Source organism: Streptomyces subrutilus, assembly GCF_008704535.1.
In the GTDB taxonomy this organism is placed as follows: Bacteria; Actinomycetota; Actinomycetes; order Streptomycetales; family Streptomycetaceae; genus Streptomyces; species Streptomyces subrutilus.
Genome location: NZ_CP023701.1, coordinates 3412501 through 3468497 on the forward strand (window position 1 = coordinate 3412501; position 55997 = coordinate 3468497).

Annotated in this window: 55 protein-coding genes and 1 pseudogene (2 of these 56 only partly in view); 25 read left to right on the forward strand and 31 right to left on the reverse strand. The window is 73.8% G+C overall.

Annotation, left to right across the window (positions count from 1 at the left end; all coding sequences use genetic code 11):
* A protein-coding gene (trpS, locus tag CP968_RS14855) for a tryptophan--tRNA ligase (RefSeq protein WP_150518464.1) crosses the window boundary here: on the forward strand, nt 1-605 show its 3' portion. 394 nt of this gene lie to the left of the window's left edge; only the last 605 of its 999 coding nucleotides appear in the window; the start codon falls outside the window, past its left edge; the stop codon is at nt 603-605.
* 63 nt (nt 606-668) lie between these two features.
* Here the strand turns inward: trpS and proC are convergent, their stop codons facing one another.
* The 5 genes from proC to CP968_RS14880 form a co-directional block, all read right to left on the reverse strand.
* A complete protein-coding gene (gene proC, locus CP968_RS14860) occupies nt 669-1478 on the reverse strand; it encodes a pyrroline-5-carboxylate reductase (RefSeq protein WP_150518465.1) in 810 nt (269 codons plus the stop codon).
* 102 nt (nt 1479-1580) lie between these two features.
* Nucleotides 1581-2375: an ABC transporter permease gene (locus CP968_RS14865; protein WP_150518466.1), complete on the reverse strand. Its 795-nt coding sequence runs from the start codon at nt 2373-2375 to the stop codon at nt 1581-1583.
* On the reverse strand, nt 2372-3190 hold the full coding sequence (locus CP968_RS14870; protein ID WP_150518467.1) for an ABC transporter ATP-binding protein: 819 nt from the start codon (nt 3188-3190) through the stop codon (nt 2372-2374). The genes CP968_RS14865 and CP968_RS14870 overlap by 4 nt, the downstream gene beginning before the upstream one ends.
* A gap of 63 nt (nt 3191-3253) precedes the next feature.
* A complete protein-coding gene (locus CP968_RS14875; protein ID WP_150518468.1) occupies nt 3254-3778 on the reverse strand; it encodes a hypothetical protein in 525 nt (174 codons plus the stop codon).
* A 233-nt stretch (nt 3779-4011) separates the two neighbouring features.
* The gene (locus CP968_RS14880; protein WP_150518469.1) at nt 4012-4320 is read right to left on the reverse strand and encodes an SH3 domain-containing protein; all 309 of its coding nucleotides are present in this window, start codon (nt 4318-4320) and stop codon (nt 4012-4014) included.
* A gap of 106 nt (nt 4321-4426) precedes the next feature.
* Here CP968_RS14880 and CP968_RS14885 point away from each other — a divergent pair, with 106 nt between their 5' ends.
* A complete protein-coding gene (locus tag CP968_RS14885; protein ID WP_268253298.1) occupies nt 4427-6592 on the forward strand; it encodes a serine/threonine-protein kinase in 2166 nt (721 codons plus the stop codon).
* A 100-nt stretch (nt 6593-6692) separates the two neighbouring features.
* On the opposite strand, the gene ilvD is transcribed toward CP968_RS14885, so the two are convergent.
* The 4 genes from ilvD to CP968_RS14905 form a co-directional block, all read right to left on the reverse strand.
* A complete protein-coding gene (gene ilvD / locus CP968_RS14890; protein ID WP_150518471.1) occupies nt 6693-8543 on the reverse strand; it encodes a dihydroxy-acid dehydratase in 1851 nt (616 codons plus the stop codon).
* A gap of 126 nt (nt 8544-8669) precedes the next feature.
* The gene (locus tag CP968_RS14895; RefSeq protein WP_150518472.1) at nt 8670-9287 is read right to left on the reverse strand and encodes a TetR/AcrR family transcriptional regulator; all 618 of its coding nucleotides are present in this window, start codon (nt 9285-9287) and stop codon (nt 8670-8672) included.
* Complete coding sequence (locus CP968_RS14900) at nt 9284-10138, reverse strand: sugar phosphate isomerase/epimerase family protein (RefSeq protein ID WP_150518473.1); 855 nt, start codon at nt 10136-10138, stop codon at nt 9284-9286. The genes CP968_RS14895 and CP968_RS14900 overlap by 4 nt, the downstream gene beginning before the upstream one ends.
* Before the next feature lie 241 nt (nt 10139-10379).
* Nucleotides 10380-11321 carry a Ppx/GppA family phosphatase gene (locus CP968_RS14905; RefSeq protein ID WP_150518474.1) on the reverse strand — a complete coding sequence of 314 codons (942 nt, stop codon included), beginning with the start codon at nt 11319-11321 and terminating at the stop codon, nt 10380-10382.
* A 177-nt stretch (nt 11322-11498) separates the two neighbouring features.
* Here CP968_RS14905 and CP968_RS14910 point away from each other — a divergent pair, with 177 nt between their 5' ends.
* Entirely contained in the window at nt 11499-12260 is a 762-nt protein-coding gene (locus CP968_RS14910) for a DUF3109 family protein (RefSeq protein WP_229886754.1), read from the forward strand.
* On the opposite strand, the gene CP968_RS14915 is transcribed toward CP968_RS14910, so the two are convergent.
* Nucleotides 12257-14131 (reverse strand): BACON domain-containing protein, encoded by a 1875-nt coding sequence (locus CP968_RS14915; RefSeq protein WP_150518476.1) that lies wholly within the window; start codon nt 14129-14131, stop codon nt 12257-12259. The genes CP968_RS14910 and CP968_RS14915 overlap by 4 nt on opposite strands.
* A gap of 188 nt (nt 14132-14319) precedes the next feature.
* Here CP968_RS14915 and radA point away from each other — a divergent pair, with 188 nt between their 5' ends.
* Together radA and disA are read left to right on the forward strand one after the other, a co-directional pair.
* A complete protein-coding gene (gene radA, locus CP968_RS14920) occupies nt 14320-15732 on the forward strand; it encodes a DNA repair protein RadA (protein ID WP_150518477.1) in 1413 nt (470 codons plus the stop codon).
* A 213-nt stretch (nt 15733-15945) separates the two neighbouring features.
* Entirely contained in the window at nt 15946-17070 is a 1125-nt protein-coding gene (gene disA / locus CP968_RS14925; protein ID WP_150518478.1) for a DNA integrity scanning diadenylate cyclase DisA, read from the forward strand.
* A 106-nt stretch (nt 17071-17176) separates the two neighbouring features.
* Here disA and CP968_RS14930 read toward each other — a convergent pair whose 3' ends face one another.
* Nucleotides 17177-17986, reverse strand: coding sequence for a hypothetical protein (locus tag CP968_RS14930; RefSeq protein WP_150518479.1), 810 nt, complete (start codon nt 17984-17986; stop codon nt 17177-17179).
* A 170-nt stretch (nt 17987-18156) separates the two neighbouring features.
* Between CP968_RS14930 and CP968_RS14935 the strand changes: the two genes are divergently transcribed.
* From CP968_RS14935 to CP968_RS14970, 7 genes are all read left to right on the forward strand, one after another.
* On the forward strand, nt 18157-18771 hold the full coding sequence (locus CP968_RS14935; RefSeq protein WP_150518480.1) for a phosphatase PAP2 family protein: 615 nt from the start codon (nt 18157-18159) through the stop codon (nt 18769-18771).
* A 23-nt stretch (nt 18772-18794) separates the two neighbouring features.
* Nucleotides 18795-19712 (forward strand): HhH-GPD family protein, encoded by a 918-nt coding sequence (locus CP968_RS14940; protein WP_150518481.1) that lies wholly within the window; start codon nt 18795-18797, stop codon nt 19710-19712.
* Nucleotides 19713-19884: 172 nt separating this feature from the next.
* Nucleotides 19885-20445, forward strand: coding sequence for a SigE family RNA polymerase sigma factor (locus CP968_RS14945; RefSeq protein WP_150518482.1), 561 nt, complete (start codon nt 19885-19887; stop codon nt 20443-20445).
* On the forward strand, nt 20433-21122 hold the full coding sequence (locus CP968_RS14950) for a hypothetical protein (RefSeq protein ID WP_373304097.1): 690 nt from the start codon (nt 20433-20435) through the stop codon (nt 21120-21122). The genes CP968_RS14945 and CP968_RS14950 overlap by 13 nt, the downstream gene beginning before the upstream one ends.
* Before the next feature lie 151 nt (nt 21123-21273).
* Complete coding sequence (cseB, locus tag CP968_RS14960) at nt 21274-21987, forward strand: two-component system response regulator CseB (RefSeq protein ID WP_150518483.1); 714 nt, start codon at nt 21274-21276, stop codon at nt 21985-21987.
* An 11-nt stretch (nt 21988-21998) separates the two neighbouring features.
* Nucleotides 21999-23309, forward strand: coding sequence for a two-component system sensor histidine kinase CseC (cseC, locus tag CP968_RS14965; RefSeq protein WP_150518484.1), 1311 nt, complete (start codon nt 21999-22001; stop codon nt 23307-23309).
* 76 nt (nt 23310-23385) lie between these two features.
* A complete protein-coding gene (locus CP968_RS14970) occupies nt 23386-24720 on the forward strand; it encodes a LamG domain-containing protein (RefSeq protein WP_150518485.1) in 1335 nt (444 codons plus the stop codon).
* A gap of 57 nt (nt 24721-24777) precedes the next feature.
* Here the strand turns inward: CP968_RS14970 and CP968_RS14975 are convergent, their stop codons facing one another.
* Together CP968_RS14975 and CP968_RS14980 are read right to left on the reverse strand one after the other, a co-directional pair.
* A complete protein-coding gene (locus CP968_RS14975) occupies nt 24778-25395 on the reverse strand; it encodes a M23 family metallopeptidase (protein WP_150518486.1) in 618 nt (205 codons plus the stop codon).
* 432 nt (nt 25396-25827) lie between these two features.
* On the reverse strand, nt 25828-28353 hold the full coding sequence (locus CP968_RS14980) for an ATP-dependent Clp protease ATP-binding subunit (RefSeq protein WP_150518487.1): 2526 nt from the start codon (nt 28351-28353) through the stop codon (nt 25828-25830).
* A gap of 463 nt (nt 28354-28816) precedes the next feature.
* On the opposite strand from CP968_RS14980, the gene CP968_RS14990 reads away from it, so the two are divergent.
* Nucleotides 28817-29398: an SCO3374 family protein gene (locus CP968_RS14990; RefSeq protein WP_150518488.1), complete on the forward strand. Its 582-nt coding sequence runs from the start codon at nt 28817-28819 to the stop codon at nt 29396-29398.
* Here the strand turns inward: CP968_RS14990 and CP968_RS14995 are convergent.
* The 7 genes from CP968_RS14995 to CP968_RS15020 form a co-directional block, all read right to left on the reverse strand.
* Nucleotides 29377-29715 carry a histone-like nucleoid-structuring protein Lsr2 gene (locus CP968_RS14995; protein ID WP_150518489.1) on the reverse strand — a complete coding sequence of 113 codons (339 nt, stop codon included), beginning with the start codon at nt 29713-29715 and terminating at the stop codon, nt 29377-29379. The genes CP968_RS14990 and CP968_RS14995 overlap by 22 nt on opposite strands.
* A gap of 165 nt (nt 29716-29880) precedes the next feature.
* Nucleotides 29881-30411, reverse strand: a complete 531-nt coding sequence (locus CP968_RS15000) for an amino-acid N-acetyltransferase (protein WP_150518490.1) — start codon at nt 30409-30411, stop codon at nt 29881-29883.
* Nucleotides 30412-30422: 11 nt separating this feature from the next.
* A complete protein-coding gene (locus CP968_RS15005) occupies nt 30423-30893 on the reverse strand; it encodes a BlaI/MecI/CopY family transcriptional regulator (RefSeq protein WP_150518491.1) in 471 nt (156 codons plus the stop codon).
* Nucleotides 30894-31001: 108 nt separating this feature from the next.
* Nucleotides 31002-31169 carry a hypothetical protein gene (locus tag CP968_RS34080; protein ID WP_167536805.1) on the reverse strand — a complete coding sequence of 56 codons (168 nt, stop codon included), beginning with the start codon at nt 31167-31169 and terminating at the stop codon, nt 31002-31004.
* 13 nt (nt 31170-31182) lie between these two features.
* The gene (locus tag CP968_RS15010) at nt 31183-31797 is read right to left on the reverse strand and encodes a hypothetical protein (RefSeq protein ID WP_150521925.1); all 615 of its coding nucleotides are present in this window, start codon (nt 31795-31797) and stop codon (nt 31183-31185) included.
* Between the two features lie 101 nt (nt 31798-31898).
* Nucleotides 31899-32084, reverse strand: coding sequence for a DUF397 domain-containing protein (locus CP968_RS15015; RefSeq protein WP_150518492.1), 186 nt, complete (start codon nt 32082-32084; stop codon nt 31899-31901).
* A gap of 234 nt (nt 32085-32318) precedes the next feature.
* Entirely contained in the window at nt 32319-33467 is a 1149-nt protein-coding gene (locus CP968_RS15020) for a threonine aldolase family protein (RefSeq protein WP_150518493.1), read from the reverse strand.
* A gap of 99 nt (nt 33468-33566) precedes the next feature.
* On the opposite strand from CP968_RS15020, the gene CP968_RS15025 reads away from it, so the two are divergent.
* Genes CP968_RS15025 through CP968_RS15045 form a run of 5 tightly spaced genes read left to right on the forward strand, consistent with a single transcriptional unit; the run spans nt 33567 to nt 38978 of the window.
* Entirely contained in the window at nt 33567-34469 is a 903-nt protein-coding gene (locus CP968_RS15025) for a Rossmann-like and DUF2520 domain-containing protein (RefSeq protein WP_150518494.1), read from the forward strand.
* Nucleotides 34466-35458 (forward strand): pantoate--beta-alanine ligase, encoded by a 993-nt coding sequence (panC, locus tag CP968_RS15030; protein ID WP_150518495.1) that lies wholly within the window; start codon nt 34466-34468, stop codon nt 35456-35458. The genes CP968_RS15025 and panC overlap by 4 nt, the downstream gene beginning before the upstream one ends.
* Nucleotides 35455-37194, forward strand: coding sequence for an L-aspartate oxidase (locus tag CP968_RS15035; RefSeq protein ID WP_150518496.1), 1740 nt, complete (start codon nt 35455-35457; stop codon nt 37192-37194). Before panC ends, CP968_RS15035 begins: the two co-directional genes overlap by 4 nt.
* A gap of 2 nt (nt 37195-37196) precedes the next feature.
* A complete protein-coding gene (gene nadC / locus CP968_RS15040; RefSeq protein ID WP_150521926.1) occupies nt 37197-38165 on the forward strand; it encodes a carboxylating nicotinate-nucleotide diphosphorylase in 969 nt (322 codons plus the stop codon).
* A gap of 3 nt (nt 38166-38168) precedes the next feature.
* The gene (locus tag CP968_RS15045) at nt 38169-38978 is read left to right on the forward strand and encodes a type III pantothenate kinase (RefSeq protein ID WP_150518497.1); all 810 of its coding nucleotides are present in this window, start codon (nt 38169-38171) and stop codon (nt 38976-38978) included.
* A 103-nt stretch (nt 38979-39081) separates the two neighbouring features.
* Here the strand turns inward: CP968_RS15045 and CP968_RS15050 are convergent, their stop codons facing one another.
* From CP968_RS15050 to CP968_RS15060, 3 genes and pseudogenes are all read right to left on the reverse strand, one after another.
* Nucleotides 39082-39300, reverse strand: coding sequence for a hypothetical protein (locus CP968_RS15050; protein ID WP_150518498.1), 219 nt, complete (start codon nt 39298-39300; stop codon nt 39082-39084).
* Nucleotides 39301-39354: 54 nt separating this feature from the next.
* Nucleotides 39355-40523, reverse strand: a pseudogene (locus tag CP968_RS15055) (RNA polymerase sigma factor).
* 8 nt (nt 40524-40531) lie between these two features.
* Nucleotides 40532-40942 carry a YciI family protein gene (locus CP968_RS15060; RefSeq protein WP_150518499.1) on the reverse strand — a complete coding sequence of 137 codons (411 nt, stop codon included), beginning with the start codon at nt 40940-40942 and terminating at the stop codon, nt 40532-40534.
* Nucleotides 40943-41157: 215 nt separating this feature from the next.
* Between CP968_RS15060 and CP968_RS15065 the strand changes: the two genes are divergently transcribed.
* Nucleotides 41158-42282 carry a DUF5937 family protein gene (locus CP968_RS15065; protein WP_150518500.1) on the forward strand — a complete coding sequence of 375 codons (1125 nt, stop codon included), beginning with the start codon at nt 41158-41160 and terminating at the stop codon, nt 42280-42282.
* A 249-nt stretch (nt 42283-42531) separates the two neighbouring features.
* Nucleotides 42532-44082, forward strand: coding sequence for a M28 family metallopeptidase (locus CP968_RS15070; protein WP_150518501.1), 1551 nt, complete (start codon nt 42532-42534; stop codon nt 44080-44082).
* 103 nt (nt 44083-44185) lie between these two features.
* Here the strand turns inward: CP968_RS15070 and CP968_RS15075 are convergent, their stop codons facing one another.
* Nucleotides 44186-45169, reverse strand: a complete 984-nt coding sequence (locus CP968_RS15075; RefSeq protein WP_150518502.1) for an SAM-dependent methyltransferase — start codon at nt 45167-45169, stop codon at nt 44186-44188.
* Nucleotides 45170-45275: 106 nt separating this feature from the next.
* Between CP968_RS15075 and CP968_RS15080 the strand changes: the two genes are divergently transcribed.
* Nucleotides 45276-46475: a sensor histidine kinase gene (locus CP968_RS15080; protein ID WP_150518503.1), complete on the forward strand. Its 1200-nt coding sequence runs from the start codon at nt 45276-45278 to the stop codon at nt 46473-46475.
* Between the two features lie 17 nt (nt 46476-46492).
* Nucleotides 46493-47170, forward strand: coding sequence for a response regulator transcription factor (locus tag CP968_RS15085; RefSeq protein ID WP_150518504.1), 678 nt, complete (start codon nt 46493-46495; stop codon nt 47168-47170).
* A 49-nt stretch (nt 47171-47219) separates the two neighbouring features.
* Here the strand turns inward: CP968_RS15085 and CP968_RS15090 are convergent, their stop codons facing one another.
* Nucleotides 47220-48632 (reverse strand): PH domain-containing protein, encoded by a 1413-nt coding sequence (locus tag CP968_RS15090; protein WP_229886743.1) that lies wholly within the window; start codon nt 48630-48632, stop codon nt 47220-47222.
* Nucleotides 48629-49120, reverse strand: coding sequence for a PH domain-containing protein (locus tag CP968_RS15095; protein WP_150518505.1), 492 nt, complete (start codon nt 49118-49120; stop codon nt 48629-48631). Before CP968_RS15095 ends, CP968_RS15090 begins: the two co-directional genes overlap by 4 nt.
* A gap of 31 nt (nt 49121-49151) precedes the next feature.
* Here CP968_RS15095 and CP968_RS15100 point away from each other — a divergent pair, with 31 nt between their 5' ends.
* On the forward strand, nt 49152-50294 hold the full coding sequence (locus CP968_RS15100) for an NADH-quinone oxidoreductase subunit D (RefSeq protein WP_150518506.1): 1143 nt from the start codon (nt 49152-49154) through the stop codon (nt 50292-50294).
* A gap of 46 nt (nt 50295-50340) precedes the next feature.
* Nucleotides 50341-50556, forward strand: a complete 216-nt coding sequence (locus tag CP968_RS15105; RefSeq protein ID WP_150518507.1) for a hypothetical protein — start codon at nt 50341-50343, stop codon at nt 50554-50556.
* 11 nt (nt 50557-50567) lie between these two features.
* On the opposite strand, the gene CP968_RS15110 is transcribed toward CP968_RS15105, so the two are convergent.
* From CP968_RS15110 to CP968_RS15125, 4 genes are all read right to left on the reverse strand, one after another.
* The gene (locus CP968_RS15110) at nt 50568-51674 is read right to left on the reverse strand and encodes a hypothetical protein (protein ID WP_150518508.1); all 1107 of its coding nucleotides are present in this window, start codon (nt 51672-51674) and stop codon (nt 50568-50570) included.
* A gap of 98 nt (nt 51675-51772) precedes the next feature.
* Nucleotides 51773-52756 (reverse strand): ABC transporter substrate-binding protein, encoded by a 984-nt coding sequence (locus CP968_RS15115; protein ID WP_150518509.1) that lies wholly within the window; start codon nt 52754-52756, stop codon nt 51773-51775.
* A gap of 46 nt (nt 52757-52802) precedes the next feature.
* On the reverse strand, nt 52803-53468 hold the full coding sequence (locus tag CP968_RS15120) for an ABC transporter permease (RefSeq protein ID WP_150518510.1): 666 nt from the start codon (nt 53466-53468) through the stop codon (nt 52803-52805).
* A gap of 3 nt (nt 53469-53471) precedes the next feature.
* Nucleotides 53472-54167, reverse strand: a complete 696-nt coding sequence (locus CP968_RS15125; protein ID WP_150518511.1) for an ABC transporter permease — start codon at nt 54165-54167, stop codon at nt 53472-53474.
* Nucleotides 54168-54320: 153 nt separating this feature from the next.
* Here CP968_RS15125 and CP968_RS15130 point away from each other — a divergent pair, with 153 nt between their 5' ends.
* A complete protein-coding gene (locus CP968_RS15130; RefSeq protein ID WP_150518512.1) occupies nt 54321-55289 on the forward strand; it encodes an ABC transporter ATP-binding protein in 969 nt (322 codons plus the stop codon).
* 111 nt (nt 55290-55400) lie between these two features.
* Here the strand turns inward: CP968_RS15130 and CP968_RS15135 are convergent, their stop codons facing one another.
* A protein-coding gene (locus CP968_RS15135) for an alpha/beta hydrolase (protein WP_150518513.1) crosses the window boundary here: on the reverse strand, nt 55401-55997 show its 3' portion. 513 nt of this gene lie beyond the right edge of the window; only the last 597 of its 1110 coding nucleotides appear in the window; its start codon lies off the right edge, out of view; its stop codon occupies nt 55401-55403.

Consider the following 55997-nt stretch of genomic DNA (forward strand, 5'->3'; position numbering starts at 1 on the left):
TGCTGATGGCCGCCGACATCCTGGCGTACGGGACGCAGGAGGTGCCGGTGGGCGAGGACCAGCGGCAGCACGTCGAGCTGACCCGCGACCTCGCCGTGCGGTTCAACCAGCGCTACGGGCACACCTTCACCGTGCCGAAGGCCACGCACCCGGCCGTGGCCGCGCGGGTCATGGACCTGCAGGACCCGACCGCGAAGATGGGCAAGTCCCACGAGAACACCGCCGGCATCGTCTACCTGCTGGACGAACCCGAGGTCGTGCGCAGGAAGGTCATGCGGGCCGTCACCGACAGCGGGGAGGGCGGTGTCGTCCACGACCGGGAGGCACGGCCCGGGAGCGCCAACCTCCTGGACGTCCTGGCGGCCTGCACGGGCGGCGATCCGAAGGTGCTCGCCGACGGCTACCAGGGGTACGGCGCGCTGAAGCGGGACGTCGCGGACGCGGTGGTCGAACTGCTGCGGCCGGTGCGCGAGCGGCACGCGGAGCTCGCGGCCGATCCGGGTGAGGTGGAACGGGTGCTGCGGGACGGGGCCGGGCGGGCCCGGGCGCTCGCGCGGCCGGTGGTGGACCGGGCGTACGCGGCCATCGGGCTGCTGGACCGGTGACCCGGTGGCGCGTCCCGGTGCGGTCGGGGGTCCGTACCGCACCGGGACGCGCGTGCCGCTGGGTCAGCTGTTGCCGGTGGCGAGTTCGCGGCTGCGGTCGCGGGCCGCTTCGAGGGCGGCGATCAGGGCCGCGCGCACGCCGTGCTTCTCCAGCTCCACGATCGCGTTGATGGTGGTGCCGGCCGGGGAGGTGACCGCCTCGCGGAGCTTCACCGGGTGCTCGCCGCTGTCGCGGAGCATCACGGCGGCGCCGATGGCGGCCTGGACGATCAGTTCGTGGGCCTGGGCGCGGGGCAGGCCGAGGAGGATGCCGGCGTCGGTCATGGCCTCGACGAGGAAGTAGAAGTAGGCGGGACCGGAGCCGGAGAGGGCGGTGGCCGCGTCCTGCTGGGTCTCCGGGACGCGCAGGGTCTTGCCGACGGCTCCGAAGATCTCCTCGGTGTGCCGCAGGTGGGCTGCGGTGGCGTGGCTGCCGGCCGAGATGACGGACATCGCCTCGTCGACGAGGGCGGGGGTGTTCGTCATGACGCGGACGACCGGGGCGCCGGGGGCGAGCCGTTCCTCGAAGAACGAGGTCGGCACGCCGGCGGCGCCGCTGACGACCAGGCGGTCGGCCGGGACGTGCGGGGCGAGCTCGTCCAGCAGCTTGCCCATGTCCTGCGGCTTGACCGTGAGGATGAGGGTGTCGGCGCGCTTGGCGGCCTCGGCGTTGGAGACGGCCTCGACCCCGTAGCGGGCGGTGAGCTCCTCGGCGCGCTCGGGCCGGCGGGCGGTGACGAGCAGCTTCGAGGCGGGCCAGCCCCCGCGGATCATGCCGCTGAGCAGGGCCTCGCCGATCTTGCCGGTACCGAGGACTGCGACTGTCTGGGTCATGCCCGATTCACCTCGCCGAACTGTGGAGCACGCGTACTGCGGAGACGTGCTCATCCTCGCACCCGGGGGGCCGCGGGCGGGCGGGTGTCCGGTCCGTGGGCGTCAGGGGGTGCGGCGGCGCAGGGTGGCCGCGCCGAGGGCGAGGACGAGCAGGGCGCAGGCGGCCACGACGACGGCGTCGCGGACGAAGGCGGCGGTGGTGTCGGTGTGGGTGAGGACCTGGTTCATGCCGTCGACGGCGTACGACATGGGCAGCACGTCGGAGAGCCCTTCGAGGACCGGGTGCATGGTGTCGCGGGCCGCGAACAGTCCGCACAGCAGCAGCTGGGGGAAGATCACCGCCGGCATGAACTGGACGGCCTGGAACTCGGAGGCGGCGAAGGCGGAGACGAACAGGCCGAGGGCGGTGCCGAGGAGCGCGTCGAGGAGGGCGACCAGCAGGAGCAGCCAGGGCGAGCCGACGACGTCGAGGCCGAGGAGCCACAGGGCGAGGCCGGTGGCGAGCAGGGACTGGACGACGGCGACGGCGCCGAAGGCGAGGGCGTAGCCGGCGATGAGGTCGCCCTTGCCGAGCGGCAGGGCGAGGAGGCGTTCCAGGGTGCCGGAGGTGCGCTCGCGGAGGGTGGCGATGGAGGTCACCAGGAACATCGTGATGAGGGGGAAGATCCCGAGGAGGGAAGCGCCGATGCCGTCGAAGGTGCGCCGGTCGCCGTCGAAGACAAAGCGGAGCAGCGTCAGCATCAGGACGGGGACCAGCAGCATCAGGGCGATGGAGCGCGGGTCGTGGCGGAGCTGGCGCAGGACGCGGACGGCGGTGGCGGCGGTGCGCGCGGCGCTGAGCGGGGCGTTGCGGGACAGGGTGGGGGCCGGGGCGGGCGCGGGGGCCGGGGTGGTCATCGCCGGTTCTCCTGGAGGGTCGCGGTGGTGGGTGCGGTGGTGGCGTTCGCTGCGTCCACCAGACGGAGGAAACCCTCCTCGACGGTGCCGGCGCCGGTGCGGGTGCGCAGGTCGTCGGGGGTGCCGTGGGCGAGGATGCGGCCCTCGCGCATGAGCAGCAGGTCGTGACAGCGCTCGGCCTCGTCCATGACGTGGGAGGAGACCAGGATCGTGGCGCCGCGGACGGCGGTGAGCCGGTGGAAGAGGGCCCACAGGTCGCGGCGCAGGACGGGGTCGAGGCCGACGGTCGGTTCGTCGAGGACCAGCAGTTCGGGCGTGCCGAGCAGGGCGACGGCGAGGGAGACGCGGCTGCGCTGGCCGCCGGAGAGGTTGCCGGCGAGGGCGTCGGCGCGGGGGGTGAGGTCGACGTCGGCGACGGCCCGGGCGACGGCCTCGCGGCGGCGGGCGGCGGCGGGGCGGCCGGGGTCGAGGACGGCGGCGAAGTAGTCCAGGTTCTGCCGGACGGTGAGGTCGTCGTAGACGGAGGGGGCCTGGGTGACGTAGCCGATGCGGGAGCGGAGCGCGGGGTGGCCGGCGGGGCGGCCGAGGACGTCGAGGGTGCCGGTGACGTGGGCCTGGGTGCCGACGACGGCGCGCAGGAGGGTGGACTTCCCGCAGCCGGAGGGGCCGAGGAGGCCGGTGATGCGGCCGCGCGGGACGTCGAAGGCGAGGGCGTCGAGGACGGTCCGGGAGGTGCGGCCGGTGCCGCGGCGGACGGTGAGGCCGTGGGCGCGGACGGCGGGCTCCGCGGCCGCCTCCTGCGAGTTATTCATCATGTGATGAATAATGCGCCCGGAGGTGCCCGGGCGTCAACGCGGCGGTGGTGCCCGCCGGGCCGGTTACTTCTTGCGCTTGGGGCGCCGCGCGGCCGGGTTGCCGGTACGGGCGCCGCGGCGGCGGGCGTACTCGGCCATGGCGCGTTCGTACTCGGCGCGGCGCAGGTCCTCGCCGGGGGCTTCGACGAAGGTGCGCAGGAAGTAGGCGATGAGGGAGCCGATGAAGCCGATGGCCTTGAGCCCCTTGAGCGCGGCCTCGTCGGAGGAGGGGGCCGGGCGGCGGCTGAAGGACTCCCAGGTCTTGGCGAAGGCGATGGAGCTCGCGATCGCGAAGAGGACGACGACGGAGATGCTGAGGAAGGGGCCGACGTTGCCGATCTCCAGTCCCTCGTAGGCGAAGCGGAGCAGGTACGCGCCGATGACGGCGGCGGCCAGGGAGCCGAGGGCGACGCCGGCGCGGCGGGCGGCGTAGCCGCCGTCGTGCTTCACCCAGGTGGTGCCGAAGAAACGGATCGGCTCGGGCTCGGGGCCGCCGGGGGCGGCCTGGGGCGCCGGGGTGGGGGGCTGGTCTCGCTGGTCGTCGCTCACACCGTCGATTATCCCCCGCCGGGTGGCTCCGCCCGGGCCCGTCTCGCGTGGCGGACCCCGCCGGCCGGCCCGCAGCACCCCGGCTCCGCCGGGCACCGGGCTCCGCCCGGACCCGCGCCTCACACGCCGGCGGGGCTGGGACGGCCGGGCCCGCCGAGGGGGCGGGCGGGGCTGAAGATGGTCCGACCCCGCCGAGGGCGTCGGCGGGGTCGGGGTGGTTCGGGTGGGTGGGGTTAGCCGCAGGGGGCGGCCACGTAGCCGTCGCTGCCCGTCTTGACGTAGGCGTCCGAGACGAACTGGCCGTTCCCGACGCAGTCCCAGAGGTTCGTCGTGCCGTACGGGCCCGAGACCGTGGTTCCGGGGCACTGGCAGCGGATGGTGACCACGGCGCCGATGGGCAGGGTGCGGACCACCGCGTAGTTGGTGCCGGGGCCGTTGCGCACGTTGAGCTGGGTGCCCGGTGCGATCGGGTAGCTGCGGTAGCCGGACTCCCCCGCGAGGGCCTGGGCCGGTGACTGGTGCAATTCGTCGTCTATCGACATGAAAAGTTTCCCCCCTTGAGCATGACGCTCTGCAACTCGCGCAGGGTAGCAGGCCCTTACCGATCCTTATGCGCCATCGACTAGGCTCCGGCGGGGGTGGTCGGCAGTGCATCCACTGCGCGCGGAACGGGCCGGTTTTCCGGAGTACGCCGGTCAGTACCGGCTGGAATCCGTACTGGGTTCCGGTGGCATGGGGGTGGTACATCTGGCCACCTCCGGTTCCGGGCTGCGCCTCGCCGTCAAGGTCGTGCACGCGCAGCACGCGGTCGATCCCGAGTTCCGGGCCCGGTTCCGGCAGGAGGTCGCGGCCGCCCGGCGGGTGAGCGGGGCGTTCACCGCGCCCGTCGTGGACGCCGATCCGGACGCCGAACGGCCGTGGATGGCCACCCTCTTCATCGACGCGCCGACGCTCGCCGAGCGGGTGCGGGAACGGCCGCTCGACGCGGCCGAGGCCAGCCGGCTGGGGGCGGGGCTGGCCGAGGCGCTGCGGGACATCCACCGGGCCGGGGTGGTGCACCGCGACCTCAAGCCCAGCAACGTGCTGATGGCCGCGGACGGGGTCCGGGTCATCGACTTCGGGATCTCCCGGCCGGTCGACAGCGACCTGCGCACCGAGACCGGCAAGCTCATCGGGACGCCGCCGTTCATGGCGCCGGAGCAGTTCCAGCGGCCCAGGGAGGTGGGGCCGGCCGCGGACGTGTTCGCGATGGGGGCCGTGCTCGTGCACGCGGCGACCGGCCGGGGGCCCTTCGACTCCGACAGCCACTACCTCGTCGCCTACCAGGTCGTGCACAACGAGCCCGATCTGACCGGTGTGCCCGACGTCCTGGTGCCCGTCATCGCGCGCTGCCTCGCGAAGGACCCCGCCGACCGGCCCACTCCCGACGCGCTGCTCGGCGAGTTGCGGGCCGCCGCGTACCCGACCGCCGGCGAGGACACCCGCGCCTTCGTCCCGCAGCCGCGCCGGCCGCGCGCCGAGCCGGGTCCGGCCGCCGACGAGACCACGCACCGCCGGGTACGCGTGCCGGCCGGCGGGCCGCGCCCCGGGCGGCGCGGCCGGCTGGTCGCGGCGGCGGGACTCGGGCTGCTGCTGGCGGGCGGGGCCGCCGGCGGGTACGCCTGGTCGGGCACGGGCGGCGCGACGGGCACCCGACCGCCCGGCGCCGGGGCTGTGGCCGGTGCGGCGGCCGGGGCCCAGCCCGCCCCGCCCGCGCCGTGGTCCACCGCGGTGGGGACGCGGGGGCCGGGCAATGCCGCCGCCGCGTGCGCCTGGGCGGCGGCCGCCCTGTACTGCTCGGCGCCCGGCCTGGCGGCGGCCCGGGTGAGCCCGGCCGACGGGGCGGTGGCCTGGTCGGTGCCGACGCCGGGGGCGGGGGCCCGTACGCCGGGCGCCGTCGCCGTGGCGCCGCTGCCGGCCGGCGGTCTCGTCCTGACGGTGGCCGCGGGCAGCGGACTGCTCCGGGCGCTGGACGCGGAGGGCGGCGCCGAGCGCTGGACGAAGGAACTCCCGCCGGGCGCGCGGGTGCTGCCGGCCGGGTCCAGGGTGCTCGTGGCGGCGCTCGACGGGACGGTGACGGCGTACGACACGGCGACCGGGGCCGCGGGGTGGAGCAAGCGGCTGGGCGGGGCGGGCTCCTCGTGGTTCGCGGATCCCGCGGACGGTGCGCAGAACCGCGACCTGTACGTGTCGACGCACTCCGCCGACGGGTCGTCCTCTCAGGTCTCGGCGATCGACCCGGCCTCCGGCGCGGTGCGCTGGCAGTTGCGCGCGTCGGGGATGCTCGACCCGGTCGGGGTCGCGCAGGGCGGCCTCCACCTGCTGGCCGGGGACGCGCAGTCGCTGACGCACGCGGTCGTACGGGTCGACCTGGAGAGCCGGGCCGTGCACCGGACCAGGCTGTCGGTGGCGCAGTTGCAGGCCGAGGCGGCGGTGGGGCCGGACGGGCTGGTGTACGTGATGGGCGTCTCGGGGGCGCTGACGGCGGTCGGGCCGGAGAAGGAGGCCTGGCGGCTGGAGACGGCGGTGTCCGCGGCGTCCCGGCCGGTGGTGGACGGCGGCCGGCTCTACCTGATGGCGGCCGACGGGCGGCTGATCGCGGTGGACGCCGCGGCGGGCCGGCTGCTCGGGCAGACGCGTCCGCGCATGGGCACCGGGGCCGGGGCCTTCACCGCCACGGTCCCCGCGCCGGCGGTCGGCGGCGGCCGGGCGTTCGGGAGCGCGCCGGACGGGTCGGTGTTCTCCGTGGACGCCGACCGGCCGGGCGCCTGGTGACGGAACCGCCCGGTCCGCCGCGCGCAAGGGCCGTGGACGCGGACCGGCCCCGCCCGATGCGCTGGGGCGGGGCAGGTCTCCGGTCGCGGGGGTGCGGTGGTCAGCCCAGGAGGGAGACGTCGCGGACCGCGCCCTTGTCGGCGCTGGTGGCCATGGCGGCGTAGGCGCGCAGGGCCGCGGAGACCTTGCGCTCGCGGTCCTTCGGGGCGTACACGCCGCCGAGGGCCTCGTGGCGGGCGGCGAGGGTCGCGTCGTCGACCAGCAGCTCGATGGAGCGGTTGGGGATGTCGATGCGGATGCGGTCGCCGTCCTCGACCACCGCGATGGTGCCGCCCGAGGCGGCCTCCGGGGAGGCGTGGCCGATGGACAGGCCCGAGGTGCCGCCGGAGAAGCGGCCGTCGGTGACCAGGGCGCAGACCTTGCCGAGGCCGCGGCCCTTGAGGAAGGAGGTCGGGTAGAGCATCTCCTGCATGCCGGGGCCGCCGCGCGGGCCCTCGTAGCGGATGACGACGACGTCGCCCGCCTTGATCTCCTTGCGGAGGATCTTGTCGACGGCCTCGTCCTGCGACTCGCAGACGACGGCCGGGCCCTCGAACGTCCAGATCGACTCGTCGACGCCGGCCGTCTTCACGACGCAGCCGTCGACCGCGATGTTGCCGCGCAGCACGGCGAGGCCGCCGTCCTTGGAGTACGCGTGCTGCACCGAGCGGATGCAGCCGCCCTCGGCGTCGAGGTCGAGGGTGTCCCAGCGCTCGGACTGGGAGAAGGCGGTGGCGGAGCGCCGGCAGCCGGGGGCCGCGTGCCACAGCTCCATGGCCACGTCGGAGGCGGTGCCGGAGCGGGCGTCCCACTCGGCGAGCCAGTCCTCCAGGCCGTCGGAGTGGACGCTGGTGACGTTCTTGTTGAGGAGTCCGCCGCGGTGCAGCTCGCCGAGGATGGCGGGGATGCCGCCGGCGCGGTGGATGTCCTCCATGTAGTACGTGCCGCCGGGGGCCACGTTCGGGGCGACCTTGGACAGGCACGGGACGCGGCGCGAGACCTCGTCGATGTCCGTGAGGTCGTAGTCGAGGCCCGCCTCCTGTGCGGCGGCGAGCAGGTGCAGGATCGTGTTGGTGGAGCCGCCCATGGCGATGTCGAGGGCCATCGCGTTCTCGAAGGCCTCGCGGGTCGCGATCGAGCGCGGCAGGACCGAGTGGTCGTCCTGTTCGTAGTGGCGCTTGGTGATCTCGACGACGGTGCGGCCGGCGTCCTCGTAGAGGGCCTTGCGGGCGGTGTGCGTGGCGAGGACCGAGCCGTTGCCGGGGAGGGCCAGGCCGATGGCCTCGGCGAGGCAGTTCATCGAGTTGGCGGTGAACATGCCCGAACACGAGCCGCAGGTGGGGCAGGCGTTCTCCTCGATGCGCAGCACGTCCTCGTCGGAGACGTTCTCGTTGGAGGCGTCGACCATGGCGTCGATGAGGTCGAGCTTGCGGACCGTGCCGTCGACGAGGGTGGCCTGGCCGGCCTCCATCGGACCGCCGGAGACGAAGACGACCGGGATGTTGAGGCGCATCGCGGCCATCAGCATGCCGGGGGTGATCTTGTCGCAGTTGGAGATGCAGATCAGGGCGTCGGCGCAGTGCGCCTCGACCATGTACTCCACGCTGTCCGCGATCAGGTCGCGCGAGGGCAGCGAGTAGAGCATGCCGCCGTGGCCCATGGCGATGCCGTCGTCGACCGCGATGGTGTTGAACTCGCGCGGGATGGCGCCGGCGGCGCGGATCGCGTCGGAGACGATGCGGCCGACCGGGGCCAGGTGCGTGTGGCCGGGGACGAACTCGGTGAAGGAGTTGGCGACCGCGATGATCGGCTTGCCGATGTCCTCGCTCGCTACGCCCGACGCACGCATAAGGGCGCGTGCGCCCGCCATGTTGCGGCCGTGGGTGACGGTGCGGGACCTCAGCTCGGGCATCGGGTTCACTCCCCATGGATGCGGCTGGCCCGGGGGCCGGCCGCGACTGTAGATAGGAATTCAGTTACGAGGCTACGCCCCTCGCCCGCGATACGGACAGGGTGTCCGGATGGCGGGACCGGGGGGTCATTCTTCGGTCAGGTAGCGCTGGAGCGTGGGGGCGACCAGCCTGATGATCGCCTCCGGGTCCGCGGAGGCGAGCGGCTCGACCTGGACGACGTAGCGCAGGACCGCGATGCCGACCATGTGCGAGGCCGCGAGCTCGGCGCGGAACGTCGGGTCGGGGACGTCGAGGTCGGCCGCCACCCGCTCCAGCAGGCGGCGCAGCACGAGCCGGCGCAGCACCGCGGCGGCCGCCTCGTGGGTGAGGGCGGAGCGCAGGACGGCGAGGAGCGGGGTGCGGGTGAGCGGATCCTCCCACACGCCGAGGAAGTAGCGGGCCAGCCGCTCGCCGATGCCGTCCGGGTCCGCGCCGAGCAGGTCCGGGATGACCAGGGCCGGTTCCAGGCTGGCCTCGACGGCGGCGGCGAACAGGTCGTCCTTGCTGCCGAAGTAGTGGTGGACCAGGGCCGGGTCCACGCCGGCGGCCTTGGCGACGCCGCGCACGGAGGTCTTGTCGTAGCCGCGCGCCGCGAACTCCGAGCGGGCGGCCAGCCGGATGAGCTCCTGCGTGCCGGGGCCCTCCTCTGCCTCGTCCTGGCGGGGCCGGCCGGGGCCGCGGCGCCGCTTCGCCGGCTCGGTCACGGGCGGCGCGCCCGGGAGCGCGGGGAGGGGGGCGCGGGCGGTGCGGCGGGTGCGGCGGCCAGGTGCAGGCGGGTGAAGGCCAGGGCCTCGGCGAGGTCGGCCTCGCGCTCGGCGGAGGACATCGCGCGCCGGGTGTTGACCTCGATGACGACGTGCCCGTCGAAGGAGGTGCGGGCGAGCCGCTCCAGCAGCTCGGCGCAGGGCTGGGTGCCGCGGCCGGGGACGAGGTGCTCGTCCTTGGCGGAGCCGTTGCCGTCGGCGAGGTGGACGTGGGCGAGCCGGTCGCCCATCCGGTCGATCATCGCGGTGGCGTCGGTGCGGGCGGTCGCGGTGTGGGAGAGGTCGACGGTGAAGTGCCGGTAGTCGTCCTTGGTGACGTCCCACTCGGGTGCGTACGCGAGCATCTCGCGGTCGCGGTAGCGCCAGGGGTACATGTTCTCGACCGCGAAGCGGACGTCGCTCTCGTCTGCCATCCGCCAGATGCCGGTGACGAAGTCCCGCGCGTACTGGCGCTGCCAGCGGAAGGGCGGGTGCACGACGACCGTGGACGCGCCGAGCCGCTCGGCCGCGGCCCGGGCCCGCAGGAGCTTGGTCCACGGGTCGGTGGACCACACCCGCTGGGTGATCAGCAGACAGGGCGCGTGCACGGCGAGGATCGGGACCCCGTGGTCGTCGGAGAGCCGGCGCAGGGCGTCGACGTCCTGGCTGACGGGGTCCGTCCAGACCATCACCTCGACGCCGTCGTACCCGAGGCGCGCGGCGATCTCGAAGGCGGTCGCCGTCGACTCCGGATAGACGGAGGCGGTGGAGAGGGCGACTTTCGCTGTCGGGACACGGACTGGTTCTGCCACGGAGACAGGGTACGGGGCGTGCGGAGGCGGGGCGGGCGGGGCCGCGGGCACCGGGCCGGCCGGGTGCCGCTGGGGCGTCTCTTCCGGATCTTGCCTGACCCGCGCCGCCCGGCACCGCACCCCGCCGCCTTGGCGGAACACCACGTACGTCCAGTACTCCGGCGTCCCGCCGAGGCGCCGAGGCGCCGATGCACGGCACCGGACGACGCGGGCTCAAGCGGCACGATCCGAAAGAGACGACCTAGGTCACCACCGGCGCCGGCAGGTGGTCCAGCCGGCGCAGGATGACCCCTTCCCGCAGGGCCCACGGGCAGATCTCCAGCTCCTCGACGCCGAAGAGGTCCATGGCCCCCTCCGCGACCAGGGCCCCCGCCAGGATCTGGTTCGCGCGGCCGTCCGACACGCCCGGCAGGGCCGCGCGCTGGGCCGTGGTCATCGCGGCGAGGCGCGGGACCCACTCCTCCAGGGACTTGCGGCTGAGGTCGCGCTGCACGTACAGCCCGTCCGCCGAGCGGGCCGCGCCCGCGATGCGGGCCAGCTGCTTGAACGTCTTCGACGTCGCGACCACGTGGTCGGGGGCCCCGAAGCGGCTGAACTCGCCGACCGAGCGTGCGATCCGCGCCCGCACGTGCCGCCTGAGCGCCCGGACGTCGGCCCCGTCCGGCGGGTCGCCGGGGAGCCAGCCCGCGGTGAGGCGGCCCGCACCCAGCGGTAGCGAGACGGCCGCGTCCGGCTCCTCGTCGATGCCGTACGCGATCTCCAGCGAGCCGCCCCCGATGTCGAGGACCAGCAGCTTTCCGGCCGACCAGCCGAACCAGCGGCGGGCGGCGAGGAAGGTCAGCCGGGCCTCGTCGGCGCCGCTGAGGACGGGCAGGTCGATGCCCGTCTCGTGCTTCACCCGCGCCAGGACCTCGTCCGCGTTCGTGGCCTCGCGCACGGCGCTGGTCGCGAAGGGCAGGACGTCCTCGCAGCCCTTGTCCTCGGCGGCCTGGACCGCCCCGGCGATGACCGAGACGAGCAGTTCGACCCCGGCCGGAGTGACGGCTCCGTGCTCGTCGAGCAGTTCCGCCAGCCGCAGTTCCACCTTGTGCGAGTGGGCGGGCTGGGGACGCGCGCCGGGGTGCGCGTCGACCACCAGCAGATGGATCGTGTTCGAACCCACATCGAGGACACCGAGTCTCATAGGGGGAAACGCTACTGCGGCCAAGGCGCGGTGGGTGGGTAAGGGGCGCTTAGGCTTGGGTTTGTGCCACATACGAAGAAGGCCAACACGACCCGGTCGAAGAAGGACGCGGGCAAGGACAAGGGCAAGGGCAAGGCCGGCGACCGGAGCGCCAAGAGCGACAGGACCGGCAAGGTCGTGGTCGTGGCCGACGAGAAGGGGCTCGACTTCCCCCGCGCCTGGGTGGAGTTTCCCGACCCCGCCGATGAAGAACAGGTCTTCCGCTGCGACCTGACCTGGCTGACGTCCCGCTGGACCTGCATCTTCGGCAGCGGCTGCCAGGGCATCCAGGCCGGCCGGGCGGACGACGGCTGCTGCACGCTCGGGGCGCACTTCTCCGACGAGGAGGACGAGCAGCGCGTCGCGGAGCACGTGGCCCGGCTGACGCCGGAGCTGTGGCAGTTCCACGGCGTCGGCAGCGAGAGCGGCTGGACCCAGGTCGACGACGACGGGGAGCGGCAGACCCGCCGTTGGGAGGGGTCCTGCATCTTCCAGAACCGGCCCGGTTTCGCCGCCGGGGCCGGGTGCTCGCTGCACATCCTGGCGCTGCGCGAGGGCCGCGAGCCGCTGGAGACCAAGCCGGACGTCTGCTGGCAGCTGCCGGTGCGCCGCACCTACGACTGGATCGACCGGCCCGACGACACCCGGGTGCTCCAGGTGTCGATCGGCGAGTACGACCGCCGCGGCTGGGGCCCGGGCGGCCACGACCTCCACTGGTGGTGCACCTCGGCCACCTCCGCGCACGGCGCCGGCGACCCGGTGTACGTGTCGTACCGCCCGGAGCTGACGGAGCTGATGGGCAAGGAGGGGTACGAGGAGCTGGTGAAGCTCTGCGAGGCGCGGCTGGCCTCCCTGCTGCCGATGGCCCCGCACCCGGCGGACCCCGTACGCCCGGCCTAGCCCGGTTCGCTCGCGGACGGGGCCGGGGCGTCCGTGGTGCCGCCGCCCTCCGTCGGGGTCGGCGTCGGGGTGGGCGACGGCGGCGGGATCGTGGGCTCCGTCGGCGAGGGCGTCGGCTGCGGCGGTGTGGGCGAAGGGCCGGCCGGGTCGGGCGAGGGGGACGGCGGACGCGTCGGGGGCTGGGTCGGAGCGGCCGTGGTGGCGGGGCGGCCGCGGCCCTGGACGGAGATCACCGCGCCGGCCGGGTCCACCCCGACCCGGGCCGACCAGGCGCCGACCGGCTGGGCCGCGGCGTCCACGGTGATGCGCAGGGTGACCGATTCTCCCGGGGCCAGCGTGCCCGCGGTCCGGCTCGCCCGCAGCCACGGGGCGTCGGACCACAGCCGCCAGTCCACCGGAGCGCCGCCGGAGGCCGTCAGGGTGAGCAGCGTGGTCGGGCCCTGCGCGGAGGCGGCGACGGCCAGACGGCCGGGGGCGCCCGGCCGGTCCGCGTCGGGGGCGGCCGGCGGGCCGGTGCTGATCACCTCGACGAAGACGTCGGGGTCGGTGCTGCCGGGGGCGAAGCCCGGTCCGGCCGTGGTGTCGGCGTTGCCGGTGTTCTCGTACGCGGCGAGCGGCCGGCCCTCGGTGCGCGGCGGCGGGATCTCGGACTCGCTCGCGGAGATGCGGGCGGCGCCGCCGACGGGTTCGCCGGTGCTGGGCGCGGCGCGGTAGGCCGCCCACAGGGCCAGCACCGGGGCGGCGACGACGGTGGCGACCACGGTGGTGGTGACGGCGCGGGAGCGCAGCCGGTCGCGCCGGGCGGCGTGGTCCTTGGGGTCCATGGGGAAGCCGGTGCGGTCGAAGCGCGGGCCGGGCCCGCCGCCGCGGCGGCCGGAGCGGAGCATCGCCGCGTGGACGGCGGTGCGCGGGGCGGCGACCAGCGGGAGCGCGGTCGCGGCGGTGGCGCCGCCGGAGCCGGGCCAGGGGTCCGCGGCCCCGACGCGTTCGGCGACGCGGCGGCAGCGGGGGCAGTCGTCGACGTGCCGGACGAGTTCGGCGCGCAGGGTGGTGGACAGCAGCACCTGGCCGTCGCCGGTGAGCCGGGACACGCTGGGGCAGCCGCCGGTCTCCACGACGGCGAGCGCGGCCCGGGTGCGCTCCACCTCGCAGGCGGCGCCGGTCAGCAGCTCCCGGGCGGCCGCCGCGGAGGTGCCGAGGACGGCGGCGAGCTCGCCCGTTCCGAGGCGGTGGCGGACGGCGAGTTCGAGCGCCTCGCGCTGCTCGGGCGTGGTCCCGGCGGCCTCCGGCCAGGCCAGCCGGGCCAGCTCGGTGCGGCGGTACGCGCTCACGTCGAGGGTGCGCGTGCCGGCCGGGGCGGCGCCCGCGTCCGGTCCGGGGCCGGCGGCGCCGGGCGCGTGGGCGCCTGCGGTGCGCTCCGCGCGGCGGGCGGAGTGCCGGGACCGCCGCTGTGCGGCGAGGCGGCGCAGGCAGCTCCAGCGGGCGAGGGCGTAGAGCCAGGCCCGGCGGGCCCCTTCGTCGGGGCAGCGGCCGGGGTGCCGTTCGGCCACGGCGAGCGCGTCGCCCAGCACGTCGGTGGCCGTGTCGTGGTCGCACAGCACCGACAGGCAGTAGGTGAACAGCCCGTCGAGGTAGGGCTCGTGCCGGAAGGGCGGGGCTTGCGGCGGCTCGCGGAGCGTGAACTCCGCGGCGCCGGCCGGGCCCGCCGAGCCGACCGGGCCCGGACCGGAAGCGGAACCGGCTGCCGTGCGACCGGAACCGGAACTGCCGGCGGCCGGGCCCGCGGAACCCCCGGAACCGGAAGGCGTGCGCCTGTGCGCCCGGTGTGCGCCGGTGCGCGATGAGGGGTGTGCCTGGTTGCTGCTGTTCACCTGGCGACCGTAGGCGGCACACCGGCGACGGCCCGGAACCCTTCAGCGCTTTTAGTCCTTATGGGTGAACGGATCGTCGCCGTGCTGACAGCCGCCCTGACGCGGGCGTCCCCGCGCGGCCCCGGGCGGGGGCCCGGACGCCGCACCGCGCCCCCGGCCCTGTCGGTGCCGGCCTATACCGTGGGCGCATGGCTGCCCGCACTGCTCGTTCATCCGCCAAGGACCGGCCGTCCTACCGCTGTACCGAGTGCGGCTGGACGACCGCGAAGTGGCTCGGGCGGTGTCCCGAGTGCCAGGCGTGGGGCACCGTCGAGGAGATGGGCGCACCCGCCGTGCGCACCACCGCCGCCGGCCGGGTCTCCACCGCCGCGGTGCCGATCGCGCAGGTAGACGGCCGGACGGCGACGGCCCGCAGCACCGGCGTGGACGAACTGGACCGGGTGCTCGGCGGCGGGCTCGTGCCCGGCGCCGTGGTGCTCCTCGCCGGGGAGCCCGGCGTCGGCAAGTCGACGCTGCTGCTCGACGTGGCGGCGAAGGCCTCCAGCGACGCGCACCGCACCCTGTACGTCACCGGCGAGGAGTCGGCGAGCCAGGTGCGGCTGCGGGCCGACCGGATCGGCGCGCTCAGCGACCACCTCTACCTCGCCGCCGAGACCGACCTGTCGGCGGTGCTCGGGCACCTCGACGCCGTGAAGCCCTCCCTGCTCGTCCTGGACTCCGTACAGACGGTCGCCTCCCCCGAGATCGACGGCGCGCCCGGCGGCATGGCCCAGGTGCGCGAGGTCGCCGGGGCGCTGATCCGGGCCTCCAAGGAACGGAGCATGTCCACCCTGCTCGTCGGCCACGTCACCAAGGACGGCGCCATCGCCGGCCCGCGGCTGCTGGAGCACCTGGTCGACGTGGTGCTGAGCTTCGAGGGCGACCGGCACGCCCGGCTGCGGCTGGTGCGCGGCATCAAGAACCGGTACGGCGCCACCGACGAGGTCGGCTGCTTCGAGCTGCACGACGAGGGGATCACCGGGCTCGCCGATCCGAGCGGGCTGTTCCTGACCCGGCGTGCGGAGGCCGTCCCCGGCACCTGCCTGACCGTGACCCTGGAGGGCAAGCGGCCGCTGGTCGCCGAGGTGCAGGCGCTGACCGTGGACTCGCAGATCCCCTCCCCCCGGCGCACCACCTCGGGCCTGGAGACCTCGCGGGTGTCGATGATGCTGGCCGTGCTGGAGCAGCGCGGGCGGATCACCGCACTCGGCAAGCGCGACATCTACTCCGCCACCGTGGGCGGGGTGAAGCTCACCGAGCCCGCCGCCGACCTGGCCATCGCCCTGGCCCTGGCCTCGGCCGCCAGTGACGTGCCGCTGCCCAAGAACCTGGTCGCGATCGGCGAGGTCGGGCTGGCCGGCGAGGTCCGGCGGGTGACGGGCGTACAGCGGCGGCTGGCGGAGGCGCACCGGCTGGGCTTCACGCACGCGCTGGTGCCGGCCGACCCGGGCCGGGTGCCGGCCGGGATGAAGGTGATCGAGGTGGCCGACATGGGCGACGCCCTGCGCGTGCTGCCGCGCGGCCGGTCCCGGGCCGCGGCCAAGGAGCGCCCCGCCGAGTAGCCGGCGGCCCGGCGCCGCGCGGCCCGGGCGGCGCGAGCGCGGGCGCCCGGGCCGCCCCGGGCGGCGGACGGATGCCTGGTCAGGGGAGCCCTGTGGGGCTCCCCCCGGGCCTACCTGGGCAAGCCACGGCGGGGCCGCAGCGCGCGCCGGTAGACTTTGTGCTGGTCCGCCCGGCCGTACGCAGGCGGCGCAACCCGCAACCGGAGGAGTGCAGTGGCAGCCAAGGACGGGGCAGCAGCATCCGGGAAGTCGGGCGCGGCGGCCAGGCAGGAGGCCATGATGCGCGCCTCGCTGAGCGCGGTCGCACCTGGTCAGCCCCTGCGCGACGGGCTGGAACGCATCGTCCGCGGGAACACCGGCGGGCTGATCGTCCTCGGCATGGACAAGAGCGTCGAGGCCATGTGCACCGGCGGGTTCGTGCTGGACGTGGAGTTCACCGCGACCCGGCTGCGCGAGCTGTGCAAGCTCGACGGCGCGCTCATCCTCGACAAGGACATCACCAAGATCCTGCGGGCCGGCGTGCAGCTGGTTCCGGACGCGTCGATCCACACGGAGGAGACGGGCACCCGCCACCGCACGGCCGACCGCGTCTCCAAGCAGTGCGGCTTCCCGGTGGTGTCGGTCTCGCAGTCGATGCGGCTGATCGCGCTGTACGTGGACGGGGAGCGGCGGGTCCTGGAGGAGTCCGGGGCGATCCTGTCGCGGGCGAACCAGGCGCTGGCCACGCTGGAGCGGTACAAACTGCGGCTCGACGAGGTCGCCGGCACGCTGTCGGCGCTGGAGATCGAGGACCTGGTCACGGTCCGTGACGTGACGGCGGTGGCGCAGCGGCTGGAAATGGTGCGCCGGATCGCGACGGAGATCGCCGAGTACGTGGTCGAACTGGGCACGGACGGGCGGCTGCTGTCGCTCCAGCTGGACGAACTGACCGTCGGCATCGAGCAGGAGCGCGAGCTGGTCATCCGCGACTACGTGCCGGAGCCGACGGCGAAGCGCTCCCGCACCGTGGACGAGGCCCTGGCCGAACTGGACGCGCTGACCCACCCGGAGCTGCTGGAGCTGGGCATCGTGGCGAAGGCCCTCGGCTACACCGGCTCGCCCGAGACCCTGGACTCGGCGGTGTCGCCGCGGGGTTACCGGCTGCTGGCGAAGGTGCCGAGGCTGCCGGGGGCCATCATCGAGCGCCTGGTGGAGCACTTCGGGGGGCTGCAGAAACTGCTGGCCGCCAGCGTGGACGACCTCCAGGCGGTGGACGGCGTGGGCGAGGCCCGCGCCCGCAGCGTCCGCGAGGGCCTGTCGCGGCTCGCGGAGTCCTCGATCCTCGAACGCTACGTCTAGGCCGTCCCTTTCGGCCCGCGCCCGGCCCGCCGCCGACCCGCCCCCACACGGAGGACGGCCCGGTCCGGCCCGGTCCGGACCGGAGGCCGGACCGCCCGTCGGCCCGTCAGTCCTGCTTGAGGACGAACGAGGTGTTCGTCACCGGCATGCCCGGGGACTTGACCTCGACCACGTACGTGCCCGGGGTCGCGCTGCCCGCGGGAGGCGTCTGGCACTGGTCGGCGGCGCTGAACCTGCGGTCCCATTCCAGCGAGCGCTTCGTCTCGCCCTGCGCGGGGACGCGGAAGAAGACGTTCCCGGCGCCCGGCGGGCAGTCCGCCGAGGACCAGACGGCCTTGCTGTCGGTCGCCTGAAGGATGGTCAGGATCGCCTGCTTCGGGCCGAGATCGACCTTGCAGGCGGCGGCGGAGACGTTGCGGGCGATCAGTTCGAGCCGTGGTTTCTCCCCCGACTCGTACTCGTTCTTCACGCTCTTGACCTCCCACTGGAGGGTGGCCGCGGCACACGCGGGAAGCGTGGAGTCCGCCGGTACCTGCCCCGCGCCGCCTCCCCCGCCCGCGCCGCCCATCCCGGCCCCGCCCGCGCCCGCGGTGCCCGCGCCGCCGCCCGGTTCGCCGTTCTTGCCCGAACCGGTGGAGCCGCCGCCGTCGGAGCCCGTCGTACCGCCGGAGCCCGACTCCGCGCGCCCGCCCGGGGCCTGAGTGATCGCCGGCCCGGTGCCGGAGGGGCCCGGGGTGATCGTGATGGTGCCCGGCCCGCCCCGGCCCTTGCCGTTCGTACTCGACCCGCCGCCACTGGAACTGACGGCCCATACGGCGAGGATCGCGAGGAGCGCGGCGACGGACGCCAGCACAGCCCTCCGTCGCCAGTAGATGGAGGAGGGGAGCGGCCCGACCGGATTGCGCAGAGATCCCACGGACGGAACTTTACGAGAGTCCGTGCTCCGAACCGTGCCCCACATGCCGTGTGACGGGCATGTTTTGCCGATGATCAGTCCGCCGACGAGGTCCGGAGTGATCAAAACGGGCCAGAATCAGCCAGGAGTCTGACGCCACCCCACCTTCACCTTGAGTACCTTCGGTGACCATGGACAGCTCCGACCTCTATCGCCACATCACCGACTTCGCCCACTCCGCGCCCGTGTGGGTGCAACGGGTGTCCGAGGCCTGGACGGAGTACGGGCTCCTCCTCTTCGGTGTGCTCTTCATAACCGTCTGGTGGCGCTCGCGCGGCCACCACAGCCCCCGGACGGTGGCCCTCGCCGCCCTCGCCCCCCTGGTCACCGCCCTTGCCTACGTGGTCTCGGAGAGCCTCAAGTCCGTGGTCGACGAGGAACGCCCCTGCCGGGCCGTCCTCGGAGCGGCCGCCCCGCTGATCGCCTGCCCGGTGACGGGCGACTGGTCCTTCCCCAGCAACCACGCCACCATCGCCGGCGCCGCCGCCGTCGGCCTGGCCATGGCCGCCCGCGGCCTCGCCCTGCTGACCGTGCCGCTGGCCCTGCTGATGGCCTTCTCCCGCGTCTTCGTCGGCGTCCACTACCCGCACGACGTGGCGATCGGCCTGCTGCTGGGCGGCGCCGTGGCCGCGCTCTCCGTCCTCGCGCTCACCCGGCCCGTCAGCGCGCTCGCCGGCGCCGTCCGGGCGAGCGGAGGGCGCGCCGCTGTCTGGATCGCCGGGCCGGGCCCCGCACGCCAGGGCTGAAACATGTCAGGATGCGCTCTGCCATGACTGCATCCACCACCCCCTCCCCGTCCCCCGTGTCCGCCGGGACCCACGCGCTGCACTCCCCCGTCATCGCGTGGTTCGACGAGCACGCCCGCGACCTGCCCTGGCGCCGCCCCGAAGCCGGCCCCTGGGGGGTCATGGTCAGCGAGTTCATGCTCCAGCAGACCCCCGTCAACCGGGTCCTGCCGGTCTACGAGCAGTGGCTCGCCCGGTGGCCCCGGCCCGCCGACCTCGCCGCCGACGCCCCCGGAGAGGCCGTACGGGCCTGGGGGCGGCTCGGCTACCCCCGGCGGGCCCTGCGCCTGCACGGGGCCGCCGTCGCGATAACGGAACGGCACGGCGGCGACGTACCGCGGGACCACGCGCAGCTGCTCGCGCTGCCCGGGATCGGCGAGTACACCGCGGCGGCCGTGGCCTCCTTCGCGTACGGCCAGCGGCACGCCGTGCTCGACACCAACGTGCGCCGGGTCTTCGCCCGCACCGCCACCGGCGTCGAGTACCCGCCGAACGCCACCACGGCCGCCGAACGGCGCCTGGCCCGGGCCCTGCTGCCCGCGGACGAGGACACCGCGGCCCGTTGGGCGGCGGCCTCGATGGAGCTCGGCGCCCTGCTGTGCACCGCCAAGAACCCGGACTGCGCGCGCTGCCCGGTGGCCGGGCTGTGCGCGTGGCGGCTCGCCGGGAAGCCGCCGCACCAGGGACCGCCGAGGCGCGGGCAGACGTACGCCGGCACCGACCGGCAGGTGCGCGGCAGGCTGCTGGCGGTGCTGCGCGAGGCGGTCGGGCCGGTGCCCCGGTCGCTGCTCGACACCGTCTGGGAGGAGCCGGTGCAGCGCGCCCGGTCCCTGGACGGACTGGTCTCGGACGGGCTCGTCGAACCGCTGGCGGGAGGGTTCTACCGACTGCCCCAGAGCTGAGCGCAAGATTCCGCTTCTTGCGCGAAACCCCAGCTCACAAGCGCTGTTACACAACCTATGGGTGTCCGTGCGCCCATCGAAGGCTGGCCCGCACAGCCCCGTGACAACCCCTCCGTACCTTCGGACCAGAAGGCAGCGGTTGAGCGGTTGGACGGAACGGAGGCGGTCTGAGATGGCGCACGGCGAGGTACTCGAATTCGAAGAGTACGTACGCACCCGGCAGGACGCCCTGCTGCGCAGTGCCCGGCGCCTGGTCCCGGACCCCACCGACGCCCAGGACCTCCTGCAGACCGCCCTCGTCCGCACCTACGGCCGCTGGGACGGCATCGCCGACAAGTCCCTGGCCGACGCCTACTTGCGCCGCGTCATGATCAATACGCGGACCGAGTGGTGGCGCGCCCGCAAGCTCGAAGAGGTCCCCACCGAGCAGCTCCCCGACGCCTCCGTCGAGGACGGCTCCGACCAGCGCGCCGACCGCGCCCTGCTGATGGACATCCTCAAGGTGCTCGCGCCCAAGCAGCGCAGTGTGGTGGTGCTGCGACACTGGGAGCAGATGAGCACCGAGGAGACGGCCGCGGCGCTCGGAATGTCGGCGGGAACCGTGAAGAGCACGCTGCACCGGGCCCTGGCCCGCCTCCGGCAGGAGCTGGAGAGCCGGGACCTGGACATGCGGGCGCTGGAGCGCGGTGACCACACCATCCTGTACGAGGGGCGTGAGCGGTGCGCGGCCTGACCGGCCAAGGTCTGACCAGCAGGAGTTCACTGGCACTGATGTCGGCGGGGACGGTCGCCCTCGTCGGCACCGCCGTGTTCGCGGTCGGCTGCGCCACCGGCGGCACCGGTCTGCGCGACGGCGGCCCCGCCCGTTCCGACGCGGTGGCCAAGACGGCCCCCTCCGCGCTCTCGGCCGACCCCTCGGGCAGCGCCACCGCGTCCGCCGGAAAGCCCGCCACGAAGGTGGACCCGGTCCGCCTCCTCCTCTCCGACCCCAAGGTCGGCAGCGAGATCAAACGCGACCTCAAGCCGTGCACGGGCAAGGAGTACCCGGTCGACGTCAGCTACGGGAAGGTCACCGGCAGCCCCAACGTGGACATCGTCGTCAACGTGCTGTCGTGCGCCGACGCCCTGGGCCGCGGCTCGTACGTGTACCGCGAGGACGGCGGCACGTACGAGAATGTGTTCGCCGAGGAACAGCCGCCCGTCTACGCGGAGATCGACCGGGGCGACCTGGTGGTCACCAAGCAGGTCTACGGAAAGAGCGACGCGCTCGCCTACCCCTCCGGGGAGGACGTGATCACCTACCGGTGGGACGGGGAGAAGTTCGTCGAGCACGACCGGGTGCACTCCGAGTACAGCAACGTGGTCGACGGCGGGAGCCAGCCCGCTCCGCTCGTCACCCCGAAGGACTGACCCGGCGTCCGGCCCTCCGGCCCTCCGGCCGGACGCGGACCCGCAGGACCGCAGGACCGCAGGACCGCAGGACCGCAGAACCGCAGGACCGCAGAACCGCAGGACCGCAGAACCGGGCGAAGAGAAGAAAGAACCGAGGCGAGGCTCCCGCATGGCCGAGACCCATGTCCTGTTCGTGGAGGACGACGACGTCATCCGTGAGGCCACGACCCTGGCGCTGGAACGCGACGGGTTCGTGGTCACCGCCATGCCCGACGGACTGTCCGGCCTGGAGTCCTTCCGCGCCGACCGCCCCGACATCGCACTGCTCGACGTGATGGTGCCGGGCATGGACGGCGTCAGCCTGTGCCGCCGCATCCGCGACGAGTCCACCGTGCCCGTCATCATGCTGTCGGCGCGCGCCGACTCCATCGACGTGGTGCTGGGCCTGGAGGCGGGCGCCGACGACTACGTCACCAAGCCGTTCGACGGCTCGGTGCTCGTCGCCCGCATCCGCGCCGTGCTCCGCCGCTTCGGTCACGCGGGCGGCCCGCAGAACGGCGCGTCCGGCTCCGGCGGCGCCGACGCCGCCGACGAGCGCGGCGTCCTCTCCTTCGGCGACCTGGAGGTCGACACCGAGGGCATGGAGGTCCGCAAGGCCGGCGCCGCCGTCGCACTGACCCCGACCGAGATGCGGCTGCTGCTGGAGTTCTCGTCCGCGCCCGGCACCGTGCTCTCCCGCGACCGGCTGCTGGAGCGGGTCTGGGACTACGACTGGGGCGGCGACACCCGCGTGGTCGACGTCCACGTCCAGCGGCTGCGCACCAAGATCGGCCAGGACCGGATCGAAACCGTCCGCGGCTTCGGATACAAGCTGAAGGCCTGAGGCCCGACCGCATGAGGCGCTTCACCCTGCGCACGGGCATCCGCTGGAAGATCACCCTGGCCATCGCCGCCGTCGGCGCGCTCACCGCCGTCGCGCTGAGCCTGGTGGTGCACAGTGCTGCCCGCGTCTCGATGCTGGAGAGCGCCCGCGACGTGCAGCTCGACCGGGTCCAGTTCATGTCCCGCAACGTCGAGGCCGGGCGCAAGCCGCCCCTGGGCTTCAAGGTCAACGACCCCGACCTGCCGGGGCAGTTGCGGCAGAAGGTCCAGTCGGGCCGGCGCGGCACCTTCGTCCAGGAGAACCCGGGCGGCCCCCAGGAGGTGTGGGCCGCCGTCCCCCTCGGCAACGGACAGGCGCTGTCGCTGCACACCCAGTTCCGGGAGAGCGCCAACATGGTGCGCGACCTGGACCGGGCCCTGCTCGTGGGCTCCCTCGCCGTCGTGATCGGCGGCTCGGCGCTCGGCGTCCTCATCGGCGGCCAGATCTCCCGCCGGCTGCGCAAGGCCGCCACCGCCGCGCAGCGCGTGGCGCACGGGGACCCCGACGTACGGGTGCGCGACGCGGTCGGCGGCGTCGTCCGCGACGAGACCGACGACCTGGCCCGGGCCGTGGACGCCATGGCCGACGCCCTCCAGCAGCGCCTGGAGGCCGAACGCCGGGTGACCGCGGACATCGCGCACGAGCTGCGGACCCCGGTGACGGGCCTGCTGACGGCGGCGGAACTGCTGCCCCCGGGCCGGCCGACCGAGCTGGTGCGCGACCGGGCGCAGGCGATGCGCGCCCTCGTGGAGGACGTCCTGGAGGTGGCCCGGCTGGACAGCGCCTCCGAGCGGGCGGAGCTGCAGGACGTGGCGCTGGGCGAGTTCGTCGGCCGCCGGGTGCGCGCGCTGATGCCGGAGGCCTCGGTACGGGTCGTGGCGGACGAGATCGTCAGCACCGACCCGCGACGGCTGGAGCGGATCCTGGGGAACCTGCTGGCGAACGCGGCGCGCTACGGGCGCCCGCCGATCCAGGTGGACGTCGAGGGGCGGGTCGTACGGGTCCGCGACCACGGCCCGGGCTTCCCGGAGGCACTGCTGCGCGAGGGCCCGAGCCGGTTCCGCACCGGGTCCACGGACCGGGCCGGGGTGGGCCACGGGCTGGGCCTGACCATCGCGGAGGGGCAGGCGCGGGTGCTGGGCGCCCGGCTGACCTTCCGCAACGTGGCGGCCCCGGCCGGCGGCGACCGGACGGGCGCGGCGGCCGGGGCGGTGGCGGTGCTGTGGCTGCCGGAACACGCGCCGACGGCGACGGGCAGCTTCCCGGTCATCACGCCGCCGTAGGACGGAACCGGGTCGAACCGGCCCGGACCGGTCCCGCCCATAGGGCTCCGGCGCGGTGTGACTTAGCATCCCTGGCATGACCGACGGTACGAATCCCCCGCGCAGCCCGCAGCCCGAGCAGCCCGCCCCGGGCGGCGGCGGTCACGGGTTCCCGCCGGAACCGCCCGCCGGAGAGCGGGGCGGCTACGGATTCCCGCCGGAACCGCCCGCCGGAGAGCGGGGCGGCTACGGATTCCCGCCCGGCCCGCCCGCGCCGGGCCCGGCGGCCGGCGGCTACGGCTACCCGGCGGGGCCCAACCCGTACCGGCAGGACCCCTACCCGCAGGACCCCTATCCGCAGGACCCCTATCCGCAGGACGCCGCGCAGGCCCCGTTCCCGCCGGGCCCCTACCAGCAGGGCGGCTACCAGCCCTACGGGGCCGTGCCCGGCGGACCCGCGGGGCCGGGTGCGCCGTGGCCGCCGGCCGGGGCCGAGCAGCCCGCGCCCTTCGGAGCGCAGGCCGGGCACCAGCCCGACTGGGAGGCGCTGGCCGACCGCTCGGCGGCGGAGCGGCGCCGCAAGCGGCTGTGGATGGTGGGCGGCGTGGTCACCGTACTGGCGCTGCTCGCCGGCGGAGGAACGTTCCTGCTGCTGGGCGGCGGCGGCGAGGAGAAGAAGGACGCCGCGGACGACGCGCCGACGGTGTCCGAGTCCGCCCCCGCCCCGAGCGGCTCCAAGAGCAAGGCCCCGGTGGACAAGTCCCCGACCGTCGCCAGCGACCCGAGCCAGATCCGGGACCACGTCGGCAAGGCGCACCTGAAGATGGCTGCCGACGCGGGGGTCTTCCCGATCGACAAGCACTACGAGCTGCGGACCAAGGGCGGCGAGAAGTCGTACGCCGAGTCCGAGAAGCGCGTCGTGGACGTCTCCAAGAGCTTCACCGTCTCGGCCCGCGTGTGGAACCGCGCCCCGAAGGGGCGGCAGATGGCCGTCAGCCAGGGCGACGACAAGACCTTCGCGTTCGAGCTCGGCTCGGACGAGGTCAACGGGAAGCCGGCGTGGGTCTTCCGGGTCCAGACGAACGACCAGGGCGCGGACTCCACCGCCCAGGCCGTGGTCGCCGAGGGCCTCAAGATGGAGAAGACCATGACCACGCTGACGGGCACCTACGACGACGACAAGAAGACGATCACCCTGTACGTGAACGGCAAGAAGTCCACCGAGGCGAAGGTCCCGGGCGTCTTCAACGCTCCGGGACCGCTGCAACTGGGGCGCGCCCGCCACGAGGGCGCCTGGACGGGCCCGTGGAACGGCGCCATGGACAGCCTGCGCACCTTCGGCGTCGCGCTCACGCCCGATCAGGTGGCGGCCGTCCGCCAGAACAAGCTGTCCTCGTCGGTCAAGCCGACCGCTTCCTGGCTGCTCTTCTGACCCGCCGTACCGGTCCCGGCCCGGCCCCGGGGGCCGGGCGGGCGGCGACCGGACCGCTTAGAGGGTGACGCCGGCCTTGCGCAGGAAGCTCACCGGGTTGACGGCCGAGCCGTAGTTCGGGGTGGTCCGGATCTCGAAGTGGAGGTGCGGGCCGCTGGAGTTTCCGGTGTTGCCGGACAGCGCGATCTTCTGGTCGACGCGGACCTTCTGGCCGATCTTGACCTGGATCCGCGAGAGGTGCGCGTACTGGGAGTACGTGTTGTTCGCGTGCTTGATCACGATGGCGTTGCCGTAGGCCGGGCCGTCGCCGCCGCCGTTGGGGCCGGCCTTCACGACGGTGCCGGCGGCCGCGGACTTGACCGGGGTGCCGACCGGGACGGCGAAGTCCTGACCGGAGTGCTTGTGCGACCACATGGTGCCGCCCTTGCCGTAGGTCGCGGACAGCGTGTACTTCTCGACCGGCTTGTCCCACAGGTTCGTCTTCGCGGCGGAGACGGCGGCGGCCTGGGCGGACGCCTGGGCGGCCACCAGTCGGGCGGTGCCGGTGAGGGCGGTCTGCGGCGTCGTGTCGGCGAACGCGGCGGTCGTCCCGGCTCCCAGGGCCAGCGCCGCACCGAGGGAGGTTACGCCGACGGCAATACGGGTACGACGGGTGTAGACGCGCTTCGCGGACATGAAGAGACCTCCGGGGCCGGGGACAAGGACGTTCCATGCCCGGATCGGGCATGAGATGACCCGGCACGATGACCCGTGCCGGGCTGGCTCATCCTTGGTAACCCGCGCCCCCCGGCTTCCCCAAACGTGTCCGTTACTACCCGTGCTCGTAGCCGGGTCCGGGCTGTCCGGCCTGTTGACCGCCCCCGTCCTGCGACGGAGGTCCGGTCCGAGACCCTTGTGGATCTACGAATCCACCTAGTACGTCCGATTTGCCCTGTGCGGCTTGTCACCGGCCGAGGGCCTCTCCCGACCACCCGTCGAACCGCCGGCGGACCCCGGACGCACGCACCTCGCACCGACCGCGGACACGAAGAGGGGCGGCCCCGGAACCTCTCGGTTCCGGGGCCGCCCCTCTTCGTACTGCTGCCGCCCGCCGCTACGCGGCGGCGGTCACGCGCCCTTCGACAGGTCCGGGCCGGAGCCCGTGGCCTCGATCGGGGGGAGGTCCGGCAGAGCCGTCTTCTCCTCGCCGCGGAAGGTGAACTTGGCTTCGTCGCCCTCACCCTCCTTGCCGACGACCACGATCTGACCGGGGCGCAGCTCGCCGAAGAGGATCTTCTCCGACAGCAGGTCCTCGATCTCGCGCTGGATGGTCCGGCGCAGCGGGCGGGCGCCCATGATCGGGTCGTAGCCGCGCTTGGCGAGCAGGAGCTTCGCGTCACCGCTCAGCTCGATGCCCATGTCGCGGTCCTTCAGGCGCTCGTCGACCTTGGCGATCATGAGGTCGACGATCTGGATGATGTCTTCCTCGGTGAGCTGGTGGAAGACGACCGTGTCGTCGACACGGTTGAGGAACTCGGGCCGGAAGTGCTGCTTGAGCTCTTCGTTGACCTTCGCCTTCATCCGGTCGTATCCGGTCTTCGTGTCGCCCTGGGCCGCGAAGCCCAGGTTGAAGCCCTTCGAGATGTCCCGCGTACCCAGGTTGGTCGTCATGATGATGACCGTGTTCTTGAAGTCCACGACCCGGCCCTGGGAGTCGGTCAGGCGACCGTCCTCCAGGATCTGGAGCAGGGAATTGAAGATATCCGGGTGCGCCTTCTCGACCTCGTCGAAGAGGACGACGGAGAACGGCTTCCGGCGCACCTTCTCGGTGAGCTGGCCGCCCTCTTCGTAGCCCACGTAGCCGGGGGGCGAACCGAAGAGACGGGAAACCGTGTGCTTCTCGCTGAACTCCGACATGTCGAGGGAGATCAGCGCGTCCTCGTCGCCGAAGAGGAATTCGGCGAGCGTCTTGGACAGCTCGGTCTTACCGACACCGGACGGGCCGGCGAAGATGAAGGAGCCACCCGGGCGCTTCGGGTCCTTCAGACCCGCACGGGTACGGCGGATCGCCTGGGAGAGCGCCTTGATGGCGTCCTTCTGGCCGATGACCCGACGGTGCAGCTCGTCTTCCATGCGGAGCAGTCGCGAGGACTCCTCCTCGGTGAGCTTGAAGACGGGAATGCCGGTCGCGGTCGCGAGGACCTCGGCGATGAGCTCGCCGTCGACCTCGGCGACGACGTCCATGTCGCCGGCCTTCCATTCCTTCTCGCGCTTGGCCTTCGCCGCCAGCAGCTGCTTCTCCTTGTCACGGAGGGAAGCCGCCTTCTCGAAGTCCTGGGAGTCGATGGCCGACTCCTTGTCGCGGCGCACGCCCGCGATCTTCTCGTCGAACTCGCGGAGGTCCGGCGGCGCGGTCATCCGGCGGATGCGCATCCGGGAGCCGGCCTCGTCGATCAGGTCGATCGCCTTGTCCGGGAGGAAGCGGTCCGAGATGTACCGGTCCGCCAGCGTCGCCGCCTGGACGAGGGCCTCGTCCGTGATGGAGACGCGGTGGTGGGCCTCGTAGCGGTCGCGCAGGCCCTTGAGGATCTCGATCGTGTGGGGGAGGGAAGGCTCCGCCACCTGGATCGGCTGGAAGCGGCGTTCGAGGGCCGCGTCCTTCTCAAGGTGCTTGCGGTACTCGTCGAGCGTCGTGGCACCGATGGTCTGGAGCTCGCCACGGGCCAGCATGGGCTTGAGGATGCTGGCGGCGTCGATCGCGCCCTCGGCGGCGCCCGCACCCACGAGGGTGTGGAGCTCGTCGATGAACAGGATGATGTCGCCGCGGGTGCGGATCTCCTTGAGGACCTTCTTCAGGCGCTCCTCGAAGTCACCGCGGTAGCGGGAGCCGGCGACCAGGGCACCGAGGTCAAGCGTGTAGAGGTGCTTGTCCTTGAGGGTCTCGGGGACCTCGCCCTTGACGATCGCCTGCGCCAGTCCCTCGACGACGGCGGTCTTGCCGACGCCGGGCTCGCCGATGAGGACCGGGTTGTTCTTGGTCCGGCGGGACAGCACCTGCATGACCCGCTCGATCTCCTTCTCGCGCCCGATGACCGGGTCGAGCTTGGATTCGCGGGCAGCCTGGGTGAGGTTGCGGCCGAACTGGTCCAGGACGAGCGAGGTCGAGGGCGTGCCCTCGGCCGGGCCGCCGGCCGTGGCCGACTCCTTGCCTCCCCCGGTGTAGCCGGAGAGCAGCTGGATGACCTGCTGCCGGACCCGGTTGAGATCGGCGCCCAGCTTCACGAGGACCTGGGCTGCGACGCCCTCGCCCTCGCGGATCAGGCCGAGCAGGATGTGCTCGGTGCCGATGTAGTTGTGGCCGAGCTGGAGGGCCTCTCGGAGCGAAAGCTCCAGGACCTTCTTCGCCCGCGGGGTGAAGGGGATGTGGCCGGAAGGGGCCTGCTGCCCCTGTCCGATGATCTCCTCAACCTGCTGGCGAACAGCCTCGAGCGAAATCCCGAGGCTCTCCAGGGCCTTAGCGGCGACACCCTCACCCTCGTGGATCAAGCCCAGGAGGATGTGCTCGGTGCCGATGTAGTTGTGGTTGAGCATCCGGGCTTCTTCCTGAGCCAGGACGACAACCCGCCGCGCGCGGTCGGTGAACCTCTCGAACATCGTTTATCGCTCCTCAGAGCGGTCGGGCAGTTCGGGGTCGGTCCCCGCCCTGTCCTTCCGCATGCTAGTCCCGCGGGGCGGGACAGCTCATTCCAACTGCCGACATCCGTCCGCGGCTCACCCCCACATCGGTGAGGAAAACCGGCTTGAACAGCCGACACCTGCTCCAACCCGATAGTGGGAGACGATGTTCCCGCAGGCCAGGCAGATACCCGTCACGCGAGTACGCCGATGGCGAACGGGACCCGGTCAAATCAGCGTGTCGCCCCGATCCACTAGGAATGTCTTACCCGCGAGCACTGACACTCCATGCCGGTGAACCCGGTTCCCTCCGCTGAGGGCGAACACGGCCCCGTCCCGAATGTGAGACTCCCCCACGGCGGATCTGTACGTTCCGCATTGGTCCGCCTGCGGTGTGTCACCCCGCCCGTAACCCCCGAGCGTTTCGGGAGTTGCTCCGGGCATGGCCGTCAGCACCGTCAGCGTCCCGTCCCCCCGCGTACCGCCCGAGGGGGAGGGCTACGCCTCCTGGTACGGGCGGGTGCTCGGCTGGGCCGTCGTCGGGGGGCCGCCCGTCCAGCTCGTGACCGGGGTCCGGTTCGACGTGCTGGAGCTTCCGTCCGACGCGGGTGCGGCCCTGCTGCGCGGGCCGGTCGCCACGGGGCCGGTGGCCCTGATGGGGCGCCGCATGCGGTTCCTGGTGGCCGCCGGGAGCGCGGACGAGCTGGAGGGGCTGCTCGGCTGGCTCGAATGGGGCGGGGTCGCCCTCGATCTCGCCGCCCTGGGTGCGGGTGGCAGGATCACGGCCCCGGCGCCGCCGGGCACCGGCTGCGGGAAGGGCCCCCGGGAGGCCGCCGTGTGGCTGCGACCCCCCGAGAAGGGGTGTGAGGCACTGCTGCCGGCCCTGCCCGCTCCCGGCCGGGGAGCCGGACCGGGGTGCGGGCCCGACCTCGTACGCCTGGTCGCGGCGGCGGCGACGGAATGCCACCGGGCGCGGTTGGGACGGCGTACGGCTCGGGACCGTCAGCCCTTGGCCTTCTCGTAGGCCTCGCGGATCTCGGCCGGGACGCGGCCGCGGTCGTTCACGTTGTAGCCGTTCTCCTTCGCCCACGCGCGGATCTCCGCGGTGTCCGGGTTGCCGGTCGTCGCGGAGGCGCGGCCCTTGGCCCGGGCGGTGGCGGCGCGGCCACCGGTGCGGCGGCCGCCCTTGGTGTACGGGTCGAGCAGACCGCGGAGCTTTTCAGCGTTGGCGGTGGTGAGGTCGATCTCGTAGGTCTTGCCGTCCAGAGCGAACGTCACCGTCTCGTCCGCCTCGCCGCCGTCGAGGTCGTCGACAAGAAGGACCTGAACCTTCTGTGCCACCGGGATTTCCTTTCATCGAAAAGCAGTACGCGGAAAGGAAACCGCTTTTGCCTGGAAAACACAAACCCCCGGCGAGAGGTTCGAGACCGCAACGGGGCGGGAAACGTGCGCGATTCGGACATAGGCCACAGGTGCGTGGAGCCCGGGAAAAGCCGTGCTGATCGATCAGAGGTGCAGAAGCATCCGGCTGTTGCCCAAGGTGTTCGGCTTCACTCGTTCGAGACCGAGGAACTCGGCGACGCCCTCGTCATAGGAACGCAGGAGCTCGATGTAGACATCGGTCTCCACCGGCGTCTCGCCGATCTCGACGAACCCGTGCTTCGCGAAGAAGTCCACTTCGAAGGTCAGGCAGAAAACCCGGCTCACGCCGACCGCCCGCGCGGTCTCCAACAACTGCGCGAGTACCCGGTGCCCGACGCCGGCGCCCTTCAACTCGCGGTCGACGGCGAGAGTGCGCACTTCGGCCAGGTCTTCCCACATGACGTGGAGAGCGCCGCAGCCGACCACCTGGGCGTCGGAGCCGCGTTCCGCGACCCAGAACTCCTGGATGTCCTCGTAAAGGACCACGGGGGCTTTGTCGAGCAGGATGCGCTGCTGCACGTACTGGTCGAGCAGGCGGCGCAGCGCGGGAACATCACCGGTGCGGGCACGGCGGATCGTCACTGTTTCTGCAGGTGCAGCGGAAAACTCTCCCATGCACCCGGACGTTATCGCCCCGGCTCGGCGGGCCGGTCGGCGGAGCCGCCTTCGCCTTCGGTCGCGGCGGCCGCTTCCGGGGTGTCTTCGGGGGCGGGTCCGGGAGCGCCTTCCGGGGCGTCGTCGTGCTGCACGATGCGGATGGCGTTGCGGAGGGCCTCGCGCTGTTCCGCCGACATCATGCCGAAGAAGGCGACGAGTGCGGCCGCGGGGTTGTCGCTCGTCGACCAGGCTTCGTTCATCAGTGCGGCGGAGTAGGCGGCGCGGGTGGAGACGGCCGTATATCGATAGGCGCGGCCTTCGGCCTCGCGGCGGACCCAGCCCTTCTGATGGAGATTGTCCATAACGGTCATGACCGTCGTGTAGGCGATCGACCGTTCCTGCTGGAGGTCTTCCAGTACTTCTCGAACGGTGACCGGGCGGTTCCACTGCCACACCCGCGTCATGACGGCGTCTTCGAGTTCTCCCAAGGGGCGAGGCACACCAGCACGATAGTGCGGTTTGTGGTGAATTGCCCGGCTAACGCGCGACAAAAACGGGCGCGCGGCCTCCTTGGCCGTGCGCCCGTGGTGCCCGAAGGCCGCGCGGTGCTACTTCCGGGGCTGTTGGGCGGCCTCGGCCCGGGCGATCACGGCGTCCACCGCCGCGTCCTCCTTGGCCTTGTTGGCGCCGCCCTGGGTCTTCACGATCGTCACGACGAGGGCGATGAAGAACGCGGCCATCACGATGGGGGGCACGAGCGCGGAAACGTAGTCCATGCGCTCAGCCTAGCTACCCGGCGGCGCGACCGGCCGCCGGGGGCGGGGTCGGCTTGCGGCGCGGCGGAAACACCTCGCCGGGGGTCGGAACGGGCCGCTCCGGCTTGGGCGGCCCCGCGGGCCGCTCCGCGGGCCGCGGGGTGGGGCCGGGCGGGCGGGCGGGGCGCGCGGGCGGCTCGCCGGGCTCGGCCCGTTCCTCGCGGGCCGCCTGGCCGCCCGCGAGGGCCAGCAGCCGGGTGCGGGGCGCTGGGGCGGTGGACAGCCGTCTGCGGACGGAGCGCTCCGCGACGGCCTGGGCCCGGGCCAGGACGGCGGCCGCGAGCGGGTTGGCGCGCAGGGCCCGCAGGGCGGCGAGGTCGTCGGGCACCGGCTCGTAGCCGGCGGCCAAGGCGTCCTGGAGGAGCTCCAGGTAGCCGGAGAGGCTGCCGGGCAGGGCGTCGCGGTAGCGCCCGAGGTCCTCCAGGAGGAAGGCTCTGAGCCGGCCCGCCTCCTGGACCGCGTCGTCCACCGAGCGCGCGAGGCGCAGGCAGTCCTGGACCTCCGGGGCCGGGAGGGGGGCCGAGGAGGACTGGAGGGCGTGGGCGAGCGAGCGCCTGAGCACGTGCAGCTCGGCAGCGCTGAACGCCATGCCGCCGCGGGATCCGTAGGGCGTGGGCATGGGCCGACGATACGCGCTAATCGGACAAAAACCCCTGATGATGAGCGGGGTCGGCGCGGCGGGTCCCGGCGTCAGCCGGACTCTTTGACCCCGCGCAGGAAATCGGCCCAGGCGGCCTGGGTCGTGGCGAGGACGAGGTGCGCGGGATCGGCGTGGTCGGCGACGCGCACGAGGGAGCCGGGGGTCGCGGCGACGTAGACGCAGGCGTCCCCCTCGTCGCAGAACGAGGACTTCTGCCACACGGGCTGAGCGGTCATGGTGTCTCCTCCGGGCAGGGTCGCCGGTCAGTCGGTGAGGGGACGGTATCCCCGGGAGGGCCCCGGACAGGAGACTTCCGCCGAATTCGGTGTTTCGCACCGGCGCATGCGCGGGGCGGCCGTGGACGGACGTGACGCCCGGGGGCTCCGGGACCTGAGGTACGGCGGCCGCCCGGGTGTCGCGGGCCCCCGCGGGCCCGGGGCCCCGGGCCGCCGGGTGTCGCGGGTCCGGCGTTACGGGGCGGGCGCGTCGCCGAGTCGGGCCGTGAAGGCCGTGACGGCTTCCAGGACGTCGGCGCGGGTCCAGGCCAGGCCCGGTTCCGTGACCTCCAGTTCCGTCGTGGACAGGCCCGGCGGGCCGTCCGCGGACCAGCGGCGGAAGAGCACCCGGCCGGTGTCCTCGGCCAGCCGCAGGCCCGCCTCCGTCAGCCGGTCCGGCCCGTACGGGAGCCACACCTGGAACTGGTGGGTGTGCGGCACCTCCGGATGGATGCGGAACCAGGGGGTCCCGGCCGCCGCGAAGCCCTCCCGCAGGGCGTCCGCCACCAGCCGGGCCTGTGCCACGTACGACGGCAGGCGCGGCAGCTCGCGGTCCAGGCCGGCCAGCGCCGAGAGCGCCTGCGGGAACTGCCGGAAGACCTGGCCGCCGTACCGGTGGCGCCAGACCCGGGTCTCCTCCACGAACTCCCGCGCCCCCGCCAGGCACGCCCCGCTCAGCCCGCCGAGGGACTTGTAGAAGGAGACGTACACCGAGTCCGCCAGCCCCGCGATCTCCGCCAGCGGGCGCCCGAAGTGCACGGTGGACTCCCACAGCCGGGCCCCGTCGAAGTGCACGACCGCGTCCCGCTCCCGGGCGGCGGCCGCCAGCGCCTCCAGCTCCTCCCAGGACGGCAGGAGGAAGCCCGCGTCCCGCAGGGGCAGCTCCAGCATCAGCGTCCCGAACGGCTCCGCGAGCCCCTCGACCTCCGCCGCCGTCGGCTGCCGCGGCTCCCCCGTCGGGTGCGCCGTCCGCAGGCCGGAGACCACCGACAGCGCGTCCCCCTCCCAGCGCTCCGGGTGGCTCATCGGGTGCAGCGCCACCACCGGGTTGCCGGTCCGCCCCGCCCAGCAGCGCAGCGCGACCTGCTGCGCCATCGTGCCGCTCGGGAAGAACGCCGCGTCCTCGGTGCCCAGCAGCCCCGCGACCCGCTCCTCCAGTTCGCCGACCACGCCGTTGCCGTACACGTCGGCCGGCCGGTCCATGGCGTAGGGGGCCCGCGCCAGCTCTGCCAGCAGTTCGCCGACCGTCGGCTCCAGCAGGCTCCGCGAAAGGGCGTGCTCCGCCCCCCGCCAGGCCGCGACCAGCCGCTTCGTCCGTTCCGTCTCGTCCGTGTGCTCGCTCATGGGGCCCGATCATCGCCGACCGGCCCGGGGACCCAGGGGCTAGCATGGCGACGTATCGTCCGGTACCCCCCGCGGACTGGAACGGAAGGCCCTCCCCGCGTGAATCCATCACAGCAGCCCCGCCCTGCCCGGCTGGCCGTCGGCGTCGTCGGAGCCGGGCGGGTCGGCCCCGCGCTGGCCCGGGCGCTCCAGCAGGCCGGACACCGGCCCGTCGCCGTCTCCGGCGTGTCCGACGCGTCCGTGCGCCGCGCCGCCCGCCTGCTGCCCGACGTCCCGCTGGTGGCGCCCGCGCAGGTGCTGGAGCGGGCCGACCTGGTCCTCCTCACCGTGCCCGACGACGCGCTGCCGGCCCTCGTCCAGGGCCTCGCCGAGACCGGCGCCGTCCGGCCCGGCCAGCTCCTCGTGCACACCTCCGGCCGGTACGGGACCGCCGTACTGGACCCCGCCCGCCGGGCCGGCGCGCTGCCGCTGGCCCTGCACCCGGTCATGACCTTCACCGGGACCGAGGTCGACGTGCAGCGCCTGGCCGGCTGCTCCTTCGGGATCACCGCGCCCGACGAGCTGCGGCTCGCCGCCGAGGCCCTGGTCATCGAGATGGGCGGGGAGCCCGAGTGGATCGCGGAGGAGAGCCGTCCGCTCTACCACGCGGCCCTGGCCCTCGGCGCGAACCACCTGGTCACCCTGGTCGCCCAGTCGATGGAGCTGCTGCGCACCGCCGGCGTCGCGCACCCCGACCGGATGCTCGGCCCGCTGCTCGGCGCGGCCCTGGACAACGCCCTGCGCTCCGGCGACGCGGCCCTGACCGGCCCGGTGGCCCGCGGCGACGCCGGTACGGTCGCCGCGCACGTCGCGGAGCTGCGCCGGCACGCGCCCGCCGCCGTCTCCGGCTACCTCGCGATGGCCCGCACCACCGCGGACCGGGCCCTGGCGCACGGGCTGCTCAAGCCGGAGCTCGCCGAGGACCTGCTCGGCGTCCTCGCGGACGAGGGCGGCGAGCGGTGAGCGGGCTGCTGCTGCACACCGCCGCGGAGCTGCACGCGCTGCCGCGCGCCGGCCGCCGCGCGGTGGTGATGACCATGGGCGCCCTGCACGAGGGCCACGCCACCCTGATCCGTACGGCCCGCGCGCAGGCCGGGCCCGGGGGCCAGGTCGTCGTCACCGTCTTCGTCAACCCGCTGCAGTTCGGGGCCAACGAGGACCTCGACCGCTACCCGCGCACCCTCGACGCCGACCTCGCGCTCGCCGGGGCGGCCGGCGCCGACGCCGTGTTCGCCCCCGCCGTGGACGAGGTCTACCCGGGCGGCGACCCGCAGGTGCGGATCACCGCCGGGCCCATGGGCGAGCGCCTCGAAGGCGCCACCCGGCCCGGGCACTTCGACGGGATGCTGACCGTCGTCGCCAAGCTCCTCCACCTCACCCGCCCCGACCTGGCCCTCTTCGGCCAGAAGGACGCGCAGCAACTGGCGCTGATCCGGCGCATGGTCACCGACCTGAACTTCCCCGTCGAGGTGGCCGGCGCACCGACCGTCCGCGAGGCCGACGGGCTCGCGCTGTCCTCCCGCAACCGCTACCTCTCCGCCGCCGAGCGGCGCTCCGCGCTGGCCCTGTCCCGCGCCCTGTTCGCCGGCCGGGACCGGCTCGCCGCGCAGGCCGCGCTGCGCGCCCGCGCCGCGGCCGCACCGGCCAGCGACGAGCGGGCGAGCGCCCTGGCCCGGCTCGGCGAGATCCGCGCCTCCGCGGACGCCCACGCCGTGTCGGCGGCGGGCGCCGGGCTGCCGGACGCCGTACGGGGCGCCGCGCTGCACGTGCTGGCCGAGGCGGGCCGGCACGAGCCGCCGCTCGCCCTGGACTACCTGGCGCTGGTGGACCCGCAGGACTTCACCGAGGTCGGGCCCGGCTACACCGGTCCGGCCGTGCTGGCCGTCGCCGCGAAGGTCGGCGCGACCCGGCTGATCGACAACATCCCATTGGAGTTCGGAGCACACTCGTGAGCACCCCAGGCACACGCCCCGAAGGCGGTACCGGCATACGGCTGCACGCCCCGGCGCCCGGCTGGTCCCTCGACGCGGACGTCGTGGTCGTGGGCTCCGGCGTGGCGGGCCTGACGGCCGCGCTGCGCTGCGCGGCCGCGGGCCGCCGGACCGTCGTGGTCACCAAGGCCCGTCTCGACGACGGCTCCACCCGCTGGGCGCAGGGCGGCATCGCCGCGGCGCTGGGCGAGGGCGACACCCCCGACCAGCACCTGGACGACACCCTGGTCGCGGGCGCGGGCCTGTGCGACGAGGAGGCCGTCCGGCTGCTCGTCACCGAGGGCCCGGGCGCGGTGCGGCGGCTGATGGACGCGGGCGCCGTCTTCGACACCTCCTCGGAGACCGGGGAGATCGAGCTGACCCGCGAGGGCGGCCACCACCGGCGGCGGATCGCGCACGCGGGCGGGGACGCCACGGGCGCCGAGATCTCCCGGGCGCTGGTCGGAGCGGTGCAGGCCGCGGGCATCGAGACGGTCGAGAACGCGCTCGTACTGGACCTGCTACAGGACGCGCGGGGCCGTACGGCCGGCGTCACCCTGCACGTCATGGGCGAGGGCCAGCACGACGGGGTGGGCGCCGTCCACGCGCCCGCCGTGATCCTGGCGACCGGCGGCATGGGGCAGGTCTTCTCCGCCACCACCAACCCGTCGGTGTCCACCGGCGACGGGGTGGCGCTCGCGCTGCGCGCCGGGGCGGAGGTCTCGGACCTGGAGTTCGTGCAGTTCCACCCGACGGTGCTGTTCCTCGGCCCGGACGCCGAGGGGCAGCAGCCGCTGGTGTCGGAGGCGGTCCGCGGCGAGGGGGCGCACCTGGTCGACGCGGACGGGGTCCGGTTCATGACCGGGCAGCACGAGCTCGGCGAGCTGGCACCGCGGGACATCGTCGCCAAGGGCATCATGCGCCGCATGCAGGAGCAGGGCGCGCAGCACATGTACCTGGACGCCCGGCACTTCGGCGCGCGGATGTGGGAGCACCGCTTCCCGACCATCCTGGCCGCGTGCCGCGCGCACGGCATCGACCCGGTGACGGAGCCGATCCCGGTGGCGCCGGCCGCGCACTACGCCTCCGGCGGCGTACGGACCGACCTGCACGGGCGGACCACCGTCCCCGGCCTGTACGCCTGCGGCGAGGTCGCCTGCACCGGCGTGCACGGGGCCAACCGGCTGGCCTCCAACTCCCTGCTGGAGGGGCTGGTCTTCGCCGAGCGGATCGCCGCGGACATCGTCGCGGACCCGCCCGCCGGCAGCGGCCCGGGCGTCCCGGTCCCGGCGACCGGCCCGCTGCAGCCCGCCGAGGCGCGGTACGAGGTCCAGCGGATCATGACGGACGGCGCGGGCGTGCTGCGCTCGGCCGCGTCGCTGGCCGCGGCGGCCGAGGCCCTGGAAGCGCTCTACGCCACCGCCCTGACCGGGCTGGCGGCGCACGGCAAGACCGCCGAGCCCGGTGTGGACACCTGGGAGGCCACGAACCTGCTGTGCGTGGCCCGGGTGCTCGTCGCGGCGGCCCGGCGACGGATGGAGACCCGCGGCTGCCACTGGCGCGAGGACCATCCGGACCGGGACGACGCCGCCTGGCGCCGCCATCTGGTCGTCCGGCTGTCGGCGACCGAGAAGCGGGCGCTGGTCGTCGTCCCCACCGACTCCGCGGACTTCCCGTCCGTACGACACCCCCTGAGCAACCCGAGCCTGGAGCAGTGACCGTGACCACCCCCGAACTCCCCCTGATCGACCAGAACGAAGACGGCTGCGGCGACGACTGCGGCTGCGGCGACGGCGAGGAGAGCGGCCTCGACCCGGCGCTGGCCGAGCTGCTCGCCGACGCGGGCCTGGACCCGATCGAGGTCGAGGACATCGCGCACATGGCGCTCGCCGAGGACCTGGACGGCGGCGTGGACGTGACCACCGTCGCGACGGTGCCCGAAGAGGCCGAGGCGGTCGCCGACTTCGTGGCGCGCGAGGACGGCGTCGTGGCCGGGCTGCGCATCGCCGAGGCCGTCTTCTCCGTGGTCTGCACGGAGGCCTTCGAGGTGGAGCGGCACGCGGAGGACGGCGACACCGTCGAGGCCGGGCAGGTGCTGCTCTCGGTCCGCGCCCGCACCCGCGACCTGCTGACGGCGGAGCGCAGCGCGCTGAACGTCCTGTGCCGCCTGTCGGGGATCGCGACGGCGACCCGGCGCTGGGCGGACGCGCTGGACGGCACCGGTGCCAAGGTCCGCGACACCCGCAAGACCACGCCGGGCCTGCGGTCGCTGGAGAAGTACGCGGTGCGGTGCGGCGGCGGCGTCAACCACCGGATGTCGCTGTCCGACGCGGCGCTGGTCAAGGACAACCACGTGGTGGCGGCGGGCGGCGTCGCGCAGGCCTTCACGGCCGTGCGCGAGGCCTTCCCGGACGTGCCGATCGAGGTCGAGGTCGACACCCTGGAGCAGGTCGGCGAGGTGCTGGAGGCCGGCGCCGACCTGATCCTGCTGGACAACTTCACCGTCGCGCAGACCGCCGAGGCCGTCGCCCTGGTGGCCGGGCGGGCCACCCTGGAGTCCTCCGGCCGGCTCACCCTGGACTCCGCCCGCGACTACGCCCTGACCGGCGTGGACTACCTGGCGGTGGGCGCCCTGACCCACTCCTCGCCCATCCTGGACGTCGGCCTCGATCTGCGCGAGGCGGTGTAACCCGTGCTCCTCACCATCGACGTGGGCAACACCCACACGGTCCTGGGCCTGTTCGACGGTGACGAGATCGTCGAGCACTGGCGCATCTCCACCGACCCGCGGCGCACGGCCGACGAGATGGCCGTGCTCATGCAGGGCCTGATGGGGATGCACCCGATGCTCGGCACCGAGCTGGGCGACGGCATCCACGGCATCGCGATCTGCTCGACGGTGCCGTCGGTCCTGCACGAGCTGCGCGAGGTGACCCGCCGCTATTACGGGGACGTGCCCGCGGTGCTGGTGGAGCCGGGGATCAAGACGGGCGTGCCGATCCTCATGGACAACCCGAAGGAGGTCGGCGCGGACCGCATCATCAACGCGGTGGCGGCGGTCGAGCTGTACGGGGGTCCGGCGATCGTCGTGGACTTCGGCACGGCGACGACCTTCGACGCGGTCTCCGCGAAGGGCGAGTACGTGGGCGGGGTGATCTCCCCGGGCATCGAGATCTCGATGGAGGCCCTCGGCGTACGGGGCGCGCAGCTGCGGAAGATCGAGCTGGCCCGTCCGCGCAATGTGATCGGCAAGTCCACGGTCGAGGCGATGCAGTCGGGCGTGGTCTACGGCTTCGCGGGCCAGGTCGACGGGGTCGTCGCCCGGATGGCGAAGGAGCTGGCGGGTCCGCACGGCGACCCGGACGACGTCCGGGTCATCGCCACGGGCGGGCTGGCGCCGATGGTCCTGGGCGAGTCCTCGGTGATCGACGACCACGAGCCGTGGCTGACCCTGATCGGCCTGCGGCTGGTGTACGAGCGCAACGCGCCCAACTTCGAGTAGCCGGGGCAGGGGCCGAGAGGGGCGACCGGGCCGGTCGCCCCTCCCGGCCCCGCCGGTTCGCCCGCCCGCTCCGCCCCCGTCCGCAGCGGCCCGCCGGGCGCGCTCAGCACGGCCGGCAGGGCCGCGGGCGACGCAGCAGACGGCGGGCGGCGGCCCGCCAGGGGTGGGCGGCGCTGCGGCCGTCGAGGACGGCGCGGAAGCGGGCCCGCGACCGGACCGCGCGCAGTGCGGCGAGGTCGCCCCGGCCCGGCGGCGGGGGCATCGGGGCGTCCTGCTGCGCTGCCCGCCAGGTGTCGAGGAGGTACTGCTCGATCGCTGTCATGACCCCAGCCTCCGCCTGCCGCCCGGGGCTCCGCGCGCCGATTGACGCGCGCCGTCAATCGGCGGCGCGGGGCGGGCGGGGAGGGGCGCCGAGCAGGGCGTTGAGCCGGGCGGCCCGGCGGGTCAGGTGGTCGCGTTCGGCGAGGTTCGGTGCCGTGCGGGCCGCCTCGGCGTACAGCCGGGCCGCCGTCGCCGGGTCGCCGGCCCGCTCGTGGAGGTGGGCCGCCACCGCGGTGTGCCGGGGCAGCGACGCGTCCAGCTCCGCGAGCGCGGCCAGCCCGGCCCGCGGCCCGTCGGCCTCGCCGACGGCCACCGCGCGGTTGAGCCGGACGACGGGGCTGTCGGTGAGCCGCGCCAGCTCGTCGTACCACTCGACGACTGCACCCAGTCGGTCTCCCCCGCGGTCCGCGCGTCCGCGTGCAGGGCCGCGATGGCGGCCTGTGCCTGGAACTCGCCCAGCCGGTCGCGGGCGAGGGCCGTCCGCAGCACCGCCACGCCCTCGGTGATCGCCGCCGTGTCCCACCGTCCGCGGTCCTGCTCGGTGAGCGGCACCAGGCTGCCGTCGGGCGCGGTGCGGGCCGCCCGCCGGGCGTGGTGGAGCAGCATGAGCGCGAGCAGGCCCGCCACCTCGGGGTGGTCGACGCGGGCCGCGAGCTGCCGGGTGAGGCGGATGGCCTCGGCGGCGAGGTCGACGTCGCCGGAGTAGCCCTCGTTGAAGACCAGGTAGAGCACGCGCAGCACGGTGGCCACGTCGCCGGGCCGGTCGAGGCGGACGCCGGCGACCGTGCGCTTGGCGCGGCTGATGCGCTGCGCCATGGTCGCCTCGGGCACCAGGTAGGCCCGGGCGATCTGCCGGGTGGTCAGCCCGCCGACGGCCCGCAGGGTGAGCGCGACCGCCGACGACGGGGTCAGCGACGGGTGGGCGCACAGGAAGTACAGCCGGAGCGTGTCGTCCGCCGCGGGCGCCGGGCCGGGCGGCGGCTCCTCGACGAGCTCCTCGCGCCGGCGGCGGGCGGTGTCGGCGCGCGCCGCGTCGAGGAACCGGCGCCAGGCCACGGTGACCAGCCAGCCCTTGGGGTCGCGCGGCGGGTCGGCCGGCCAGACGCGGACGGCCTCGACCAGCGCGTCCTGCACGGCGTCCTCGGCCGCCGCGAAGTCGGCTCCGCGGCGGACGAGGATGCCCAGCACGCCGGGGGTGAGGCCGCGGAGCAGTGCCTCGTCCATCCGGGGGGTCACTCCGTGACGGTGGGGCGGCACGCGGAGAGGAAGGGGCGCAGCTCCAGCCACTCGTGGATCGGCCGGCCGCCCGCTCCGGGGGCGGCGGACAGTTCCCCGGCCAGTTCGACGGCGCGCTCGTGGCTGTCGACGTCGATCACCATCCAGCCCGCGATGAGGTCCTTGGTCTCCGCGAAGGGGCCGTCGGTGACCGGCGGGCGGCCCTCTCCGTCGTACCGGACGAAGGTCCCCTCGGGGGCGAGCGCCTGCGAGTCGACGAACTCCCCGGTCCCTTCGAGGCGGGCCGCGAAGTCGTTCATGTACTGCACGTGGGCCGAGATCTCCTCCGGCGTCCACCGGTCCATGGGCACGTCGTTGACCGCCGCCGGGGCGCCGCGGTAGTGCTTGAGCAGCAGGTACTTGGCCATGGTGGTTCTCCTGGGTTCGGGTGCGGCCCATTGTGGCCGCGTTCACCACCGGGGACGGAGCGGGCCACGGGTTCTCGACACCGATGCCCGAAGTTCTTTCGACGGCGGCCCGCGGCGGTCCCCTACGGTCCCCGGCGGCCGCCCGTAGGCCGTACGGCCGTGCCCGGGGCGCGCTCCGGCGGCGGGTCCGGCGGGCGGCCCGGCATGATGGTCCGATGAGCGTCACCATCGACATCTCCGGTCTCCCCGCCGAGCGGATCACCTTCGCGCCCTCGCCGCTGGCCGAGTTGTGCATGGCCCTGCACGCGCTCTCGCAGCCCGCCCACCACCCCCGGCTGACCTCCTGGACCACGGCCACCGCCGCCGGGCTCGACCCGTGCCTCGCGGAGCGGCTGCTGGAGGCCGAGTTCCTGTGGCGCAGCTCCTTCTCCGACATCTTCATGGCCTTCGCCGGCACCCCCGGCGGCACCGGCCGCCCCGCCGCGACCCTCGCCGGCGAGCTCGACGTGCTCGACCGGATGGACGACGAGCAGTTCGTGATGGCCGCCCTGGAGGACTGCCGGCCGGGCCTCTACAACGGGGGCGGCGGCCGCTCCCCGCTGCGCGACCCGGCCGCGCGGGCCAGGGCCCTGGAGGCCGCGGCCGCCCGCGGGCCGCGCCCGCTGGAGTTCTCGGCCAGGCTGTTGGACGACACGGCCGCCGTACGGGTGTGGATGCGGCGGCTGCTGGAGGACTGCGACGAGGCGTTCTTCGGCGAGACCTGGCGGCGCATCGAGCCGGCCCAGAGCGCCGACGCCCGCCACAAGACCGAGGTGCTGCGCCGCAAGGGGCTGCCGGCCGCCCTGAAGGAGGTCTCGGCGGCCCTCAGCGTGGACCCGTCGCTCACCACGATCACCGCCGACAAGATGGTCCACGGCTCGACCAGCGCCACCGACCCCCGAATAGGCACCGGCCTGGTCTTCGTACCGACCGACTTCGGCTGGCCGCACCTGCTCGTGCTGCACGCACCGGGCTGGCTGCCGGTGGTGCACTACCCGGTCGGCTCCCCCGAACCCGCCTCCTCGCCGGGCTCGGTGGAGCTGCTCCAGCGCCGGATGGAGGCGCTGGCGCACCCGATGCGGATGATGCTCTGCCGGAGCCTGGCCCGGGCCCCGTACACGACGAGCGAGCTCGCGGCCGTGTACGGGATCACCGCGCCGGAGGTGTCGCGGCACCTGGCCGTCCTGAAGCGGGCGGGTCTGATGCACACGCGGCGCCAGGGCCGGTACTCCCAGCACCAGTTGGACCTGCCGGCGGTCGCCCGCATCGGTACGGACTTCATCGAGGGCATCCTGCGCTGACGCGAAACCGGCCGGACAGTGGCCGGTTCTGGACGGCGCGAATTCTCCGATATACGGAATTCATAAACCGGAAGCAGTGAAAGGTCTGGCCAGAGTGGCCCGTTGCTGTCTAACGTGCGACCACCGCGCGACCACCGGCGCCCCGCGCGTGTGCACCGCGACCGTCCCACCGCCCCACCGCCCGGCTTCGCCGTGCCCGGATACGCCCAGCTCCGCCCTGCTCTGCTCGTCTGTCGTGGAAGGACCTTCATGCCCTCACGCCGTATAGCCGCAGCAACCGCCGCCCTGGCAGCCGCGGCCCTCGTCTCGCCCCTGCTCCTGGCCGGGCCGGCCGGTGCCACCGGCGGCCCGCAGAGCGACGCCGCCAAGGGCGACGCGCTCGCCGGGAAACTGGTCAAGGAGGCGACCGGCAAGGGCGCCAACAACCACCTGAAGGTGTTCCAGGCGATCGCCGACTACAACAAGGGCACCCGCGTGGCCGGCTCCAAGGGCCACCAGCAGTCGGCCCTCTACGTCGAGGCCGTCCTGCGGGCCTCGGGCTACAAGGTGACCAGGAACGAGTTCGACTTCGTGTACGTCGAGACCGTCGCCGAGAAGCTCACGGTGAACGGCTCCGCCGGGCGCGACGTCCCGATCCACCTGATGACGTACACCAAGAGCGGCCCGGCGGACGGCGTCACCGCGCGCCTCGCCGTCGCCCCGGTCGACGCGGACGGCACGAACGGCTGCGAGCCCGGCGACTTCGCCGCCGGCGCCTTCACCGGCAAGATCGCCCTCGTCAAGCGCGGTGGCTGCACCTTCGCGGTGAAGCAGGAGAACGCGGCGGCGGCCGGCGCGGTCGGCGCGATCATCTACAACAACACCGAAGGCGCCCTCAACGGCACCCTCGGCGACCCGGCCGCGGGCAAGGTGCCCACCGGCGGCGTCACCCAGGCCGAGGGCGAGCGGCTCGCCGCCGAGGCCGCGGCCGGGCCGGTCGAGGTCACCCTCGACATCCGCGAGCTGCGCGAGAACCGCAAGACCTACAACGTCGTCGCCGAGACCCGCGGCGGCGACGCGAACAACACCGTCTTCCTCGGCGCGCACCTCGACTCGGTCGCGGTGGGCCCGGGCATCAACGACAACGGCTCCGGCTCGGCCGGCATCCTCCAGGTCGCCCAGCGGCTCGCGAGCAGCCAGACGAAGATCAAGAACAAGGTCAAGTTCGCCTGGTGGTCGGCGGAGGAGTTCGGCCTGCTCGGCTCCGAGGCGTACGTCGCCGGGCTGACCGACGCGCAGAAGAAGCAGATCAAGCTCTACCTGAACTTCGACATGATCGCCTCGCCCAACGCCGCCTACTTCGTCTACGACGGCGACGACTCGGACGCGACCGGCTCGGGCCCCGGCCCGGCGGGCTCCGCCCAGATCGAGAAGGGCATCACCGACTTCCTCGACTCGAAGAAGATCCCGCACGCGGGCACGGACTTCTCCGGCCGCTCGGACTACGGCCCCTTCATCGAGGTCGGCATCCCCTCCGGCGGCACCTTCACCGGCGCCGAGGGCATCAAGACCGCGGCCGAGGCCGCCGTGTTCGGCGGACAGGCCGGTGTCGCCTACGACGTGAACTACCACGGCAAGGGTGACGACATCACCAACATCAACCAGAAGGCGCTCGACGTCAACGTCGACGTCATCGCGGACGCGGTCGGCCACTACGCCTACGACCTCGCCCCGCTGACGAAGCCGGCCGCGCCCAAGCCGACCCCCGGCGGCGGCACCGGCGGCGGTCTGCACCAGGGACACGACGAGGTCAAGCAGTAACAGCGCACCGGGCACCACGGAGGGGCCGGATCCCACGGGACCCGGCCCCTCCCCGCGTCCCCGCCCGAGCCGGCCGGCCCTCCCCGCACCGGCCGCCCCTCCCTCAGCCCCCGCCGTCCCCCGGCCACGCCGGGATCCCGACCGGCTGGACCAGCCAGCCGAACGCGCCCAGCCCGGTCGCCGACGTCAGCTCCGCCGCCTCCCCGGCCGCGGCCAAGGCCCGTACGTAGGCCGCCGGGTCGGTCGTCGCCAGCGCCAGCGGGGGCCGCGCGCCCGAGACGCCGAGCGAGCGCAGCGCCTCCCGCTGGGTCAGCAGCACCGCGCCGGGGCCCGCGCAGGCGTCCAGGGCCACGTGGGCGGTGACGTCGCAGCCGCCGTCCGGGACGGGCGCGACCTCCCGGCCCGCCCGGAAGCCCGTCAGCGTGCCGTACGGGGGCCGCGTCGCCCGGGTGTGGGCATAGTCCACGGCCACCGCCAGCCCCCGCTCCACGCTCCCCGCGGCCGCCGCCCAGGCCTCGTCGCGCGGCCGGCCGATCTCGGCCCGGCCGCCGCCCGGCCACCAGCGCTCCAGCCAGGCCCGGTCCGCGGCCTCCAGCGGGCCGCCGGGGCTCTCCGCACCGTCGGGCGCGACCAGCACGTAGCGCCCGTCCTCCGCGACCTCCAGCGGGACGTTGTCCAGCCACTCGTTGGCGAACAGCAGCCCCGTCGTCCGCTCGGGCGGGGCCGGCGCCCAGACGATCCGCGGGTCCAGCCCCGCCGGACGCTCCGCCCGCTCCACCGCGCGGGGGCGCACCCGCGCCGCCACCTCCGCGGGCAGCGCGGCGAGCACCCCGGTCAGCAGTTCCCCGCGCCCGGCCCCCACGTCCACCAGGTCCAGCCCCGCCGGACGGCCGAGCTCGGCGTCCACCCACAGCAGCAGCCGGGCCACCGCGCCCGCGTACAGCCCGGAGGCGTGCACCGAGGTACGGAAGTGTCCGGCCGGGCCCGGGCCGCCCCGGCGCACGTAGAAACCGTCGGGGCCGTACAGCGCGGCCTCCATCGCCGCACGCCAGCGCACCGGGCCCGCGGACTCGCTCTCAGCACTCATTGCGCACAGGCTAGGCTCACCCTCCACCTTCGGGAGTACGCCCCCGGCGCAAGGTCGCACCTGTGGTTGACTCCAGCACCTATCTCCTTTCCCTACTCTGGGTTACGTGCAGCGCCTCTACGACTTCCTCCGCAGACACCCCACGGGCGTCGACAGCTTCTGGGCCGTCTTCTTCTGCGGCCTGTCCCTGCTGAACGTGGCGACGCTGAGCACGAGCACCACCCTGCGCTTCGCCTCGGTCCCGGTGGCCCTGGCCATGAGCGCCGTCGTCGCCCTGCGCCGCAAGTGGACCCGGCCGGCGTTCTGGCTGACCCTCGGCGCGGGCCTCTACCAGCTGGTCCTCGGCATCCCCGCACAGTTCGCCGACTTCGCCATGCTCGTCATCCTCTTCACCGTGGCCGCCGGCGACGTCCCGCGCTGGGTCTCGCGCACCGCACTGGGCGCCGGCCTGCTGGCCTCCCCGCTCTACTTCCTGCGCTTCGGCGTGGACAAGGGCTCCGGCACCACCGACGAGGTCCTCTTCACCCTGTTCGTCATCGTCCCCTTCGCCCTCGCCTGGGTGATGGGCGACTCCCTGCGCACCCGCCGGGCCTACTACGCCCAGCTCATCGAGCGCAACGAACGGCTGGAGAACCAGCGCGAGGCCCAGGCCAAGGTGGCGGTCGCCGCCGAGCGGGCCCGGATCGCCCGCGAGCTGCACGACGTCGTCGCCCACAACGTGTCGGTGATGGTGGTCCAGGCCGACGGGGCCGCGTACGTCATGGACGTCGCCCCCGACCAGGCCAAGGAGGCCCTCCAGACCATCTCCGGCACCGGCCGCCAGGCCCTCGCCGAGATGCGCCGCCTGCTGGGCGTGCTGCGCACCGGCGAGCCGCAGGAGTCCGAGGACTACGTGCCGCAGCCGGACGTCGAGCAGATCGAGTTCCTGGTCGAACAGGTACGGGCCGCCGGGCTGGACGTGGACTTCGAGGTCGAGGGCGCCCCGCGCAAGCTCCCCACCGGCGTCGAGCTGACGGCGTACCGGATCGTGCAGGAGGCGCTGACCAACACCCGCAAGCACGGCGGCCCCGACGCCAGGGCCAGCGTCCGGCTGGTCTACTTCGACGACGGCCTGGGCCTGCTGATCGAGGACGACGGGCGCGGCGCGGCCCACGAGCTGTACGAGGACGGCGGCGCGGACGGCGCCGGGCACGGCCTGATCGGCATGCGCGAGCGGATCGGTATGGTCGGCGGAACCCTGGACACCGGGCCGCGGCCCGGCGGCGGCTTCCGGATCAGCGCACTGCTTCCCCTGAAGAAGAGTTGAAGAGGACGAGGTAACTGATGTCCATCCGAGTGATGCTCGTCGACGACCAGGTGCTGCTGCGCACCGGCTTCCGGATGGTGCTCGCCGCCCAGCCGGACATGGAGGTCGTCGCCGAGGCGGGCAACGGCCTGGAGGCGCTGGAGGTGCTGCGGGCCACGAAGGTGGACGTGGTGCTGATGGACGTCCGCATGCCGAAGCTCGACGGGGTCGAGGCGACACGGCGGATCTGCGAGCCGGAGGAGCACCCGAAGGTGATCATCCTGACCACCTTCGACCTGGACGAGTACGCCTTCTCCGGCCTGAAGGCCGGGGCCAGCGGCTTCATGCTGAAGGACGTGCCGCCGGCCGAACTGCTCGCTGCGATCCGCTCCGTGCACAGCGGCGACGCGGTCGTCGCCCCGTCCACGACGCGGCGGCTGCTGGACCGGTTCGCGCCGATGCTGCCGACGACCACGCAGGAGCCGAAGAACAAGGAGGTCGAGCGGCTGACGGAGCGCGAGCGCGAGGTCATGCTGCTCGTCGCCCAGGGCCTGTCGAACGGCGAGATCGCGGCGCGGCTGGTGCTGTCGGAGGCGACGGTCAAGACGCACGTGGGCCGCATCCTGACCAAGCTCGGCCTGCGCGACCGCGTCCAGGTCGTGGTCCTCGCCTACGAGACGGGCCTGGTCCGCGCGGGCGGCGGCCCGGGGGCGTAGGGCCGGGCCCACCCGGCCCCGCCCGGCCCGCCCGTCGCGTCACGTCGCGTCACGTCATCCAGCGGTCCGGGCGGGCCGAGGCCCGGGAGGTGCGGGAGCGGGCGGCCTGCGCGTACAGCAGCTCCGCCGCCTCGGCCGCCGCGCGCAGCCGCGCCGTGACGGTGCCGTTGGCGCCGGTGTCGACGCGGACGTCGGCCACCCCGCGGGCCCGCTCCCAGGGCCCCTGGGACAGCCGGACGCTCTGCACCTTGGCGTGCGGGACGATCTCCGTCCGGCGGCACAGCCGGCCGCGGCGCGCGGCGAACACCTCCGGCGACACGGCCAGCGCGTACCCCTTCCACCACACCGGCACCACCCAGCGCGATCCGGCCGCGGGCGCGCCCGTGAACTCCAGGGCGGTCAGGTCCACCCCCGGCAGCACCCGCGCGACCACCGCGTACGCGGCTTCCCGGGAGGCGACCGGGACCAGGACGTCGTTCTTCGTGCCGGCCACCGCGAGCTCCACCCGGACCCACCCCCGCCGCCGCCACAGCAGCGGCTCCACGATCCGTACGGTCTGCACCCGCCCCGGGGGCACGGTCTCGTGCGCCCGGTCGAGCAGCCCGTGGTCCAGGCGCAGCCCGTCGGGGGACTCGGCGACCGTCCAGTCGTACTCGGTGAGGAACCGGCCGGCGCTGCCCGCCCAGACCGCTCCGAGCATCGGGAGCAGCGCGACGACGGCCGCCCACGGGCTGGAGCTGATCCACCACACGAACACCGGCGCCGCGATCCCGCCGGCCAGCGCCGCCAGGACGCTCAGGCTCAGCAGCAGTGACACGGCGAGGTCGCGGGGCAGGACGCGCAGCAGCTCGCGTTCGGGGGCCTGGCCCAGCCGGACCGCCTCCTCGGGGGCGAAACCGGCGGCCCGGGCGAGGAGTTCGGCGCGCAGCGCCACGGCCTCCTTCTCACCGAGGAAGGCCAGCTCGTCCTTGTCGTCGGTGCCGATGACGTCGAGCCGCAGCGAGGCCACGCCGGTGAGCCGGGCCAGCAGCGGGCGGGTGACGTCCACCGCCTGGAGCCGGTCGAGGCGGATGTGCGCGGTGCGGCGGAAGAGGAGGCCGGTGCGGATGCGCAGTTCGGTGTCGGTGACCGAGAAGTGCGTGAACCACCAGCTCAGGAAGCCGTACACGCCGAAGACGAGGACCAGCGCGAGCAGGGTGAGGACGCGCAGCAGGGCGGACAGGTCGGCTATCCACTCGCCGGCCCGGTCGCCCTGCTGGACGATCACGCCGAGGGTCGCCGCGATCGGCACCCAGGCCCGCCGCAACGGGGTGAACGGATGCAGCCGCCGCTCCCCGCCCGGCCCCGCCCCCTCCCCGGCCCCGCCGCCCGCCGGCCCCGGCTCCACCAGCCCGGACCCCGCCGGCCCCGGCACCGCCGGCTCGGGCGCCATCGCGTCGCCGCCCGTCGGAAGCGCGGTCACAGGCCCGCCGACCTTGCCTCGCCGAGCTCGGTCAGCCGGTCGCGCAGCCGCTCCGCCTCCCCGGGCACCAGCCCCGGGATCTTCGCGTCCGTCGCGGCCGCGGCCGTGTGCAGCTGGACGGAGGCCAGCCCGAAGCGCCGCTCCAGCGGGCCCGAGGTGACCTCGACCAGTTGCATCCGGCCGTACGGCACCACGGTCTCCTCCCGCCACAGCACCCCCCGGCTGATCAGCAGGTCGTCCGCGCGCTCCGCGTACCGCCAGGACCGCCAGTTCCGCCCCAGCAGCACCCAGCCCCACACCAGCACGGCCGGCCAGAGCGCGGCGAGCGCCGCCCACGCCGGACCGGCCGTCAGGCCGAGGACCAGCGCCGTCACCGCCGTGAGCAGCGTCGTCCAGATCACCAGCAGCAGCCGCCGCAGGGTGAGCAGCCCGCCGGGCAGCCCCACCCACTCGGGCCGACTCGTCCCACCCGTTGTCCCGGTTTCCATGCGCCCAGCCTAGGGCTGCGACAATGCCCGCATGACGGAGACCACGGTCGGCATCGGCGGTGCGGCGGAGAGCACCGACATGGTGCTCAACATCGGACCCCAGCACCCTTCCACGCACGGCGTGCTGCGCCTGCGCCTCGTCCTGGACGGGGAGCGGATCGTCTCCGCCGAGCCGGTGGTCGGCTACATGCACCGCGGCGCCGAGAAGCTCTTCGAGGCGCGCGACTACCGCCAGATCGTGATGCTCGCCAACCGCCACGACTGGCTCTCCGCCTTCTCCAACGAGCTGGGCGTCGTCATGGCGGTCGAGCGGATGCTCGGCATGGAGGTCCCCGAGCGGGCCGTGTGGATGCGGACCCTGCTGGCCGAGCTGAACCGGGTGCTCAACCACCTGATGTTCCTCGGCTCCTACCCCCTCGAACTGGGCGGGATCACCCCGATCTTCCACGCGTTCCGCGAGCGCGAGGAGCTGCAGGCCGTCATGGAGGAGATCTCCGGCGGCCGCATGCACTACATGTTCAACCGGGTCGGCGGCCTCAAGGAGGACCTCCCGGCCGGCTGGCTCGGGCGGGCCCGCGCGGCCATCGCCGACGTGCGCACCCGGATGGACGTCTACGACAAGCTGGTCCGCGGCAACGAGATCTTCCGCGGCCGCACCCGCGGCGTCGGCGTGCTCCCCGCCGAGGCGGTCCACGCGTACGGGGTCTCCGGTCCCGTCGCCCGCGCCTCCGGCGTCGACTTCGACCTGCGCCGCGACGAGCCCTACCTGGCCTACGGCGAACTGCAGGACGTGCTGAAGGTGGTCACCCGCACCGACGGGGACTGCCTGGCCCGCTTCGAGGTGCTGCTCGACCAGACCCACAACGCCCTCGACCTGGCCGTGGCCTGCCTGGACCGGATGGCGGAGCTGCCGCCGGGCCCCGTCAACCAGCGGCTGCCCAAGGTGCTCAAGGCGCCCGAGGGGCACACGTACGCCTGGACCGAGAACCCGCTCGGGATCAACGGCTACTACCTCGTCTCCAAGGGCGAGAAGACCCCGTACCGGCTGAAGCTGCGCAGCGCCTCCTACAACAACATCCAGGCCCTCGCCGTGCTGCTGCCCGGGCAGCTGGTCGCGGACATGGTGTCGATCCTCGGCTCGCTGTTCTTCGTCGTCGGCGACATCGACAAGTAGCGGCGCCCGCGCGGGCGGTGTCGGTGCGGCAGGGCAGACTGGGGGCATGTCCCACTCACCTCGCCGGGCCTGCCCGGCCTGCGGCCGCGACTGCGCCGTCACCGCCGGCCGCATCGCCCGCCACGACCCTCCCCTCGGGAGGGACCGCGGCGACCTGGTGTCCTGCCCCGGCTCACGGGCCAGGGTCGTGCTCGGTGCCTCGGCTCCCACGCTGGACGGGTTCGTCCTCTCCGAACACCCCGGGCAGCTGCCGCTGTTCTGACCCGGCGGCGCCTAGGAGATCGCGGTGCGCAGCCGGACCACGTCGATCGGCTCGGTCTCGTCGTGCGCGGTCAGGTCGATGACCTGGCCCACGGCGCGCGTCTCGGGGGTGGCCGGCTTGAACAGCGCTGGGGCGTCGGCCCCGGGGCCGGCCGCCTCCGCCTTGTGGGCCTCCAGGGCCTCGGCGCCGACCACGTCGGCGAGGTCCTCGTTCTGGACGGCCTCGATGACCGCGCGGGCCTGGGCCGCGTTCTTGGTGCCGAAGAAGTCGAAGCCGCCCTCGACGCGGGACGCCGTACGCCGTTGGGCCGCGTACGGGGCCACGGCCGCGGCGGGCCGGCGCGCCGGGACGGTCGCGGGCGGGCGGACCCGGCCGCCGGCGGGGCCGGGCCCCGGATCGGGCTCGGGACCGGGCTCGGTCGCCGCGGTACCGGCGGCGGGTACGGGCGCGGTACCGGCGGCGGGTACGGGCGCGGCGCCGGGCGGGACGGGCGCGGCGGCTTCCCGTCCGCCGCCGGGCAGGGCCGGGGCCGCGGCCCGGCGGCGGACCAGCGCGACCAGGGCTGCGTTGGCCCGGGCGTAACCGACCGGGGTGGGCGCGCCGGCAGCGGTGCGCTCCTCGGAGACCGGGGCGAGTGCGCGCGGGGCGGCGGCGGGGGCCGCGGCGGCTTCGACGGCCAGCAGCCGGCGGCGCTCCAGCGCGCTGGCGCGCTCGGTCTCGGCGGTGGCGTACCGCCGCAGCAGCGACGCGTGCTCGCCGCGCAGTCCGGCCAGTTCGACCCGCTTGGCCCGCAGCTTGGCGTCGAGCCGGCCGCGCAGCACGCGGGCCTCTTCGAGGTCGGATTCGAGCGCGGCTATCCGCTCGTCGGTCCGCCACTCGTCCTTGACCCGTTCGCGCCCCAGCTCCGCGACCCGGCGGCCGGCCGAGCGGTCCCAGGCGCGCATGACGACGGCGCCGGCCATTCCGGCGGCCGCGGTGACGGCCACGAGCAGCCGTAGTTCCAGCGGTTCCGCGAGCAGCCAGGCCGCTGTGGCGCTGACGGCGCAGACACCGGCGACGATCGTCGGCGTGAGCAGCCGGTGCAGGGGTTCGGGATTGCGGTGGCGTCCACGGGGCATGGCCAGAAATTTACAGGGCGTCGAGGTCGTGTGGGGTACCCGCCCGGCAATTCATTGCCGAGCGGTTACACCGCATTCCCCGGCCGCCCGTGCGGCTCCTACTTCTTCAGCAGGCCCTTGGACTCCAGGTAGGCCTTGGCGACGTCGGCCGGCTTCGCGCGCTCGGCGTCCACCTTGCGGTTGAGGTCGACCAGGTCGGCCGTCGTGAGCACCTTGGTCAGCTTGTCGAGGGCGGCCGCGACCTCCGGGGAGCCCGCGTCCTTGGCGTTGACCACCGGCAGCACGTTGTCGGCGTTCTGGAGCTTCTTGTCGTCCTCCAGCAGCACCAGCCCGTAGGAGTCCAGGGTGGCGTCCGTGGTGGTGGTCAGCACGAGCTGGTCCGTGCCGTCCTTGACCGCCTGCTTGGACTGGGGCGTTCCGACGCCCTTGGGGTCGATCCCGGAAACCTGGATTCCGTACGTCTTCGTCAATCCCGGCGCGCAGAAGGGGCGGACGGCGCATTCGTCACCGGCGGCGATCTTCACCTTGAGGCCGGACTTACCAAGATCGGAAAGGGACTTCAGGTTGTTCTTCTGCGCGAATTCCTTGGTCACGGCGAAGGCGTTCTGGTCGACCGCCCCGCCCGCCGGCAGCGCCTTCAGGCCGAGCGGGCCCGCGAGCTTCTCCAGCGCCGCCACGGTCGCCGCCGCGTCGCTGGAGGCCACCGGCTTCTCCTCCGGCGCCTTGGGGCCGTTCACCTTGGCGTTGAGGAACTCGGCGAGCGTGGCCGCGTACTCCGGGACGACGTCGATCTCGCCCTTCTCCAGCGACGGCTCGTACAGCTCGCGGTTGTTGACCGTGGTGACCGAGGTGCTGTAGCCGGCGTCCTTGAGGACCTGCGCGTACAGCTCCGCCAGCACGTTGGACTCGGTGAACCCGGCCGAACCGACCACCAGGCTGCCCTTGCCGCCGCCGGAGGGGGCGGAGGAGTCCGCGCCGCCGTCCTTGGTCTTCTCCAGGCTGTCGCCACCGCACGCGGCCAGCGACACCGTCAGGGCCAGCGCGCCCAGGGACGCGCCGAGGACGCGTGTGGTCTTGCTCATGGGTGTACTCCGTTTCGAGGCGAGGAACAGGGGTCGGGATCGGGGATCAGCGGGCGGACGTCCGCGGCAGCAGCCGGTCCGCCGCCACCAGCACGCCCTCCACCAGCAGGGCCAGCGCGGCCACCAGCAGGGCGCCCGCGACGACCTGCGCGGTGTTGTACGTGTTGAAGCCCGCGGTGATGATCCGGCCGAGGCCGCCCTGGCCGACCATCGCGGCGATGGTGGCCGTGGCGATCACCTGCACCGCGCCCGAGCGCAGCCCGGTCATCACCAGCGGCCGGGCGAGCGGCAGTTCCACGCGCAGGAAGAGTTGGCGGCCGGACATGCCCATGCCCCGCGCGGCCTCGACCACCGAGCGGTCCACCTCGCGCATGCCGACGTACGCGTTGGTGAGCAGCGGCGGGATCGCGAAGAGCACCAGCGCGACGATGGTCGGCAGGTAGCCGGCGTTGCGCAGCGGGGAGACCATGAACAGCGCCAGCACCGCGAAGACCGGCACGGCCCGGCCGACGTTGGAGACGTTGACCGCGAGCGCGCCGCCCTTGCCGAGGTGGCCGAGGTACAGCCCGACCGGCAGGGCCACCGCGCAGGCGACGGCCAGGGCGATCCCGCTGACGTAGACGTGCTCGCCGAGCCGGTGCCACACGCCGTTCTCGCCGGACCAGTTGGCCCCGTTCGCCAGCCAGTCCCAGGCTCCGGTCAGCACGCCCACGGCTCAGGCCCCCTTGCCGGAGGTCCGGCGCGCACCGGCGCGGGTCCACGGGGTGAGCAGCCGCTGGAGGCCGAGCAGCAGCAGGTCCGCCACCAGCGCCAGCAGCACGCACAGCACCGAGGCGGTGAGCACCTGGGCCTTGAAGGAGCTGTTGACGGCCGGGGCGATGAGGTTGCCCAGCCCGCCCTTGCCGACGATGGAGCCGACCGTGGTCAGCGCGACGGTGGAGACGGTCGCGATCCGGACACCGGCCAGCAGCGCGGGCAGCGCCAGCGGCAGCTCGACCTGCCACAGCAGCCGGGACGGCCCGTAGCCCATGCCGCGGGCGGCCTCCCGGACCTCCTCGGGGACGGCTTCGAGGCCGGCCAGCACGTTGCGGACGAGGATGGTCAGCGAGTACAGCACCAGCCCGGTCACCACGAGCGCCGCCGACAGCCCGAAGACGGGCAGCAGCAGCGAGAACATGGCGAGGGACGGGACCGTGTAGAGCAGCGTGGTGAGCCCGAGCACGGGCGCCGCCCAGTGCCGGCCGCGGCGGGCCAGCAGGGCGAGCGGGACCGACACGGCGATGCCGATGAGGACGGACGCGCCGGTGATCCAGACGTGTTCGAGGGTGGCGTCGGTGAGCTCCTGGGACCGGGAGGTCACGTACTCCCAGCAGATCCAGTCGTTCGCCACCAGGCAGCTCTGCCCGGCCACACTCCTCACCCCCTGTCACCGAACGCACGTCTATCCGAATGCAGCGACCTTAACCCCCGGCGGTGACAATGGCCGGAATCCTTCGCAGTCACGCAACACTCCCCTAACAATTCCGACGCCCATAGGACCGCGCTCTTGGGGAAGGATGGGGACGTGATCCGATTCGAGCATGTGACCAAGCGCTACCCCGACGGGACGAAAGCCGTCGAGGACCTGTCCTTCGAGGTCGCGGAGGGTGAGCTGGTCACGCTCGTGGGACCGTCCGGCTGCGGCAAGACGACCACGATGAAGATGGTCAACCGGCTCATCGAGCCGACCTCCGGCCGCATCCTGCTGAACGGCGAGGACATCGCGGCCGCCGACCCCGTCGAGCTGCGCCGCCACATCGGCTACGTCATCCAGCAGGTCGGCCTGTTCCCGCACAAGACGGTGCTGGAGAACACGGCGACCGTGCCGCAGCTCATCGGCACCCCCAAGGCCAAGGCCCGCGCCCGCGCGGCCGAACTGCTCGAACTGGTCGGCCTGGACCCGTCCGTCTACGGCGGCCGGTACCCGGAGCAGCTCTCCGGCGGCCAGCGCCAGCGCGTCGGCGTCGCCCGCGCCCTGGCGGCCGACCCGCCGGTGCTGCTGATGGACGAGCCGTTCGGGGCCGTGGACCCGGTGGTGCGCGAGCGGCTCCAGAACGAGTTCCTGACCCTCCAGCGCACGGTGCGCAAGACGATCCTGCTGGTCACGCACGACCTGGAGGAAGCGATCCGGCTCGGCGACCGGATGGCGGTCTACGGCACCGGCACCATCGAGCAGTTCGCCCGCCCGGCGGCGGTGCTCGGGGCGCCGGCCACCGACTACGTGGCCTCCTTCGTCGGCGCGGACCGCGGCCTCAAGCGGCTGGCCGTCACCCGCGTCGGCGAGGACGACCTGACGGCGCCGGAGTCCGGCGCCCCGGCCCCCGCGGCCGCCGTGGAGCTCGGGGCGACCCTGCGCGAGGCCCTCGCCGTCCTGCTCCAGGAGGACTCGGGCCGCATCGGGGTCACCCGGCCCGGGTCGGGCGCGCTGATCGGCGTACTGACCCCGGAGGGCGTCCACCGGGCCCTGCGGCGGGCCCAGCTCCAGGAGGCGTGAGCCGGCCCCTCCGACCGGCCCCGCGACGAGGGGGAGGACCCGGCTCCCGCCGGGTCCTCCCCCTCGTCCTCGTCCTCGTCCTCGTCGCGCACGCGGCGCCGCGTCCCGCCCTCAGGCCTGGATGCGGCCGCTCATCCACACCAGCATCGGCGGGATCTCGCGGCGCCAGGTGTTGAAGTTGTGGCCGCCGCTGTCGAGGATGATCGAGGAGACCCGGTCCGGGCCCTTCACCTTCTTGATGAACTTCTTGGTGTCGCCGAGGTTCGGCTCGCCCTTCTCGCTGCTGGTCACGAGGAAGGACGTACCGCTCGGCTTCTTCGCCTCGATGCTGGCCAGGACGTCCGCGCGCTTCTTCAGCTTGGCGTCCCCGTGGAAGAGGTCACCGGTCGTCGGGTCGTCCGGGGCCTCGTAGTACGCGGACAGGCCGGCCGCGGCGCCGAAGGTCTGCGGGTAGTGCGCGGCGATCTTCAGGGCGCAGTAGCCGCCCGTCGAGTTGCCGATGAAGCCCATGTTCTCGGGCTTCTTGCCGACCCGGAAGGTGTCGGTGATGGCCTGCGGGAGGTCCACGCCGAAGAAGGTCTCGGTCTGCGGCCCGTCGGGGATGTCCACGCACTCCGTGTCGCGCGGCGGGGCGATCGTCGGGCGCAGCATGACCAGGATCATCGGCTTCATCTTGCCGGCCTTGGACAGGCCGAAGGCCTTCATCGG

Excerpts from the sequence above, each read along its gene's own strand:
- cseB (WP_150518483.1), top strand. The coding sequence starts at position 21,274 with ATGGCCGAGACCCATGTCCTGTTCGTGGAGGACGACGACGTCATCCGT.
- CP968_RS14880 (WP_150518469.1), bottom strand. The coding sequence starts at position 4,320 with ATGTCGATAGACGACGAATTGCACCAGTCACCGGCCCAGGCCCTCGCG.
- CP968_RS15085 (WP_150518504.1), top strand. The coding sequence starts at position 46,493 with ATGTCCATCCGAGTGATGCTCGTCGACGACCAGGTGCTGCTGCGCACC.
- cseC (WP_150518484.1), top strand. The coding sequence starts at position 21,999 with ATGAGGCGCTTCACCCTGCGCACGGGCATCCGCTGGAAGATCACCCTG.
- proC (WP_150518465.1), bottom strand. The coding sequence starts at position 1,478 with ATGACCCAGACAGTCGCAGTCCTCGGTACCGGCAAGATCGGCGAGGCC.
- CP968_RS14990 (WP_150518488.1), top strand. The coding sequence starts at position 28,817 with ATGGCCGTCAGCACCGTCAGCGTCCCGTCCCCCCGCGTACCGCCCGAG.
- CP968_RS15015 (WP_150518492.1), bottom strand. The coding sequence starts at position 32,084 with ATGACCGCTCAGCCCGTGTGGCAGAAGTCCTCGTTCTGCGACGAGGGG.
- CP968_RS15070 (WP_150518501.1), top strand. The coding sequence starts at position 42,532 with ATGCCCTCACGCCGTATAGCCGCAGCAACCGCCGCCCTGGCAGCCGCG.
- CP968_RS15050 (WP_150518498.1), bottom strand. The coding sequence starts at position 39,300 with ATGACAGCGATCGAGCAGTACCTCCTCGACACCTGGCGGGCAGCGCAG.
- CP968_RS15095 (WP_150518505.1), bottom strand. The coding sequence starts at position 49,120 with ATGGAAACCGGGACAACGGGTGGGACGAGTCGGCCCGAGTGGGTGGGG.
- CP968_RS15020 (WP_150518493.1), bottom strand. The coding sequence starts at position 33,467 with ATGAGCGAGCACACGGACGAGACGGAACGGACGAAGCGGCTGGTCGCG.
- CP968_RS14870 (WP_150518467.1), bottom strand. The coding sequence starts at position 3,190 with ATGATGAATAACTCGCAGGAGGCGGCCGCGGAGCCCGCCGTCCGCGCC.
- CP968_RS14975 (WP_150518486.1), bottom strand. The coding sequence starts at position 25,395 with ATGTCCGCGAAGCGCGTCTACACCCGTCGTACCCGTATTGCCGTCGGC.
- CP968_RS15060 (WP_150518499.1), bottom strand. The coding sequence starts at position 40,942 with ATGGCCAAGTACCTGCTGCTCAAGCACTACCGCGGCGCCCCGGCGGCG.
- CP968_RS14865 (WP_150518466.1), bottom strand. The coding sequence starts at position 2,375 with ATGACCACCCCGGCCCCCGCGCCCGCCCCGGCCCCCACCCTGTCCCGC.
- CP968_RS15100 (WP_150518506.1), top strand. The coding sequence starts at position 49,152 with ATGACGGAGACCACGGTCGGCATCGGCGGTGCGGCGGAGAGCACCGAC.
- CP968_RS15000 (WP_150518490.1), bottom strand. The coding sequence starts at position 30,411 with ATGGGAGAGTTTTCCGCTGCACCTGCAGAAACAGTGACGATCCGCCGT.
- CP968_RS14940 (WP_150518481.1), top strand. The coding sequence starts at position 18,795 with ATGACTGCATCCACCACCCCCTCCCCGTCCCCCGTGTCCGCCGGGACC.
- ilvD (WP_150518471.1), bottom strand. The coding sequence starts at position 8,543 with ATGCCCGAGCTGAGGTCCCGCACCGTCACCCACGGCCGCAACATGGCG.
- CP968_RS15065 (WP_150518500.1), top strand. The coding sequence starts at position 41,158 with ATGAGCGTCACCATCGACATCTCCGGTCTCCCCGCCGAGCGGATCACC.
- CP968_RS14980 (WP_150518487.1), bottom strand. The coding sequence starts at position 28,353 with ATGTTCGAGAGGTTCACCGACCGCGCGCGGCGGGTTGTCGTCCTGGCT.
- CP968_RS34080 (WP_167536805.1), bottom strand. The coding sequence starts at position 31,169 with ATGGACTACGTTTCCGCGCTCGTGCCCCCCATCGTGATGGCCGCGTTC.
- CP968_RS14945 (WP_150518482.1), top strand. The coding sequence starts at position 19,885 with ATGGCGCACGGCGAGGTACTCGAATTCGAAGAGTACGTACGCACCCGG.
- CP968_RS15105 (WP_150518507.1), top strand. The coding sequence starts at position 50,341 with ATGTCCCACTCACCTCGCCGGGCCTGCCCGGCCTGCGGCCGCGACTGC.
- CP968_RS15115 (WP_150518509.1), bottom strand. The coding sequence starts at position 52,756 with ATGAGCAAGACCACACGCGTCCTCGGCGCGTCCCTGGGCGCGCTGGCC.
- radA (WP_150518477.1), top strand. The coding sequence starts at position 14,320 with ATGGCTGCCCGCACTGCTCGTTCATCCGCCAAGGACCGGCCGTCCTAC.
- CP968_RS15075 (WP_150518502.1), bottom strand. The coding sequence starts at position 45,169 with ATGAGTGCTGAGAGCGAGTCCGCGGGCCCGGTGCGCTGGCGTGCGGCG.
- CP968_RS15110 (WP_150518508.1), bottom strand. The coding sequence starts at position 51,674 with ATGCCCCGTGGACGCCACCGCAATCCCGAACCCCTGCACCGGCTGCTC.
- CP968_RS14970 (WP_150518485.1), top strand. The coding sequence starts at position 23,386 with ATGACCGACGGTACGAATCCCCCGCGCAGCCCGCAGCCCGAGCAGCCC.
- CP968_RS14905 (WP_150518474.1), bottom strand. The coding sequence starts at position 11,321 with ATGAGACTCGGTGTCCTCGATGTGGGTTCGAACACGATCCATCTGCTG.
- CP968_RS14935 (WP_150518480.1), top strand. The coding sequence starts at position 18,157 with ATGGACAGCTCCGACCTCTATCGCCACATCACCGACTTCGCCCACTCC.
- CP968_RS15010 (WP_150521925.1), bottom strand. The coding sequence starts at position 31,797 with ATGGCGTTCAGCGCTGCCGAGCTGCACGTGCTCAGGCGCTCGCTCGCC.